A 55764-nucleotide genomic window follows, 5' to 3' on the forward strand; every position below is an offset into this window, starting at 1 on the left:
CCGTCGAGCTGCCCCGTCCCGGCCGCCCGCCTACGCTGGCCGGGGCGGGGCAGACGTGACCGAGGCAGGCCCGACCGGAAGGACAGTGCGGACCATGGGCGACGTACCCGTTCATACGCTCAACGACTCCACCACCCTGCCGGCGGTGGGGCTCGGCACCTACCCGCTGGACGACACGGAGGCGGAGGAGGCGGTCGCCGGGGCCCTGGGGCTCGGTTACCGGCTCGTCGACACGGCCCTGAACTACGGCAACGAGACCGGTACCGGCCGCGGCATCGCCCGCAGTGGTGTCCCGCGCGAGGAGATCCGTCTCACCACGAAGGTGCCCGGCCGGCATCAGGGGTACGGGGAGACACTGGCCTCGTTCGAGGAGTCGCGGGCCCGGCTGGGCGTCGAGTACGTCGATCTGTATCTGATCCACTGGCCGCTGCCTCATGTCGACAAGTACGTCGAGACCTGGAAGGCGATGATCAGGCTCCGCGAGGACGGGCTCGTCCGCTCCATCGGCGTCTCCAACTTCACCGCCGCCCATCTGGAGCGGCTGGAGCGGGAGACGGGCGTGCTGCCGTCGGTGAACCAGATCGAGATGCACCCGCTGCTCCCCCAGGAGGAGTTGCGGGCCGTGCACGCGACGAAGGGCATCGTCACGGAGGCCTGGAGCCCGCTGGCCCGGGGCCGTGAGGTGCTGGAGGACCCGTCCACGGTGGCCATCGCCGAGGATCACGGGGTGACCCCGGGGCAGGTGGTACTCCGGTGGCACACGCAGGTGGGTGCGGTGCCGATCCCGAAGTCGGCGGACCCGGGGCGGCAGCGGGAGAACCTGGACCTGTTCGGCTTCGAGCTGACGGCCCAGGAGCTGACCACGATCGCGTCGGGGCGGCAGCGGCGGTTCGGCGGGGACCCGGACACGCACGAGGAGTTCTGAGGGACGGTGGACAGGCCCGTGTGTGCCACCGCGATCCCCCTCCGATCGCGGTGGCGCCCACCGGCCCCCCGATGTCAGCCGCCCAGCTCCCGGTGGCGGGCCGCCAGCGCGTCCGTGCCGCCCTCGGTGAGGGACCCGTACAGCCGGAGCCGTGAGATCCCGCCGTCCGGGAAGATGTCGATCCGTACGTGGGTGGCGCGCACCGGCCCGTCCAGGACGAAGCGGTGGTTGGTGTCCGGCTGGAGCCGGGTCCGGGGCAGCACTTCCGACCAGTCGCCGTCCTCGCCGTCCCGTACCGAAAGGCTTGCCCAGCCCGCCGAGTTGCCCTTGAGGTAGGCCGTGTCGATCTCGACGGCCCGGATCTCGGACTGCGCGGCCAGGCGGTAGCGGATCCAGTCGTTGCCTCGGTCGCGTCGGCGGCGGGTCTCCCAGCCGTCGTCCATCTTGCGCGAGCGCCCCGGCTGGATGGTGTTGGTGGCCGGGGAGTAGAAGCGGTCGGAGGCGTCCTCGACCTGGCCGCCGTTCTCCAGGGCGGCCAGGTCGAACGTACCCAGCGCGCTCAGCCAGGCGGGGTCCGGGGCGACCTCTCCGTACACGCGCAGCCGGGCGATCCCGCCGTCCGGGTGCTGGTTGATGCGCAGGTGGGTGAAGCGCTGCTCGGCGTCGACGGCGAAGCCGTTGGCCGCGTGGCCGCCGACCGGGGTGCGCGGGACGAGGGTCGTCCACTTCACGTCGGGGGCGAGGAGGTCGTCGGGGGACGGGGAGCCGGAGAGGGATGCGCCCTCCACGGAGACGGCCTGCGGGTAGTTGCCCCGGAAGTGGGCGGTGTCCAGGACGATGCCCCGGATGACACCGGGGGCGCCGAGCCGGACGAGGGCCCAGTCGTGGTCGTCGGGGGTGGGGTGCGGCTCGGCGGCGCTGACCCCGCGTCGGCGGCGGGTCTCCCAGCCGTCCATGATCTTGCCCTTGTGGCCGAAGTGCTCCGGGTCGAAGACGGCCGGCTCGGGCTTCAGCAGGTTCTCGCGCTCGGCGAAGAACTCGTCGTTGGCGGCGATGACCCCGGCGCCGAGGCGGCGGTCGGCCAGGTCGACGAGGTGGGCGAAGGGGAAGTCGGCCGTGCGGTGGTCGGCGTAGGGGTCGCCGCCCGCGTACGGGCGGGCGTCACCGGTGAAGCGGGGTATCGCGGCGTCCGTCATGGGTCAGGGTTCCTTTCGGGCAAGGGCAAGGTGGGTGGTCCCGGTGGAGGAGGAGAAGGAGGAGGCGGCGGCCGGTGGGACGGTCAGTGCTCCCGTACGAGAAGGCGGCCAGCAGGCACGGTCAGTGGTCCCGTTCCAGGAGGCGGCCGGTGGGCTCCGCGAGGACGCCGTCGGCCGCGATGCGGACACCGCGCAGCCAGCTGGAGCGCACCACGCCGTGCAGGGTCTTCCCCGCGTAGGCGGTGACCTGGTTGCGGTGGAAGAGTTCGGCGGGGTCGACGGTGAAGGTCGCCTCGGGGGCGAGGACCGCGAAGTCGGCGTCCCGTCCGGCCTCGATGGCGCCCTTGCGGCTCAGCCCGGCGAGCTCGGCCGGGGCGGCGGACATCCAGCGGGCGACGTCGTCCAGGGAGTGGCCGCGCCTGCGGGCCTCGGTCCAGATGGCGGGCAGGCCGAGCTGGAGGGAGGAGATGCCGCCCCAGGCGGAGGCGAAGTCCGGGGTCTTGAGGTCGGTGGTGCAGGGCGAGTGGTCGGAGACGATGCAGTCGATCGTTCCGTCGGCGAGCCCGGCCCACAGGGCGTCCTGGTTGGCGGCCTCGCGGATCGGCGGGCAGCACTTGAACTCGGTTGCCCCGTCCGGGACTTCCTCGGCCGTGAGGGTGAGGAAGTGCGGGCAGGACTCGACGGTGACACGGACGCCCTCCCGCTTGGCGGCGGCGATCAGCGGCAGGGCGTCGCTGGAGGAGAGGTGCAGCACGTGGACCCGGGCGTTCAGCCGCTTGGCATGGGCGATGAGCCCTTCGATCGCGGTGTTCTCGGCGTCGCGCGGGCGGGAGGCGAGGAAGTCGGCGTAGGCGGGGCCGGGGCGCTGTGGGGCCTCGGCGAGGTGGTGCGGGTCCTCGGCGTGGACGATGAGCAGTCCGCCGAATCCGGCGATCTCCGCCATGGAGCGGGCCAGTTGCTCCTGGTCCAGCTCGGGGAACTCCTCCACCCCGGAGGGCGAGAGGAAGCACTTGAAGCCGAAGACCCCGGCCTCGTACAGCGGGCGAAGGTCCTTCACGTTGGAGGGGATCGCACCGCCCCAGAAGCCCGTGTCGACGTGTGCCTTGGGGGCGGCGACCTGCTGCTTGATCCGCAGGTTCCCGGCGGTGGTGGTCGGCGGGAGGGAGTTGAGCGGCATGTCCAGGAGCGTGGTGATGCCGCCGGCCGCCGCCGCGCGGGTGGCGGTCCAGAAGCCCTCCCACTCGGTGCGGCCGGGGTCGTTCACATGGACGTGGGTGTCGACCAGGCCGGGGAGCAGGACGTCGTCGCCGAAGTCCTCCAGCCGGGCGCCCGGGGGCACCTCGGTGTCGTACGGCAGGACCGCGTCGATGGTGCCGCCCGCGACGGCGACCGTCGCGGGGCGGGTGCCCTCGGGGGTGACGACGCGCGTCGAGCGCAGTACCAGGTTCACGTCCGGACCGGACACCCGTGCTCCTTCACTCAAAGTCACTCAAGGAGTGATCACGACCAAGGGGATGATCGCAACAGGAATTCAACGAACTGTTGAAGTTGCCGAGGAGTCTTCACCTGGGAATCACCCTCGTCAAGACCCCACTTTCCTCCGGGGGCGGTCGGCGGACCACCCGGACATCCCTACTGGAGATTTCCACAAAGTAGAAGTCATATTTCGGAGAGCGGAACGTAGCATGGGCCAGGAAAGGCAGCACCGCACCACGGCGCCGACCGTCGGCACCCGGACAAAACAGCCCCTGACCGGCACGGACGCGGTCCGGTCGACTGTGGGCCGATCGGGAAGCGCCCGGTAGGCTGCTGCCTTGCCTTCCGCTTCGAAAGGACCGTTGACGTGCCGCCGTCCCACGCCAGCACAGCCGACTCCAAGCCCTCCGGTGCCAGCGGCGGGGTGCAGTCCCTCGAACGCGCCTTCGACCTGCTGGAGCGGATGGCCGACGCCGGGGGTGAGGTCGGGCTGAGCGAGCTCTCCGCGAGCAGCGGCCTGCCCCTGCCGACGATCCACCGGCTGATGCGCACGCTCGTCGTCTGCGGTTACGTACGCCAGCAGCCCAACCGCCGCTATGCGCTGGGCCCCCGCCTGATCCGCCTCGGCGAGTCCGCCTCCCGGCTGCTCGGCACCTGGGCCCGCCCCTACCTCCAGCGGCTGGTGGAGGAGACCGGCGAGACCGCGAACATGGCGCTGCTGGACGGCGACGAGATCGTGTACGTGGCCCAGGTGCCGTCCAAGCACTCCATGCGGATGTTCACCGAGGTGGGCCGCCGGGTCCTCCCGCACTCCACCGGCGTGGGCAAGGCGCTCCTGGCCGACACCCCGGCCGACGAGGTCCGCGCGCTGCTCGCCCGCACCGGGATGCCGGCCGCCACCGAGAAGACGATCACCACCCCGGAGGGGTTCCTCGACGCGCTGGAGCAGGTGCGCCGGGCGGGGTACGCGGTGGACGACAACGAGCAGGAGATCGGGGTCCGCTGCCTGGCGGTCTCCGTACCGAACTCCCCCACCTCGGCCGCGATCTCCATCTCGGGACCGGCGGGCCGGGTGACGGAGGCGGCGACCGAGCGGATCGTGCCGATCCTCCAGCAGGTGGCGGGGGAGCTGTCGGACGCACTGGCCAGCAACGGAGCGAACTGACCTCGGGGGTTCAGACCCCCGCCGGTACGGTCAGCCGCCCGTCGTCCATCGTCACCGTGCGGTCCATCCGGTCCAGGTGGGCCCGGTCGTGCGTGACCAGCACCGTGGCGGTGGCGCGCTCCCGGGTCAGGGTGACCAGCAGGTCCAGCACGGCCGCCCCGCGCTCGTGGTCGAGCGCGCTGGTCGGCTCGTCGACGAGCAGGACCTCGGGCTCGTTCATCAGGGCCCGCGCTATGTTGATCCGCTGGCGCTGGCCGCCCGACAGCTGGTGCGGCCGCCGGTCCGCGCGGTCGGCCAGACCCACCGCGTCCAGCAGCTCCAGCGCCCGGCGGCGGGCTTCCCGGGCCCGGCCGCCGGACAGGTGGCACATCACCTGGAGCTGTTCGGCGGCGGTGAGCGAGGGCAGCAGGTTCGGCTGCTGGAACACGATCCCGATGTGGTCCCTGCGCAGGGCCGCCCGCGCCGCCGGAGTGAGCGGGCCCGTCCTCGTACCGGCGACGACGACCTCGCCGGAGTCCGGGGTGACCAGGGTCGCGGCGGCGGCGAGCAGGCTGGACTTGCCCGATCCCGACGGCCCGACGACGGCGGTGAGCGTGCCCGCCGGAACCTCCAGCGAGACCCGGTCCAGGGCGGTGAGCCGCCCGTCGCCGTCCGGGTAGGTGAGGGTCACATCGGTGAGGGTGAGCGTCATCGGGCACTCCCGAGTGCGGTGAGGGGGTCGACGGCGGTGATCCGCCGGATGGAGAGGGCGGCCCCGAGGGCGCCGAGGGCGATCATGATCACTGCGGGCACCAGGACGGTCGCGGCGTCCAGCACGAACGGCACCGGCCCCCCGTCGATCAGGACCCCGGCCCCGGCGGCGAGCGCGGTCCCCAGCCCCGTACCGAGGGCGAGCATCACCACGGCCTGCCCGAGGGCGTCCCGCAGGAGGTACGGGGTGGAGGCGCCGAGCGCCTTCAGTACGGCGATGTCACCGCTGCGCTGGATGGTCCAGACGGTGAAGAAGGCGCCGATGACCAGGGCGGAGATGGCGAAGAGAAAGCCGCGCATCAGTTGCAGGGAGCTGTTCTCCGCCTGGTAGGAGCCGATCGCGGTGAGGGAGTCGTCGAGGGAGAGCGTGCGGGTGTCCGCCACCTCGTCCCCGGCCGCCAGGTCGGCGGAGCCGGTGGTGGTCAGGGCGATCACGGTGGCCTGTTCGGCGGGCCCGGCGCCGTCGTGGCCGATGTGCTGCCAGTCGTCGAGGGTGGTCCAGACGACGGGCGTGTGGCTGTACGAGACGTCTCCCGCGACGGCCGCCACCTCGCGCTCCGCCCGGCCGAGCGCGATCCTGTCCCCGGCCGCCGCGCCCAGCTCCTCGGCCGCCTTCTCGGAGAGGACGACCTTCCCCGGGCCGATCCCCGCCGGAGCCAGCGTGCCGTCGGGCTCGACGCCGAAGGCCGACACCGCCGCCCTGCGGTCTCCGGGGGCGGTGGCGTTCAGGGTCCGGATGCCCAGCGGCTGGGCGGCCTCGACCCCCGGGCGGTCGGCCCAGGCCCGCCAGTCGTCCTCGCGGACGGTCGAGTTGGCGAAGGACACCGACTGGTCGCCCGGCGGGGCGGCGAACGCGAGGTGGTCGGCGTCCAGACCGGTGACGGCCGAGATGTTCTCCCGGGCCAGGCCCGCCGTCAGGCCGGACAGCAGGCCCACGAGCAGCGTGATCAGGACCACGACCGAGCCCATGAGCGCGAACCGGCCCTTGGCGAACCGAAGGTCTCTCCATGCGACGAACATGGGTCCATCGTCGGTGGTCCGGGGCGGGGAAACATCGCGCGGGGGGCGGTTGGCAGATCAACCTTTCGATTGACCGCCGCCGCGAGGGCCGCCGCTACGCTGGACGAACCATGGATTCGCGTTCGCACACCCACGTCACCGCTGCCCTGCGGCTCTGCCTGCACGCGCTGCTGACGGGCCTGCTGGCCCTGGTGGCGGTGCGCGCGGTGGGCGAGGGCGCGCCGCACGCGGGGGCGGTGGTGGCGCTGACGGTGGTGATGGCGGGGGTGTACGCGGCGGGGGCGATCGCGGGGACGCCGGTGCGGGCCGGAACGGGGGCCCGCGCCGCCTCCGTACGGCCCGGGACCAGGAGCGCGGCCCTCTGGCTGGCCGGGCTCTGCGCCCTGTGGCTCGCGCTGCTCGTCCTCTCGGCGGACGCCCTGTGGGTGGCCTTCCCGCTCTACTTCCTCCAGCTGCATCTGCTGCCCACCCGCTGGGGCGTACCCGCCGTCGTCGTCACCGCGGCCGCCGCGATCACCAGCTTCGTCGTGCACCGGCAGGAGATCGCGCCGGGCGCGTTCATCGGCCCGCTGCTCGGTGCGGCCGTCGCCATCGCCACGGTCCTCGGGTACGACGCGCTGTTCCGGGAGAGCGAGCGGCGCCGGGAGCTGATCGTGGAGCTGGTCGCCACCCGGGCGGAGCTGGCCGAGGCGGAACGTACCGCGGGCACCCTCGCCGAGCGCGAGCGCCTGGCCCGGGAGATCCACGACACGCTCGCCCAGGGCCTCTCCAGCATCCAGCTCCTGCTGCGCGCGGCCGAGCGCACGCTGCCCGAGGACGCGCCCGCCGCCGCGCACGTCCGCGCCGCCCGGGAGGCCGCCCAGACCAACCTGGCCGAGGCGCGTTCCTTCGTACGGGCGCTGACGCCGCCGGACCTGGAGCACGGTTCGCTGGCGGCGGCGCTGGAGCGGCTCTGCGCCCGGACGACCGGGCCGGACCTCACCGTACGGTTCGCGGTCAGCGGTACGCCGGTGGAGCTGCCGACCCCGTACGAGGTGGCGCTGCTGCGGACCGCCCAGTCGGCGCTGGCCAACACGGTGCGGCATGCGAGGGCGGGCCGGGCGGAGATCACCCTGAGCTTCATGGACACCTCGGTGGCGCTGGACGTCGTGGACGACGGCCGGGGCTTCGACCCGTCGGCGGCGCCGGTGGACGAGCGCGGGGACGGCGGTTTCGGGCTGCCCGCGATGCGGTCGCGGGCGGCCACACTCGGCGGCACGCTGAGCGTGGAGTCGGCGCCGGGGCAGGGCACGGCGCTGGCGGTCACACTGCCGGTGGCGGCCCCGGCCGAGGAGCGTGCCGCGTGAAGGACGCCATCCGGCTGCTGCTCGCGGACGACCATCCCGTCGTACGGGCAGGGCTGCGCGCGGTCCTGGACACCGAGCCGGACTTCCGCGTCGCGGGCGAGGCGGCCACCGCCGAGGAGGCCGTGGCGCTGGCGGCGGCGGGCGGCTTCGACGTCGTCCTGATGGACCTCCAGTTCGGTCCGGGCCCCGGAATGCACGGCTCCGAGGCCACGGCGGCGATCACCGCCGTCCCCGAGGGCCCCCGGGTCCTGATCCTCACCACGTACGACTCCGACGCGGACATCCTGGCGGCGGTGGAGGCGGGCGCGAGCGGCTATCTGCTCAAGGACGCGCCCCCGCAGGAGCTGGCTGCGGCGGTGCGCACGGCGGCGGCGGGCCGCTCCGCGCTCGCGCCCTCGGTGGCGCACCGGCTGATGGACCGGATGCGTACGCCCGCCGAGGCGCTGACCCGGCGGGAGCTGGAGGTGCTGCAACTGGTCGGGGAGGGCCTGTCGAACCTCCAGATCAGCAAGAAGCTGTTCCTGAGCCAGGCCACGGTGAAATCCCACCTGGTGCACATCTACGCGAAGCTGGGTGTGGACTCGCGTACGTCGGCGGTCGCGGCGGCGACGGCCCGCAGGCTGATCCGCCGCTGAGCCCGGCCGGGGCCGGGGTGCGCGGGGTGCTCACCCGCGCGGCGGCTCCCCGAAGAGATCGACCGCGTTCCGTACGTCGCGCAGGGCGGCGGCCAGGGCGCTGACCGAGCCGACGGACCCCGCGATCAGCAGTAACGAGCTGCGCATGCGCGGAATCTCCGGGACCCCGCCGAGCGCCATGGCATCGAGTGCCGCGAGCTCCTGCTCGGCGATGGGGCGGTCGGAGAATTCGTAGGAAAGCGAGGCCAGTTCGCGGCGGAGCCGGGAGACGGCTATGCGCAGCTCCGCCACCCTCGGGTCCTCGCCGCTGCCGGTCACCCGCTTCTGCCCCACGCTTCGCAACACAGCACTCCCCCTCGCACGTCCTTGTGCCGGTGTGACCCCCGAACCCCGGGCCGTGGCCAAGTGCCTGGGTTCGTCCGCAAGTTAACGCCATGACAGGCAGTGCGCGCCACTCCACGGACAGAAATCAGGGTGACCCCTGAGAGTGACATGCGTGTCGCGTGTGCGAACGCCTCGGTGGTATCCAGGGCTCATGGCTTCTCAAGCGAAGAACCCCAAGGTGGCGGGGGTGCTGCTCGCCGCAGGCGGCGGCCGGCGGCTCGGCGGACGCCCCAAGGCCCTGCTGGAGCACCGCGGCCGCCCCTTGGTCGAGCACGCCCTGCGGGCGCTGCGCAACGGCGGCTGCGGCCCCCTCCATGTGGTGCTGGGCGCGGCGGCCGAGGAGGTGCGCGCCCGCGCCGATCTGACGGGCTCGGCGGTGACCGTGAACCCGGGCTGGGAGGAGGGCATGGGCTCCTCGCTCCGGCTGGGCCTGGCCGCCCTGACCGGCGCGGGCGCGGACGCGGCGCTCGTCCTGCTGGTGGACCAGCCGGGGATCGGCGCGGAGGCGGTGGCGCGGGTGCGGGGGGCGTACCGGTCGCGGACGAGCCTGGTGGCGGCCTCGTACGACGGGGAGCGCGGCCATCCGGTGCTGTTCGGGGCCGACAGGTGGGCGGACATCGCGGCGGGCGCGGTGGGTGACCAGGGGGCGCGGGCGTATCTGCGGGAGCACCGCGATGCGATCACGCTGGTGGAGTGTTCGGATGTGGCACAGGCGTACGACATCGACACGGCGCAGGACCTGAGCCACCTGGAGTGATCTCGGCCGACCCTCGCAAACACTCCGCGAACCCTCCGTACCCACCCTGGCACGCTGCGCCGCCATCGCCCTGTTTCTGTCGACCCGGAGAATCTCGACATCAACAAACCATTGAACTTCCACCATGAGGAAACTACTATCCACTGGTCAGAAGCCCTCTGAACCTCAGACGGCACCCACGGCCGTATCTCGGAGCCATGGCACGCCGTGCCGTCTCAGGCGACCCGGCGGCCATGAGACGCCGCCGCCCGCTGAAGGAGTGACAGCTCATGTCCGCACCAGCGCCGTCCACGCTGGCCATCGTCGATGCCGAGCCCCTGCCCCGGCAGGAAGAGGTCCTGACCGAGGCGGCCCTCGCGTTCGTGGCCGAGCTGCACCGGCAGTTCACGCCGCGCCGCAATGAGCTGCTCGCCCGGCGCACCGAGCGCCGCGCCGAGATCGCCCGCACCTCCACGCTGGACTTCCTGCCCGAGACGGCGGCGGTCCGCGCGGACGACTCCTGGAAGGTCGCCCCGGCCCCGGCCGCGCTGAACGACCGCCGGGTGGAGATCACCGGTCCGACCGACCGCAAGATGACGATCAACGCCCTGAACTCGGGCGCCCGCATCTGGCTCGCCGACTTCGAGGACGCCTCCGCTCCCACCTGGGAGAACGTGATCCTCGGCCAGCTCAACCTGACCGACGCCTACGAGCGCCGCATCGACTTCACCGACCCGAAGTCGGGCAAGTCGTACGCGCTGAAGCCCGCCGAGGAGCTCGCCACCGTCGTCACCCGCCCGCGCGGCTGGCACCTGGACGAGCGCCACCTCCAGCTGGACGGCGTCCCCGTGCCCGGCGCGCTGGTCGACTTCGGGCTCTACTTCTTCCACAACGCGCAGCGCCTGATCGACCTGGGCAAGGGCCCGTACTTCTACCTCCCCAAGACGGAGTCGCACCTGGAGGCCCGCCTCTGGAACGACATCTTCGTCTTCGCCCAGGACTACGTCGGCATCCCGCAGGGCACGGTCCGCGCGACGGTCCTGATCGAGACGATCACCGCGGCGTACGAGATGGAGGAGATCCTCTACGAGCTGCGCGACCACGCCTCCGGGCTGAACGCCGGCCGCTGGGACTACCTGTTCTCCATCGTCAAGAACTTCCGTGACGGCGGCGCCAAGTTCGTCCTGCCGGACCGCAACGCGGTGACGATGACCGCCCCGTTCATGCGCGCGTACACCGAACTCCTGGTCCGCACCTGCCACAAGCGCGGTGCGCACGCGATCGGCGGCATGGCGGCCTTCATCCCCTCGCGCCGGGACGCCGAGGTCAACAAGGTGGCCTTCGAGAAGGTCAAGGCCGACAAGGACCGCGAGGCGGGCGACGGCTTCGACGGCTCCTGGGTCGCCCACCCGGACCTGGTCCCGATCGCTCTGGCCTCCTTCGACGCGGTCCTCGGCGAGAAGCCCAACCAGAAGGACCGCCTCCGCGAGGACGTCTCGGTGGCGGCGGGCGACCTGATCGCCATCGACACCCTCGACGCCAAGCCCACGTACGACGGCCTGCGCAACGCCGTCGCGGTCGGCATCCGCTACATCGAGGCCTGGCTGCGCGGCCTGGGCGCGGTCGCCATCTTCAACCTGATGGAGGACGCGGCCACCGCCGAGATCTCCCGCTCCCAGATCTGGCAGTGGATCAACGCGGACGTGGTCTTCGAGAACGGCGAACACGCCACCGCCGGCCTGGCCCGCAAGGTCGCCGCCGAGGAACTGGCCGCGATCCGCGCGGAGATCGGCGAGGAGACCTTCACCGCAGGCAAGTGGCAGCAGGCCCACGACCTCCTGCTCCAGGTCTCCCTGGACCAGGACTACGCGGACTTCCTGACCCTCCCGGCATACGAACAACTGCGCTGACCTGCCGGTCGAACCCCCGCCCCGCCCCCGGTACCGCACAGCACCGGGGGCGGGGCGGTCGCCTTTCCGGGGACCTCCTCCCGCAGCCGGACCTCGGCGCCGCTCTCCACCGCGGCCCCGGACGGCGTACACCGGATCGTGTGGGTGGGTGCTCCGCGTGAGGTCGGCGCTGGCCCCGTCCTCCGGGCAGCGGCCGCCGAAAGGGCTGCCCGAGAGGCGTCAGTCCGTCAAGACGATCGTGGGCTGGGCCGAGAAGTCGCCCCACTTGCCGTCCGGGAGCTTGGCCCTGAGCTTTACCGAGTAGCGGGTGCCGGGTGGGTCGGTGAGGGTCAGGCGGTAGGTGGCGCGGCCCTCGGGTGGGGTGCCGCCCCAGACGATGGTGGTGGTCAGCTTGCCGTTGAGGTAGAGCTGGTAGGCGGGGATCACTCCGCCCGTCTCGGGCTGGTCCCAGGACAGGTCGACGGTGAACTCGGCGCCCTCCTTGCCGATCTCGGCGCGCAGTCCGGTGGGGGCGGTGCTCGCGGGGGCGCCGGGGGCCGACTCGGTGGTGAGGTCGAGGGCGTTGCTGTCGGGTGAGGACTTGTCGGAGGCGTCCCGGGCCCGGACCGTGAACGTGTAGACGGTCCCCGGGCGCAGATTCGTGAGCTTCGCCGTCGTCTCGGTGGCCGGGACGCTGTGGATCCGGGAGTCCTCCTGGTAGATGTCGTACGAGGTGACGCCGACGTCGTCCTTGGAGCTGCCCCAGGTGAGGGTGGCCGCGCGGGCTCCGTCGGCGGTGCCCGTCAGTTTCGTGGGGGCGGTGGGCGGCGCGTCGTCCTTGGGCGGGCTGGCCTGGGTGGTGACCGGGACGGCCTTGCTGGGTGCGGAGAGGTTCCCGGCGGCGTCCTTGGACCGGACGGTGAAGGTGTAGTCCGTGGAGGCCTTCAGCCCGTCGACGTCGATCATGTGCTTGGTCGCCGGAACGCTCTTGACCTTGGCCTTGCCCCGGTAGACCTCGTAGCCGGCGACCGTCTTGTTGTCGGAGGCCGCCTCCCACATGACATGCACCGAGGTGGAGCTGCTGGCCTGTGCGGTCACCCCGCTGGGAACGCTGGGGGGCTGTGTGTCGGCTTCGGCGGTGCCGCCGCAGGCGGTGAGGAGGGGGGCGAGGAGCAGGGCGGCGGAACAGGTCAACGCGGCAGATATGTGGGGGCGTTGCACGGTGGTGCCTTCCATCCGGACAGCAATGGTCCAGACCTGTATGACATGGCGCGGGGGTTGCCGACAAGAGGACGGAAAGGAACCTTCCGCTATGTGGTGGTGTGCGCCGCGCCATGGGCGGGACCAGGTGGGCGGCCCTGGGCCGATGAGTTCTCGGCTGTCTGGAGGTCTGCCCTTTATGGACGACAACAGCACCTCTGCCTCCGGCCCCGCTCCTGCCCTCGATCTGGGGCCCGCCGCCCGGCGGGTCGCGGGGCTGCTCGATGCCATCGACGACCGCATGCTGGACGGCCCCACGCCCTGCCCGGACTACGCCGTACGGGAGCTGCTCGGCCATCTGGCCGGGCTGGCCGCCGCCTTCCGTGACGCGGCCCGCAAGGATCTCGGGGCGAGCACGGCCGTCTCCCCGAACGCCTCCCTGCCCGTCCTCGACGACGGCTGGCGCGAGGTGCTGCCCCGGCGGCTGGAGGAGGTGGCCGTGGCCTGGCGCTCCCCCGACGCCTGGACGGGCATGACCCGGGCGGGCGGGGTGGAGCTGCCCGGTGGGGTGGCCGGGGCCGTCGCGCTCGACGAACTCGTCGTCCACGGCTGGGACCTGGCCCGGTCGACCGGGCAGCCGTACGAGGCCGGGGAGGCCGAACTCCGCTCCTGCGAGGCGCTGCTCGCCCCGGCCGATGACGACCCGGACCGCGGGGGCATCTTCGGTCCGCCCGTCCCGGTGCCGGACGACGCCCCGCTGCTGGACCGGGTGATCGGCCTCAGCGGCCGCCGCCCGGACTGGCAGCCGGGAAGCTGAGGGGACCCGCAGGGTCATCCGCCCCGGACCACTGCGCGCACCCTCGCGCGCAGCCGTTCGTCCGCGGCCTCCACCGTGCCCTCCACCCCGGACCTCACCACTCTCAGGTCCCGCTCCGCCAGCCCCATGAGCCGCTTCCGGTGCTCCTCGGACAGCATGGCCACGCCGAGCGCCTCCAAGGCGTCCACCGCCTCGAACGGGGCGGCACCCGCCTCCGCCGCGTCCAGCAGGAGCCCGGCCAGGTGCCCGGTGTCGAGCTCCTCCGGTGTGACGGCGTGCAGGGCTAGCACCGCGGCGGGCACCTGTTCGGGGTCGGTGAGCAGCGCCTTCAGTACGGGGACGAGCGGCCGCGCCGCCGGGCCGAGGTCCGCTGCGGCCCGGGCCGTGCGGATCAGGATCCAGCGCCCCCAGCGCAGGTCGTCGGCGCCGAGGATGCCGGCCAGCACCTCCACCGCGTCCGCCGCGTCGCCGGTGATGCGGTGGAGGGCGGTGGCGATCGCGGTGTCGGCGTCCATCTGCGGAAAGGTGCGCCGGGTGCCGGGGGCGTTGAGCGCGCCTCGGAGCACGGGAGCGAGCGGCAGGGCGGCGGGCCCGACGGCGGCAACGGCCGTCGCCGCCTCGCGTATCCCGTCCCCGCTTCCCCCGGCGCCCGCGGTGAGCCGCTCCGCGATCAGGGGCAGCAGCAGGCTGTGATCACCGGTCAGTTGGTGGAGCGCGCGGGCCGCCCCGATCCGGTCGTCCGCCGGGCCGGTCCGGGCGCGCGTCCGCAACGCGTCCGCCACCTCGGGGTGCTGACCGGGCGGACAGACGGAGGCCAGCACCCGGGGCAGCAGTCCGGGGAAGGCGGGCAGCGCGGCGAGCAGTTCGGGGACGGCGGCGGCCGCGGCCGGGCCCCAGGCCGTGAGCAGCGCCGCCAGCCGGAAGGGGGTGCGGCCGCCGGGCTCCATCGTGCCGAGCCTCTTCCGGACCGCCGCCAGCAGCTCGGGGTCGTACGGCACGCCCGGCAGGGACCCGGCGGGCCCGCCGCAGGCCGCTTCGAGCGCCCGGGGGCGCCGCTCCAGGTCCCGGGCGATCAGGGGCGCGGCCCGTTCCGGAGCGACGGCGACCAGCGCTTCGAGGGCGCGGTCCGCACCGTCGCCCTCGCCCGACGCACGTACCGCCAGCGTGTCGGCGGCGGGAGCCCCGCACGGGCCGAGCTTCCCGAGCGCCGACAGCGCACCGGACGCGTCACCCGCCCCGTCCGCCGCGGCCCCGTCGACCGCAGCCGCCGATATCAGCGCGGGGACCAGCCGCGCGGGCGCGCTGCGGGAGAGCTCGCACGCGTCCCTGGCCGCCCACACCGCCTCGGCGCGGGCCTCCGGATCATCGCCGCGCAGCGCGGCATCGAGCAGCGCGAACACCGCTTCCCGGTCCGCCCCGGTGTCCCGGAGGAGCAGGGTGACGGTGATGTGGTGCAGGGGCTCCCTGCGGGCGAGGTCGAACCGGTCGGTGAGGAGGCGGTCCAGGGGAAGCAGGGCCAGCGCCGCATCGTGGTGGGCCCGGGTCCACGGCAGCCCGATGTCCACGCAGGCCAGCACGGCCGCGATCCGCAGCTCCGGCGGGCTGTCCGGGCCGACGGCCTCCGCCGCCGCCGAAGCGGTGCCATGGGGGTCCAACCGGGCCAGGGCCGACAGGAGTTCCGCGCGGACCAGCGGGTCGCTCTCGACGGCGGCCCGGTCGCGGAGCACCGGCACGGCGGGGCCGGCCGCAGCCGCTCCCGTCGCCCCCACCGCCCAGGCCGCAGACTGGCGTACGGCATGGTCCTCGTGTCCCACCGAGGCCAGCAGCAGCGGCAGTTGTGCGACGGCGGCCCGGCGGCAGGCCACCTCGTCGCTCTCCGGGAGCGCGGCCTTCCCGTCCGGGTCCGCGCCGCCCTCCGCTATCCCGCCGATCAGCAGGAGCACATCCGGCGTGCGGATGCCCGCCGCGGCTATCCGGGCCAGGAACGGCACCGCCTTCGCCGACGCCTCGTACACCGAGCCCTGGTGCAGGATGCTGCCGTACAGCTCGCTCTGCGCCTCCTCGGCCGCCGCGTCGTCGTCCCCGGCGAGGGCGCGCAGGCAGTCGGGGACGTCCTCGGCGCTGCCGTAGGCGTGGGTGTAGGAGGCCCAGGGCTGGGCGTCCAGCTCGGCAAGGAACAGGGCACGGTCGAAGTCCATGGTGCCGATGGTGACAGCCACCACTGACAACGCCCTGCCGACGCCCCTGACCTGCACCGCAGCCCGACGCCGTACTGGACGGAGCTGACTCACCCCGCCGACCGGCCCCGGTCTCGCCCGGCCTGACTCGCCCAACTCCCCCGGCCGGACCCGCCTGACCCACCCCGCACACCCCCAGCCGGGCGCACGCGCCTCAGCTCGTGAAGAACTCCGTGATGTGCGCCGCCACCTGGTCGGCCCGGGTCTCGTGCATGCGGTGGCCGCCCGGGACCGTGATCAGCCGGCAGTCCGGGATCAGGGAGGCCATGTCGGCCTGGCGCTCCTGGGGCATACGGCTCTCCGGGCCGCCGGTGATGATCATCGTGGGGGACACGATCTCGCCGAGGCCCTCCGCCGCGTCCGGTCCGGGGTCGGCGAGCTGGTCCCGTACGGCGGGCACCGCGTTCTCGTCGTAGTCCACCGGGCCCTCCGGCCGCCCCGCCGGGCCCGGGTCGCCGGGGAACGGGGCCGGGGTCTCCACCAGCACCAGCCGCTCCACCCGGTCGGAGTGCTCATGGGCCACCAGCCGGGCGACCACCCCTCCCATGCCGTGGCCCACCAGGCCCACCCGGTTGAGCTCCAGCTCGTCGAGGAAGCCCACGACGTCCTCGGCCATCAGCTCCAGGTCGTACTCGTCGGGCCAGTCGCTCTCGCCGTGGCCGCGCAGGTCCAGCGCGAAGACCCGCCACTCCTGGCCCAGCAGGGAGCCGGCCGCCTCCCAGTTCGCGGCGGAACCGCCGAGGCCGTGCAGCAGCACGACGGGCGAGCCGAACGCGTCGCCCCAGGTCCGGTACGCGAGGCGCACATCGCCGACATCCACAACTGACTGATCTTCCATACCCCTGACGCTACAGCTGCCGGGCGGCCGTCCGCTCCACGGCCCCGGCCCGGTGAGACCGCGCGGGGGTCTCACCGGGCCGGGGCCAGCAGGGGGTCAGTGGACGCCCACCCCGGTGGCCGCCGGGACCACGTGTTCGCCGTTCGCAGGCTCCTCGTCCTCCACGTCCGGCCTGCGGCCGAGGTGGTTGAAGGCGAGGTTCAGCACGATGGCCACCACACAGCCGGTCGAGATGCCCGAGTCGAGGACGACCAGCAGGCTCTCCGGGAAGCCGTGGTAGAACTGCGGCGCCGCGATCGGGATCAGGCCGATACCGAGGGCCGCCGCCACGATCAGCGCGTTCTCGCCCTTCTCCAGGGCGGCGGTGGCCAGGGTCTGGATGCCGCTGGACGCGACCGTACCGAAGAGGACGATGCCCGCGCCGCCGAGCACCGGCAGCGGTACGAGGGCGATGACGGAGGCGGCGATCGGGACCAGGCCGAGCACGATGAGGATGCCGCCGCCCGCCGCGACGACGAAGCGGCTGCGGATCTTCGTCATGGCGACCAGGCCCACGTTCTGGGCGAAGGCGCTGCACATGAAGCCGTTGAAGATCGGGCTGATGGCGCTGCCCAGGGTGTCGGCGCGCAGCCCGCCCTCGATGATCTTCTCGTCCGCCGGCCGGCCGACGATCTTCCCGAGGGCCAGCATGTCGGCCGTGGACTCGGTCATGCAGACGAGCATCACGATGCACATGGAGATGATGGCGGCGATCTCGAACTGCGGGCCGCCGAACGCGAACGGTGTCGGGAAGCCGACCACGTCGGCGTTCTTGATGGCGCTGAAGTCGGTGATGCCCGCCGGGATGGCGATCAGGGTGCCGATGACCAGGCCGAGCAGGATCGCGATCTGCTGGAGGAAGCCGCGCAGCAGCTTGCGCAGGGCCAGCACGATCACCAGGGTCACGGCGGCCATGGTGATGTTGGTCATCGAACCGTAGTCGTCCGCCGCCGCGTTGCCGCCCTGGGACCAGTTGAAGGCGACCGGCAGAAGCGAGACACCGATCAGGGTGATGACGGTGCCGGTGACGACCGGTGGGAAGAAGCGGACGAGTTTGCAGAAGTAGGGGGCGAGGACGAAGCCGAGCAGGCTCGCGACGATGATCGCGCCGAAGATCACGGCGATGCCGTCGTGTCCCCGGTCCTTGCCGATCGCGATCATCGGGGCGACCCCGGCGAACGAGACGCCGTTGACGAAGGGCAGCCGGGCGCCGACCTTCCAGAAGCCGATGGTCTGGAGCAGGGTGGCGATGCCCGCGGTGAAGAGGCTCGCCCCCATCAGGAAGGCGGTCTCCTTGGCGGTGAGGCCGACGGCGGGCCCCACGATCAGGGGTGGTGCCACCACCCCTGCGTACATCGCGGCCACGTGCTGGAGGCCGCTGGTGAACATCTTCAGGGGCGGGAGGGTCTCGTCAACCGGATGTTTCCGGCCGTCCGATGCTGTTTCCACGACGGTGTCGTCCGTCGCTCCGAGGGCGGCTGTGTCTGCGTATGCGTCTTTGCGAAACCTGGGCTTGTTGGCGGCCACGGCGGTTCCTCCGGTCGGTTACACGTCGTCGGCGACGTGGGTGTCAGGGAGGTGGTGCGTAAGTGGTGCGGTGGTGCGGCTCTCTCAGGTGGTGCAGGCCGTACGGAGGGGGGTGCGGGAACGCACGGGTCGGGGTGCGTGCGGGCAGCGTTCATCACCGGTCCGGCGGCGCCCACCATCGGGTGTGCGTCCGCCGGACCGGCTGCCGCGGACCCCGCTCGGGTCCACGGCGGCCGGTCTCGGGCCGTCCCCCTCGACCGGCCGGTCGGGGTACCGCCGGGGTTGTTCTGCAGCTGCCCGGCGGTTCAGGTGTTCCGCCGGGGATCACTGCCGTCCCGGCGGTTCGGGTGTTCCGCCGGGATCAGTGGCTGCCCCGCGGCTCAGCGGGGGTCAGTGACTGCCTGACGGCTCAGCGGTTCCGCCGGGATCAGTGACTGCCCAGCAGTTCAGCGGTTCCGCCGGAGTCAGGCCCCGGCGGCGATCTGCGCGAGGCGGCGGGCCTCGTCGCGGGTGGTACGGGCGATGGCGTCCTCGTCCACCGTGGTGAGCCGGCTGCCCTCGACGACCGGCTTGCCGTCGACGAGGGAGAGGGTCACCGGGGCGGCCGCGCCGAAGACGAGCGCGGTCACCGGGTCGGCGATCGAGGAGTGGGCCAGGGTGTCCAGCTTCCACAGCACGAGGTCGGCGAGCTTGCCGGCCTCCAGGGAGCCGATCTGGTCGGCGCGGCCCAGTACTTGGGCCCCGCCGAAGGTCCCGAGGCGCAGGGCCTGACGGGCGTTCAGGGCGGCCTCGCGGTGGGCGCCGAGGCGGTTGATGAGGAGGGCGTTGCGCAGCTCGGTGTGGAGCTCGCCGGACTCGTTGGAGGCGGTGCCGTCCACGCCGAGGCCGACCGGGACACCGGCGGCGAGCATGTCGGGGACCCGGGCGATCCCGGCGGCCAGGCGGGCGTTGGAGGAGGGGCAGTGGGCGACGCCCGTTCCCGTACGGGCGAAGGCGGCGATGTCGGAGTCGTTCATGTGGACGCAGTGCGCCATCCACACATCACTGCCGAGCCAGCCGGTGGACTCGAAGTAGTCGGTCGGGCCCATCCCGAACAGCTCCTTGCAGAACTGCTCCTCCTCGACGGTCTCGGACCCGTGGGTGTGCAGCCGTACGTTCTTGCGCCGGGCCAACTCCGCACCCTGGCGCATCAGTTCGGTGGAGACCGAGAAGGGCGAGCAGGGGGCGACGGCGACCTGGGTCATGGCGTCGAAGGAGGCGTCGTGGTGGGCGTCGATGGTGGCCTCGGTGGCGGCGAGCGCGCCCTCCAGGGTCTCGACGGCGAAGTCCGGCGGCAGGCCGCCGTCCTTCTCGCTGCGGTCCATGGAGCCCCGGGCGAGGGTGAACCGTACGCCCATCTCCCGGGCGGCCCCGATGATGGCGCCGGACAGGTCGCCGGAGCCCTTCGGGAAGACGTAGTGGTGGTCCATCGCTGTGGTGACGCCGCCCCGGGCCATCATGGCGAGCGAGCCCTGCGCGGCGGCGCGGGCCATCGGCTCGTCGATGCGCGCCCAGGTCGGGTAGAGGGCGACCAGCCAGTTGAAGAGGTTGTGGTCGGTGGCCAGGCCCCGGGTGATCCACTGGTAGAAGTGGTGGTGGGTGTTGACCAGGCCGGGGGTGGCGAGGTGCCCGGTGGCGTCGATGCGCCGGACGACCCCGGTCAGGCCCTCCGGTGCCTTGCCCGCGCCGACGGACTCGATGCGGTTGTCCGCCACGACGATGTACCCGGAGGCGTACTCCGTGTCGTGGGCGTCGACGGTGGCGATCGAACAGTTCTCGATGACGGTGCGCTGAGGGTCTGCCGAAGCTGCCATGGTGCTTCCTTCTTCTCTCTGTGGCGATGTGGGCACGGCAGGACCCTAGGAGGATTTGAGTGCCACAGCGGGGCGGCTGTGGGTGCCGAGATGGTGGAAGAACAGGTTGAGCACGACCGCGACCAGTGCTCCCGCACTGATCCCGGAGCCGAGGACGGTCTGCGCCCAGGCCGGGAATCCGGCGTAGAAGGCGGGCGCGGCGAGCGGGATGATGCCCGCGCCGAGCGCCACCGCGACCAGGATGATGTTGGAGCTGTCGTCGAGCCCGGCTTCGGAGAGCGTACGGATACCACTCACCGCGATGGAGCCGAAGAGGACGATGCCGGCACCGCCGAGGACGGGCATCGGGACGAGCGAGACGACCGCGCCGAGTACGGGGAAGGCTCCCAGGACCAGCAGGGCGCCGCCCGCCGCCGCGACGACGTACCGGCTGCGCACGCGGGTCAGCGAGACGACGCCGACGTTCTGGGCGAAGGCGCTGGTGGGGAAGCCTCCGAAGACCGGGCCGAGCAGGGTGGCGATGCCGTCCGTACGCAGGCCCCGGGTGATCGTACGGCCGTCGGTGCGGCGTTCGCAGATCTCGCCGAGGGCCAGCATGCCGGCCGAGGACTCCGTCATCAGGACGAGCATGACGATGCAGAGGGAAAGGATCGCGGCGGGGTGGAACTCCGGCGTTCCGAAGGCGAAGGGGGTCGGCAGGGCGGCGAGCGGTGCGGACCTCAGCGCGGAGAAGTCGGCGAGTCCGAACGGGATCGCGGCCAGCGTGCCGACGAACATGCCCACCAACAGGGCCACTTGCTTGAGGAAGCCGCGGCCGAAACGCTGGACGAGCAGGATGACGACGAGGGTGAAGGCGGCCAGGGCAAGGTACTTCATCGCGCCGAAGTCGGCGGCGGTGGCGTCGCCGCCCTGCGCCCAGGCGATCGGCACGGGCATGAGGGTGACGCCGATGAGGGTGATGACCACGCCCGTGACGAGCGGCGGGAAGAAGCGCAGCAGCCTGCCGAAGAACGGTCCGACCGTCAGGCAGAAGGCTCCGGCGACGAGCACCGCCCCGTAGATCGCGGGGAGTTGGTGTCCGGGCGCGGTGGTCTCGGCGATGGCGAGCATCGGGGCGATACCGGCCGACGACGCCGCGTTCACGAACGGCAGCCGGTTCCCGGCGAAGGTGCCGAGGCCGATGGTCTGGAGGAGGGTGGCGAGTCCGGCGATCAGGAGGCTCGCGGCGATGAGCCGGGTCATTCCGGCGGTGTCCAGGCCGACGGCCTGGCCGATGATCAGCGGAGGGGTGACGACGCCCGCGTACATGGCGGCGATGTGCTGGAGCGCGGCGGGAACGAGCCGCGCGGGAGGAAGCTTCTCATCCACCGGGTGAACTGCGACCGGATGAACTGCGGTCGAGTGGGCTTCGACCGGGTGAACTGCCTTGGCAGTGAGGGGTTTCGGGCCTTCGGCCGGCCCCGTTGCAGGCTGTGCCATGGGTGATTCCTCCGGGATGACCCGCCCCCGCCCGACTGCGGACGGACGGGGGCAGGTTCAGTGCCGCGTCAGAGGTTGGTCATGTCGACCGGGATCTTTGGCTCGACGCCGTCCCGGAGCACGGTGGCCTCGATCAGACCGTAGGGACGGTCCGCCGCGAAGTAGACCTCATTGTCGTTCTTGAGGCCGAACGGTTCGAGATCCACCAGGAAGTGGTGGTTGTTCGGCAGCGAGAAGCGGATCTCGTCGATCTCGCTGCGGCTGTTGATGATCCGCGAACCCATCTGGTACAGGGTCTGCTGGAGCGAGAGGGAGTAGGTCTCGGCGAAGGCCTGGAGCATGTGCTTGCGCGCCTGCTCGTAGGACTTCTCCCAGTTCGGCATGCGCTGTTCGTCGCTGGTCCAGTTGTAGCGCCAGCGCGCGGAGACGTCGGTCGCCAGGATGCGGTCGTACGCCTCCTTCAGCGTCGTGTACTTGTCCTTGACGTAGCCCCAGAACTCGGAGTTGGTCGAGTTCATCACCGTGAGGTCCTTGAGGCCCGAGATGACCTCCCAGTTCTCACCGTCGTAGGTGATCTGGGAGACGCGGGTCTCCTGGCCCTTGCGGGCGAAGGAGTGCCTGACCTCGTCGGCGCCGATGAACTTGGAGTTGCCGTCGGAGGTCGCGATGCGCTCCCAGGCGTACTCCTCGATCCGGATCCGCGCCCGGTGGATCGGCTCCTGGGAGGAGACGAAGTGGCGGGCGAGGTGGATGCCGAACTGCTCGGCGGACTCGATCCCGTGCTCCTTGGCGAACGCGAACACCGTGTTCTTGGTGGTGTCGGTCGGCAGGACGTTGGCGTTGGAGCCGGAGTAGTGGACGTCGTCCATGTCGCCGGAGAGGGCGACCGAGACGTTCAGGTCCTTGATGTGGTGGGTGTCGCCGTCCCGCGTGATCTTTACGACGCGGTTCTCTGCTTTGCCGTACTGGTTCTGGCCGAGAATCGTGGGCATGTCGGTGCTAGCTCCCTCGGTAAACGGAGTAGCCGAACGGGTTGAGCAGCAGCGGTACGTGATAGTGCTCGCCCGGGACGACCGCGAACGCGATGGTCACCTCCGGGAAGAACGCGCCGCTGTCCCTTACGCGGGGGGCGTCCTGCTGCGCCTCGGCTTGCTTCTTGGAAAAGTACGTCTCGGTGTCGAAGTCGAGACGTACATGGGTGGTGCCTTCCGGCAGGGCCGGCAGGTCCTTGCAGCGCCCGTCCGCATCGGTCGCGGAGGCTCCGAGCACCACGTACGGCGAGCCGCTGCCGCTGCGGGCGGCGAGCGAGACGGCGACGGACGCGGCGGGGCGGCCGATGCTGGTGTCCAGGATGTGGGTGGACACCGATGCGGTCGTGTCGGTACTCAAGACCGTCACTCTCCTAGATCTCAAGAGTCCTGTGCGGGAGCTTCCTCTGCGAGGGTCTCCCGTACGAGACGGGTCAGCCGGATGCGGTTGATCTTGCCCAGTTCGGTGCGCACGATCTCCTGCTCCTGCTCGGGCGAGTTCCCGATCCGGGACTTCACCGCGTCGCGCATCTGCTCACCGGTGGCGCCGGTGGCACAGATCAGGAAGACATGTCCGAACCGCTCCTGGTAGGCCAGGTTCAGTTCGAGCATCTCGGTCTTGAGCTCCTCGGAGGCGCCGGCCATCCCCCGCTGCTCGCGGGAGGAGGTCGGGTCACCGGGGATCGGGCGGCCGATCGGCGGGTGGCCCGCCATCGCCTCGGCCAGGTCCTCCGAGGTGAGCTCGGCCATGGCGGCGTCGCTCGCGGAGAGCAGGGCTTCCTCGGTGGCGTACGGACGGCCGGCGAGGACGGTCTCCCCCCAGGCCGCACTGGCACAGACCTCGTGCAGCGCGGGGGTGGCCTCGCCGTCCGCCAGGATGTTGAACCGGGTGAGGCCCGGTGTGGAGCTCGAAGTCACGGGAGCCTCCGTGGCTGTTTTTCGCTGTGCGTTGTTCGGGCTGCGGATAGCTAACGCCCTCCGCAACACGACGTCAACACTTTGTTGAAATCTCGCGAACGGAGAAAGCCGCCGTCCCGGCATGCGGACGGCGGCTTTCCTGTGTGTTCGGCGGGTTCGGCGCGTTCGGGCCAACTACTCACCCTTGGCCGAATGTTCCCGGTTCAGGTAGTTGTACACGGTGAACCTCGAAACCCCCAGGGCACCGGCCACGGTCTCCACCCCATGTCGTACGGAGAAGGCACCGCGTGCCTCCAGGGTCCGGACGACGGACTGCTTGGCCTTCCGGTCCAGGTCGGCGAGCGGCATCCCGTGCCGTCTCTCCAGCGCGGCGAGGATGTGGTCCAGCGAGTCGGAGAGCTGGGGCAGCCGTACGGCTATGACGTCCCGGCCCTCCCACGCGAGCACCACATCGTCCGGCTGGGCCTGCTCGGGGCCCAGCAGCTCGGCGCCCATCGCGTCCACAAGCGGCTTCACGGCCGATACGAAGGGGTGGTCGACGGTGACCGGAGGGTGACCGGCGGGATCGGCGGCTGCCGTGGGGTCAGCGGAAGAGGCGGCCGGGGGGCGGTCGGCGGATTCGGTCACCGTACCTCCTCCCCGATCACGTTGACCTGGAGCGAGACCCGGGTGGCGCCCAAGGCCAGGGCCCGGCGCAGCAGGGAGTCCACGGCGGTCAGGACCTCGTCCGCGCCCCCTTCCGCCGTATTGCCGAACGGGCCGACGTCCACGGCGTCGAGCTCGGCGCTCTGGATGACCTCGCGGGCCACCACCGCGTGGGCGGGTGCCTCGTCGAGATCGAAGGGCTCGGTGGTGAATTCCACCCTCAAGCGCACGGTGCCTCCCTGATGTCCTCGCCGCGGGTGCGGGCTCCGCGCGGCTCGGCCACGACTGTAACCGCGGCCGGAGGTCAGCCGCCCGCCTGGATGTCCCCCCTGGTGGAGGAGGTGATCGCGTCGCCGTGCGCGAAATCGCCGGGCGGGATGCCCGGGTGGTGGCCCTCCCGGTCCGGGGCGACCTCGGCGGCCGGGCCCAGGGCGAGGCGGGAGACGATCCGGTAGCGGTCGCCCCGGTAGAGCGAGTGGACGTACTCCACCGGGCGGCCCGTGGTGTCGGAGGTCAGCCGTTCGAAGAGCAGGGCCGGGGAGAGCTCGGGGACGTCGAGCAGCCCGGCCTCGGCGCGGGTGACGACGGTGGGCTCGATCGCCTGGACCGCCTCGTGGACGTGCACGCCGTGGGTGGTGCGCAGATGCTCGTACAGGTCGCCGCTCTCCAGCTCCTGCGCGCTGAGGCCGGGCACCAGCTCGGCCCGGATGTGCAGGTGCTCGATGGCCATCGGCGCCCCGTCGACCAGCCGCAGCCGTGCCACGTAGACGATCTCGGCGGCGGGTGACATCCGCAGCTTGCGGCCGACCCGGGCGCCCGCCTGGAGGGTGGTGAACTCCAGCAGCCGGCTCGACCAGGCACCCGCCGCCTGCGGCACGGTCAGCGCCCGGCCCCCCGCCACCAGCTCCTGGGTGATCTTGGCGGGCGCGACGAACATGCCCCGGCCGTGTTCGCGCACCAGGAGTCCGGCGGCGACCAGCTCGTCGACCGCCGCGCGCACGGTGGGGCGCGAGACGCCGAGCAGGGCGCACAGGGCACGCTCCGAGGGGATCGCGTCGCCGGGGCTGCGCGACTCGATCAGCTCCAGCACGGCATCGCGGGTCCGCTCCCGTTTGAGCACCGTCCCCGGCGCATCCGCCTCCATGCGCTCCCCTCTCGGCCTCTCGACGGGCCTGCTTTTCTTACCAGTTGACCGAACGACCCGACCAACTGGCTTGCTGGTCAGGGGCAGTATAACGCTCACGACCCGTGGGCGGGCGGGTCCCATCACGCACATTTCACCAAATGGCTTTCATATAAGGGGGGTTGACTGCCCTCATTGGTCTATGCCACCTTCAACCCCCGTCGGAAGGCGAGCTGACCAGTGGACCGAACTGGTCAGGTTCCCGGCGACCGCCCCGGAGAGGAACACCCCCATGAACAGACCGGCCGAGACCCGCCGCAGAGGCAGAAGAAGATCCGGACTCCGCACCGCCCTGGCCTCCGCCGCCGCCGTGACCCTGGCCGCCACCGGGCTCGCCGCCATCCCGTCCTCGGCGGTCGCCGCGGCGGACGGGCTCGTCGTGCAGTACCGGACGACCACGTCCGGGGCGACGACCTACGAGAGCGAGCCCTGGCTGAAGGTACGGAACGCCGGCTCCACCTCCGTACCGCTGAGCAGCGTCAAGGTGCGGTACTACTTCAAGGCCGACTCGGCCTCCGCCGCGTACCGTTTCGCCTGCTCCTGGGCGGTGAAGGGGTGCGCGAACATCACCGGCACGTTCGGGACGCCTGCCTCCCCGACGGCCACGGCGGACCGGTATCTGGAGATCGGCTTCACCCCGGGCGCGGGTTCGCTGGCGCCGGGGGCGGACTCCGGTGACCTGCAACTCCGGTTCCACCAGACGTCCTGGGGCCCGCTCCTCCAGTCCGACGACCACTCCTTCGGCCCGCAGCAGTCCGCGTACGGCGACTGGTCGAAGGTGACGGCCCATGTGAACGGCTCGACCGTGTGGGGCGAGGCACCCGGGGGCGACGGGCCGGCCGACCCGCCCGTGCTCTTCGACGATTTCAACTACAGCTCGCACACCGACCCGAGGCTGCAGGCGAACGGCTGGAGCGTACGGTCCGGCTCGGGCGGCCCGGGACTGTTCGGCGCGACCTGGGACCCGTCGGGCGTCACCTTCGCCTCGCAGGGCGGGAATTCGGTGATGAACCTGGAGGCGTCGACGGCGGGCACGGCGGCTTCGACGAAGCACACCGAGTTCTCGACGCGGTCGATGAAGTTCAAGAACGGGACGTACGCCTCCCGGGTGAAGTTCACCGACGCCCCGCGCTCGGGGCCGGACGGCGACCACATCGTGCAGACGTTCTTCGCGATCAACGACCTGACCGCGCCGATGGCGGACGACTACGCGGAGTACGACTTCGAGTACCTGCCGAACGGCGGCTGGGGCGAACCGGCCAACATCCTCTACGCCACCTCCTGGGAGACCTACCGGCCCGAACCGTGGGAGACGGTGAACGCGCACACCGTGGACCGGCGTTCGTACGCGGGCTGGCGCGACCTGGTGGTGACCATCGACGACGACGAGATCACGTACTACGTCGACGGGGAGCACTTCGCGACGCACGGGGCGGACTATCTGCCCGAGCGGCCGATGGTGATCGCCTTCAACCACTGGCTGATCGACCTGGCGGGGCAGCCGAGCACCACGCCCCGCGCCTACGACCAGCAGGTGGACTACGTCCTGCATGTGAAGGACCAGGTGCTCACCCCCGCGCAGGTCAACGCGATGGTCGGGGCGTACCGCAGTGCGGGGACCACGTTCGAGGACACGGTCCCGGCCGGGTGAGGGAGGCGCGTACGGCGTGAGAGCCGGGCGGGGCGGGGGTCGACGGCGGCCCCCGCCCCGCTTTCGTATGCCCGAAGGGGCTCCTGCCACCGATTCCGTACGCCGCCGACCGGGGCGAATTTCGCGGCACCCCCTTGACAGTCCCGCCACCCGCCGGGCAATCTTCCGTTAAGCAGAAACTAACTTCCGCAATACGGAAGGAGCGCCGAAACCCTCATGGGATACCCGGACCAGCGCTTCGATGTGAACCTTTCGATCCTCTTCACGGAACTCCCGCTCCTGGAGCGTCCCGCGGCAGCCGCCGCGGCGGGCTTCACGGCGGTCGAGCTGTGGTGGCCCTGGATCGAGACCCCCACCCCGCCGCAGGCGGAGCTCGACGCCCTCAAGAAGGCGCTCGACGACGCGGGCACCCAGCTGGTGGGGCTGAACTTCTACGCCGGACAGCTGCCCGGCCCCGACCGCGGCGCGCTCTCCGTGCCCGGCACGGAGTCGGACCGCTTCCGGGCCAACATCGAGGTGGCGGCCGACTTCGCCGCCTCGGTCGGCTGCACGGCGCTCAACGCGCTGTACGGCAACCGCGTCGAGGGCGCGGACCCGGTGGTGCAGGACGCGCTCGCCCTGGAGAACCTGGTGCTGGCCGCCCGCGCGGCGGACCGCATCGGGGCGATCCTCCTGGTCGAGACCCTCAACAAGCCGGAGTCGCCGCTCTATCCGCTGGTCAGCGCACCGGCCGCGATCGAGGTCGTCGACAAGGTCAACGCGGCGACGGGCCTGGGGAACGCCAAGTTCCTGCTGGACCTGTACCACCTGTCGATGAACGGCGAAAACCTGGGCCAGGTCATCAAGGCGTACGCCGCCAAGACCGGCCACGTCCAGATCGCCGACAACCCGGGGCGCGGCGCGCCGGGTACCGGCTCGCTCCCGCTGGAGCGGCTCCTCGACGAGCTGAAGGACGCCGGTTACACGGGCAGGGTCGGCCTGGAGTACAAGCCGGGCGACCGGCCGAGCGCGGACTCCTTCGACTGGCTCCCGGTCTCCGCCCGAGCGGCCGGCTGACCGGCCCCCTCGCTGCGGACGGGCCGGGGCGGCCACGGCGTCGCGCCCAACCCCCTTACGTACACACGTTTTTCAGGAAGGCACCCTCATGAGCAACAACCTCCCCAAGGTCGCCTGGATCGGTCTCGGCATCATGGGCTCCCCCATGTCGGAGAACCTGATCAAGGCCGGTTACTCCGTCACCGGATACACCCTGGAGCAGGCCAAGATCGACCGGCTGGTCGCGGCCGGCGGCACCGGCGCCTCCTCGATCGCGGAGGCGGTCGGGGACGCGGATGTCGTCATCACGATGGTGCCCGCATCCCCGCAGGTCGAGGCCATCGCGTACGGCCCCGACGGCATCCTGGAGAACGCCAAGCGCGGGGCGCTGCTGGTGGACATGTCCTCCATCACCCCGCAGACCTCGGTGGACCTCGCGAAGAACGCGGCCGAGAAGGGCATCCGGGTCCTGGACGCGCCGGTCTCCGGCGGCGAGGCCGGGGCCATCGAGGCGGTGCTGTCCATCATGGTCGGCGGTGAGCAGGCGGACTTCGACGCCGCGAAGCCGCTCCTGGAGGCGCTGGGCAAGACCATCGTGCTCTGCGGTCCGCACGGCTCCGGCCAGACGGTGAAGGCGGCCAACCAGCTGATCGTCGCGGTCAACATCCAGGCCTGCGCCGAGGCCGTGGTCTTCCTGGAGAAGTCCGGGGTGGACCTCGCCGCAGCGCTGGACGTCCTCAACGGCGGGCTGGCCGGCTCGACCGTGCTGACCCGCAAGAAGGACAACTTCCTGAAGCGGGACTTCGCCCCCGGCTTCCGGATCGACCTGCACCACAAGGACATGGGCATCGTGACCGACGCCGCCCGTAACGTCGGCGCGGCCCTGCCCGTCGGCGGTGTGGTCGCCCAGCTCGTCGCCTCGCTGCGCGCCCAGGGCGACGGCGGGCTGGACCACTCGGCGCTGCTGCGCTCGGTCGAGCGGCTCTCCGGCTCCCAGGTCTGATCCCCTCCCGGCTCCGCGAGGAGCCCGGTCCCCGCAAGGGGCCACGGCCCGGACGACGGGCCCCCTGAACTCCGGGTCGCGGTGGCGCTGACACCTGTCCTGTCGCGCCCAGGCGCCGCCGCGACCCGGAACCACACACTTCGTTTTCAACAAACTGTTGACGTTGTCTCGCGGCGAATCTACGCTCCTCAAGCCGTCAGCAGCTCGTACGAAAGGTCATCCCGCCACATGGCTAAGCGTGTGCTCACGACCGAGTCAGGCGCCCCGGTCGCCGACAACCAGAACTCCGCCACCGCCGGTGTCGGTGGACCGATCCTTCTCCAGGACCAGCACCTCCTGGAGAAGCTCGGCCGCTTCAACCGTGAGCGCATCCCGGAGCGCGTGGTCCACGCCCGAGGCTCCGGCGCGTACGGCTACTTCGAGGTGACCGACGACGTCACCGGCTTCACCCGCGCCGACTTCCTCTCCGAAGTGGGCAAACGCACCGAGACGTTCCTCCGTTTCTCCACCGTGGCGGACTCGCTCGGCGGTGCGGACGCGGTGCGCGACCCGCGCGGGTTCGCCCTCAAGTTCTATACGAACGAGGGCAATTACGACCTGGTCGGCAACAACACCCCGGTGTTCTTCATCAAGGACCCGATCAAGTTCCCCGACTTCATCCACTCGCAGAAGCGCGACCCGTTCACGGGCCGTCAGGAGCTGGACAACGTCTGGGACTTCTGGGCGCACGCCCCCGAGGCCACGCACCAGATCACCTGGCTGATGGGCGACCGCGGCATCCCCGCCTCGTACCGTCACATGAACGGCTACGGCTCGCACACCTACCAGTGGACGAACGCCGAGGGCGAGGCCTTCTTCGTCAAGTACCACTTCAAGACCAACCAGGGTGTGCGCTCCCTCTCCGCCGACCAGGCCGCCGAGCTCGTCGGCAAGGACGCCAACTCGCACCAGACGGACCTGCTCCAGGCCATCGAGCGGGGCGTCAACCCGTCCTGGACGCTGCACGTCCAGGTGATGCCCGCCGCCGAGGCCGCGGACTACCGGTTCAACCCGTTCGACCTCACCAAGGTGTGGCCGCACAGCGACTACCCGCTCCAGCGGGTCGGCCGTCTCGTGCTGGACCGGAACCCGGACAACGTCTTCGCCGAGGTCGAGCAGGCCGCGTTCTCCCCGAACAACTTCGTGCCCGGCATCGGCCCGTCCCCGGACAAGATGCTCCAGGGCCGGCTGTTCGCCTACGCGGACGCGCACCGCTACCGCCTGGGCGTCAACCACACCCAGCTCCCGGTCAACGCCCCCAAGGCGGCCGAGGTCGACAACTACGGCCGCGACGGGCTGCACGCCACGCGGTACGGCTCGCGCCACGACAAGAACTACGAGCCCAACTCGTACGCCGGTCCGGCGCAGACCGGCTCCGCGCTCGGCGCCCCCCTCGCCGTCCACGGCTGGACGGGCACCTACGAGACGGCCGCCCATGTCAAGGACGACGACTTCTTCCAGGCGGGCGAGCTGTACCGGCTGATGTCCGAGGACGAGAAGGGCCGTCTGGTCGCCAACATCGCCGGGGGCCTCTCGCAGGTCACCCGCGACGATGTGATCGAGAAGAACCTCGCCCACTTCCACGCCGCCGACGCCGACTACGGCAAGCGCGTCGAGGAGGCCGTCCGCGCCCTGCGCGAGGACTGAGCCCCCTGTGAAGCCCCTGCCCGTACCGCGCACCCGGATGAGGGGTGCCGCGCGGCCCGGGCAGGACGACGAGGCCGCGGCGGCTGTGCGATGCCAGTGCGGTGGTGAAGGCCCCGGGACCCGCCTCCTGACCTGAAGGAGGCGGCCCTCCCCCGGGGCCGATCGCCGCCGCCGCGGTCCCTGTCACCCCCTGAACGAGGGCGTGGAGTACGGATACGGTCCCGTACTCCACGCCCTTTCGGCACTGCGCGGACGCTCTCACTCCTCCCTACAGGAGGGACTCCACGTCGACCGCGCCCTCCCAGTCCGGGTTCGGGGCCTCCCCCGGCCAGGTGTACTTCGCGGAACCCGACTTCCCCGAACTCGACTTCGCGGAACTCGACTTGGAGAGCGCGCCCGGTTCATCCTCCCGCACGAGCCGGGCGAGACCGAGGTAGGCGCCCTCCTCCCGCACGGAGGCGTCGTCGGCCACCACGACGAGCACCTGGTCACCCACTCGCGCGTGCTCGGCTCCGTTGAACTGGTAGTCGACCCTCTCGGTCAGCTCCTCATCGGTCAGCTCGCGTCCCAGCTTCTCCTCGAAGTCGGAGCGCACCTGTGCGACCGGGACGACACCTCCCTGTTCCCGCACCTCGACGGTGGTGGGAGCGTCGGCGTCCCGCTGCCGCTCCACCGAGATCGTCAGGATCGTCTCTACGGTGTTGGCCGGCCCGGTGACCAGCGACCGGCTGGCGGTGACCGTGCCGCTGATCACGTTGGTCGCCCCGGCCTCGCTGACGAACGCGGCAAGACTGGGAGCGGAATAGCTGCTGACGAGCGCCGCGTCGATGAGGATCTTATGGTCCGGGGCGTCGGACGAGTCCGTCGTCGCCCCGAGGCTCGGCGCCGACCGCGATCCGCGCACGTCGTCCTTCGCCGCGTCTCCCCCGGCACCACCGGAGCATCCCGACAAGGCCAGGGGCAGCACCAGCCCAGCTGCCAGGACGCCGAAGCCGACGCGGCGCGAAGCGGACCTGTCAGTAGAGGTGGTTGATGCCATTCCTGTCATCCTTGATCGGGGCGTCGACACGCGTACCGGATATGTTCGTGTACATCAGGGAGCTCTTGTTGCTGTTGTGATCCAGGCCCATCGCATGGCCCACCTCATGTGCGATGATCCCGTCACGGTGAGTCTCGGGTCCGCACTGTGACGCATTGGCCAACAGCGGGTCGATCGTGACCTTGGCCCAGACCCAGTCCTTCTGGTACGCGTTCACGGCCGACGTATTGACGTACATGGAGGTTGCCGCACAGTACACGCCACTGCTGCTCGATCGCCTGTAGAAGTCCAGTCGGCTCTTCTCCTTGGCAAGAGTCTTGACGTACCAGACCTTGGTGTCCGTGGTGTTGTTCCAGTGCCCCACACCGGCCGGAATCGCATTGGGGTGGGAGTTCTGTGCGGTGGAGTCCAGCCAGTAGTACTCGCCGTTGATTCCGTACTTCAAGCGGTGGCCGTTGTACGTGTTGTAGGCACCGGCCGGCGCCCCCGTCGTCATCACCAGCGCGAAGGCGATCAGGACGGAGGGCAGCGCCGACCACGCGACGACGGACCGCCTCCTCACCTCCGACGCCGGATTCGGTGCACTGTCGAGAGCACCCCTTGAGGCTCTTTGCATGAACGTGACTCCCCGTCAATTCTCTTCACACGGCGGGATTCGGTCACCTGCCGCACGTCCGCATCGTAAATGTGAAGACGGTGTGATGGTGGATTCGATGCCGGATGTGGCTCCAGTCACAACAGAGTTGAGGGGCGTATCCGGCCGGATGGGCCGGAAGAGGCAAAGGTCCCCGCCCCGGAGGACGGCTCCGGGGCGGGGACCTTCTGGGTGTCCGTCAGGTCAGGAGACCGTCAGCGGGCGGATTGCCGTGGGGGCGTGGGACGGGTCCGTGGCGATGTCCTCGAACTCGTTGACCGAGGCGATGTCGGTGCCGCTCATCGCGATGTTGGTGACCCGCTCCAGGATCGCCTCCACGACGACCGGGACCCGGAACTCCGCGGCGAGCTTCTTCGCCTCCTCGAAGGCGGGCAGCAGCTGGTCCGGTTCGGTGACCCGGATGGCCTTGCAGCCGAGGCCCTCGACGACCTTGACGTGGTCGACGCCGTAGACGCCCAGCTCCGGGGAGTTGAGGTTCTCGAACTCCAGGTTGACCTGGAAGTCGATGTCGAAGTTGCGCTGCGCCTGGCGGATGAGGCCCAGGTAGGAGTTGTTCACCAGCACGTGGACGTACGGGATGCGGTGCTGCGCGCCGACGGCCAGCTCCTCCAGCATGAACTGGAAGTCGTAGTCGCCGGAGAGGGCGACGACCGTGCCCTCCGGGTCGGCGGTGGCGACGCCCAGCGCGGCCGGGATCGTCCAGCCGAGGGGGCCCGCCTGGCCGCAGTTGATCCAGTGGCGCGGCTTGTAGACGTGCAGCATCTGCGCGCCGGCGATCTGGGACAGCCCGATGGTGGTGACGTAACGGGTCTCGGGGCCGAACGCCCGGTTCATCTCCTCGTACACGCGCTGCGGCTTGAGCGGCACGTTGTCGAAGTGGGTGCGGCGCTGGAGGGTGGCCTTGCGCTCCTGGGTGGAGGCGGCCCAGGCCGAGCGGTCCTTGAGCTTGCCCGCCGCCTTCAGCTCGCGCGCCACCTCGACGAAGAGCGTCAGCGCGGCCTTGGCGTCGGAGGCGATGCCGAGGTCGGGGGCGAAGATCTTGCCGAGCTGGGTGGGCTCGATGTCGATGTGGACGAAGGTGCGGCCCTGGGTGTAGACGTCCAGCTTGCCGGTGTGGCGGTTGGCCCAGCGGTTGCCGATGCCGAGGACGAAGTCGGACTCCAGGAAGTTCGCGTTGCCGTAGCGGTGCGAGGTCTGGAGGCCGACCATCCCGGCGTTCAGCTCGTGGTCGTCGGGGAGGATGCCCCAGCCCATCAGGGTCGGGATGACGGGGACGCCGGTCAGTTCGGCGAACTCCACCAGGAGTTCGGAGGCGTCGGCGTTGATGATGCCGCCGCCCGCGACGAGCAGGGGGCGCTCCGAGGCGTTCAGCAGTTCGAGCGCCCGCTCGATCTGCTTGCGGGAGGCGGCGGGCTTGTGCACCGGGAGGGGCTCGTACAGCTCGGGGTCGAACTCGATCTCGGTGAGCTGGACGTCGATCGGCAGGTCGATGAGGACCGGGCCCGGACGGCCGGTGCGCATCAGGTGGAAGGCCTGCTGGAAGACGCCGGGGACCTGGGCGGCCTCCAGGACGGTGGTCGCCGCCTTGGTGACCGGCTTGGCGATCGAGGCGATGTCGACGGCCTGGAAGTCCTCCTTGTGCAGGACGGCGGTCGGGGCCTGGCCGGTGATGCACAGGATCGGGATGGAGTCGGCGATGGCGGAGTACAGCCCGGTGATCATGTCGGTACCCGCCGGGCCCGACGTACCGATGCAGACGCCGATGTTGCCGGCCTTGGCCCGGGTGTAGCCCTCCGCCATGTGGGAGGCGCCCTCGACGTGCCGGGCCAGCGTGTGCTGCACCCCGCCGGAGGCCTTGAGGGCCGCGTAGAAGGGGTTGATCGCCGCACCCGGCACACCGAACGCGTTGCTGACGCCTTCGCGCTTGAGGATCTCGACTGCCGCACGGGCAGCGGTCATACGAGGCATTGAGTGCTCCTGCTCGGGACTGGTGGAGTCGGGCTCTGTCGCGCCACCTGAGAGCACCAATTCCGTATTGCGGAAGATTAGTTCTGCTATATGGAAGCAATCTAAAACGCAGTGGGGTCCCCGTCAAGGGCGGGCGACGGCTCCGGTGGGTACGAAGTGCGCCAATCCCCTCCCCAGAACCTCGCTCCTGGTGGACGATGGGGTGACGAGGGAGGCACGGAGCGCAGCCGTCCTGCGCGTCCGTGCCGGAGGGAGACGATCGTGGAGTCCGTGCCGGTACGGTGCCCGGCCTGCAGCCGGGACCATGCCTACGTCGCACCGGCCTACCCGTGCCCGTGCGGGGCGCCCACCGCCCCGCCGCTGGTGCCGGGCGCCCCGGCGGTCCGGGTCACGCGCCGCACCTGGGACGAGGACTGGGTCACCGTCCGCTGCGCCGCCTGCGACCGGCGGGACCAGTGGCCCCAGCCGGAGCTGTGCTGCCCGTGCGGGGCCCTGCTCCGGATTCCGGTGCGGCCGGTCGGCGAGAGTGAACCCCCGCCCGGGCCCGTCAGGCCGGCACACATCCCGCTGCCGCGCACCGCCGCCCACCCGCGCCCCTCGTTCCGGCCCCGGACGATCCGTACGGGCCACGACGCGGTGAGCGCGGCCGCCCTCTACCTGACCTGGCTCGGCTACCGCGAGGTGGCCCGGCCCCAGGTCCGGCGCGCGGGCGGGATCGACCTGCGGGCCACCGGGCTCGTCGCCCAGGTCGACGCCTCCACCCGGCCGGTGGGGGTGCGCGGGGTCGAATGCCTCTGGCTGAACGCCCTGGGCGCGTCGGCGGCCGGGGTGTTCTTCTCGCTCGCGGGGTACGAGGCCGATGCGCGGGCCCGGGCGGACGGCGTCGGCCTTCCGCTCTTCGTCATGGACCTCACCGGGGCGCCGCAGCCGGTGAACAGCCCGGCCGACGAGCTGGTCAGCACCGGGGCCTGAACGACGGGAGCGGGGCGGCGGAGGGGACGTTTTCGGCCCACCCCGTACCGGCGCCCGGTCCGGCGCGGCACACTGAGTACATGCGCATCCGCTCCGCCAGACGCTCCGATCTCCGCCTTCTCCAGGACATCGAGCGCGCCGCAGGGGAACCCTTCCGCACCCTCGGCATGACCTCCGTGGCCGACGACGATCCGCCCCCGCTCGACCTGCTGGAGAACTACCGGCGGGCCGGGCGGTGCTGGGTGGCCGTCGGCCCCCTCTCCGCCACCGATCCCCTCTCCGCCGCCGACGACCGGCCGGTGGGCTATCTGATCGCCGACCCCGTCGACGGCGCCCTGCACATCGAGCAGATCTCGGTGGACCCGGTGGTGGCCCGCCGGGGCATCGGCCGCGCCCTGATCGCCCACCTCGCCACGCTCGCCGCCGAACAGGGGCTCCCCGCCCTCACCCTGACCACCTTCAGCGACGTGCCGTGGAACGCCCCGTACTACACCCGCATCGGGTTCCGGGTCCTGGCCGAGAGCGAGCTCACCGACGGGCTGCGCAGAATCCGCGGGGAGGAGGCCCAGCACGGGCTGGACCGCTGGCCGCGGGTCTGCATGCGGCGCGACCTCCAGCCCGCCCGGCCGTCGGCGGCGGTCGCTGTCGGTGGTGCCCCGTAAGCTAGGGGCATGGATTTGACTCCCCGTCATGCCGAGTCACCCGCCGTGGCGTCCGCCGCCCAGGCGAACGAGGCCATCCGCGCGCTCGTCGACTCCCGCGCGGGCCAGGACTGGTCCGCCGGGGAGGCCGCGACGTACGAGGTGCTGCTGATCGAGTGGGCGGCGGCGACCCGGTCGGGCGGCCCCGACATCATCGAAGCCGCCTGACCGGCCGCCCCCGCGCGGGCCGTCCGGCGGGGCTCAGCCGCCGTACGTCTCCCGCAGCTCGATCTTGCGGACCTTCCCGCTCACCGTCATCGGGAAGGAGTCGAGCACCCGCAGCCCGCGCGGGATCTTGTAGTGGGCCAGCCGTTCCCGGCAGTACGCGGTGATCTCCTCCAGGACCGGCGGGTCGGCCGGGTCCCGGGGGATGACGCAGGCCAGGATCTCCTCCCCGTACCTCTCGTCCGGCACGCCGACCACCTGGACGTCGGCGATCTTCGGGTGGCCGTGCAGGAACTCCTCGATCTCCCTCGGGTACACGTTCTCGCCGCCCCGGATGATCATGTCCTTGATCCGGCCGGCCACCTGCACGTACCCGTCCTCGCGCATCACCGCGAGGTCCCCGGTGTGCATCCAGCGGCCCGCGTCGATCACTTCGGCGGTGCGGTCGGGCTGGTCCCAGTAGCCGAGCATCACGCTGTAGCCCCGGGTGCACAGTTCACCCGTGCTGCCGCGCTCCACGGTGGTGCCGGTCGCCGGGTCGACGATCTTGACCTCGATGTGCGGCAGCGCCCGGCCCACCGTGCCGGTGCGGCGCTCCAGATCGTCGTCGCGGCGCGTCTGGGTGGAGACGGGGGAGGTCTCCGTCATGCCGTAGCAGATGGACACCTCCGCCATGTGCATCTCCGCGACCACCCTCTTCATCACCTCGACCGGGCAGGGAGAGCCCGCCATGATGCCGGTGCGGAGCGAGGAGAGGTCGTACGAGGCGAAGTCCGGCAGGTTCAGCTCCGCGATGAACATGGTGGGGACGCCGTAGAGCGAGGTGCAGCGCTCCTGCTGGACGGCGGCCAGCACGGCGGCGGGCTCGAACGACGGGCCCGGGATCACGATGCAGGCGCCGTGCGAGGTGGCGGCGAGGTTGCCCATCACCATGCCGAAGCAGTGGTAGAAGGGCACCGGCAGACAGATCCGGTCGGCCTCCGTGTAGGCGATCATCTCCCCCACGAAATAACCGTTGTTGAGGATGTTGTGGTGGGAGAGGGTGGCCCCCTTGGGGAAGCCGGTGGTGCCCGAGGTGTACTGGATGTTGACGGGGTCGTCGCAGGACAGCTCGGCTTCACGGGAAGCCAGTTGGGCGGGGGTGACGGCCGGGGCGGTCGCCGTCAGCTCGGTCCAGGACGGGTCGCCGATGTAGTGGACGGCGCGCAGGGAAGGGCAGTTGGCGCGGACTTCGCCGACGAGGGCGCGGTAGTCGCTGGTGCGGTGGGCCAGGGAGGCGACCAGCAGGGAGATGCCCGCCTGCTTCAGGACGAACTCCAACTCGTGTGCCCGGTAGGCGGGGTTGATGGTGACCATGACGGCACCGATGCGGGCGGTGGCGTACTGGAGGAGCACCCACTCGGGGCAGTTGACCGCCCAGATGCCGACCCGGTCGCCCTTCGCCACCCCCGACGCCATCAGGGCGCGGGCCAGTTCGTCGATGTCGGCGCCGAGCTCCGTGTACGTCCAGCGGCGGCCGGAGACCACGTCGACCAGGGCCTCACGGTCACCGTGGGCGGCGATCGTCCGGTCCAGGTCGCGGCCGATGGTGTCGCCGAGCAGGGCGGTGGTGCCGGTGCCGTGCGCGTACGAGAGGCTGCCGGTCACTTCCGTCGGCCCGCTCCCTCGGTACAGCCCGCTTCCCCGGTACAGCTCGCTTTCCTCGGACAGTCCGCTCTCCTCGGACAGCTCGCTCATTTCAGGTCCCCTTCGTCGAACTCGGTTCCTGCTCCGGCGCCTTGGGCGGTGCGTTCGCGCAGCTCGATGCGGCGGATCTTGCCGGAGACGGTCTTGGGCAGCTCCGCGAACTCCAGCCTGCGGATGCGTTTGTACGGGGCGAGGACCGCCCGCGCGTGCGCGAACAGGACCTTCGCGGTCTCCGGCCCCGGCTCCCAGCCCGCCGCCAGGACGACGTACGCCTTCGGGACGGCGAGGCGGAGCGGGTCGGGGGCGGGCACGACGGCGGCCTCGGCGACCGCTTCGTGCTCCAGGAGGGCGCTCTCCAGCTCGAACGGCGAGATCTTGTAGTCGGAGGACTTGAAGACGTCGTCGGACCTGCCCACATAGGTGATGTAGCCGTCCTCGTCGCGCGCCCCGATGTCGCCCGTACGGTAGTAGCCGCCCGCCATCGCCTCGGCGGTGCGTTCCGGGTCGCCGTGGTAGCCGGTCATCAGGCCGACTGGCCGGTCGGCGAGGTCGAGGGCGATCTCCCCCTCGCGCGCGCCCGGGCGGCCGGTGACCGGGTCGAGCAGTTCCACGGTGAACCCCGGGCTCGGGCGGCCCATGGAACCGGACTTGAGGAGCTGGCCGGGGGTGTTGGCGACCTGGACGGCGCTCTCCGTCTGGCCGAAGCCGTCCCGGATGGTGACACCCCACTCCCGCCGGACCGTCTCGATGACCTCCGGGTTCAGCGGCTCCCCCGCCGCGACGACCTCGCGCGGCGGGACCTTCAGCCGCGACAGGTCGGCCTGGATGAGCATCCGCCAGACGGTGGGCGGGGCACAGAAGCTGGTGATGCCCGAGCGGTCCATCTCGGCCATCAGCCGGGAGGCGTCGAAGCGGGTGTAGTTGAAGATGAAGACGGTGGCCTCGGCGGTCCACGGGGCGAAGAGGTTGGACCAGGCGTGCTTGGCCCAGCCGGGCGAGGAGATGTTGAGGTGGACGTCGCCGGGGCGGAGCCCGATCCAGTACATCGTCGCCAAGTGGCCCACGGGGTAGGACACATGGGTGTGCTCGACGAGTTTGGGCCGGGCGGTGGTGCCGGAGGTGAAGTAGAGCATCAGCGGCTCGTCGGCGCCCGTCGCCCGGTCGGGCGTGAACTCGGCGGAGGTGTCGGCCACTTCGGCGTACGGCAGCCAGCCCGCCACCTCCTCGCCCACCGCGATCCGGGTGTACTCCCCCGGCACCTCGTCGAACTTCCCGGTGTCCGCGTCCCGTACGAGCACATGGCGCACCCGGCCACGCTCCACCCGGTCGCGCAGATCGGCGGGGCCGAGCAGCGGTGTCGCCGGGATGAGGACGGCACGCAGCTTCATCGCGGCGAGTGCGGTCTCCCACAGCTCCACCTGGTTGCCGAGCATCACGAGGACGCGGTCGCCCGCCCGGACCCCTTGCGCCTTCAGCCAGTTGGCGGCCCGGTCGGAGCGCTCGGACATCGCCGCGAAGGAGACCTCGGTGCGCCGGCCGTCCTCCTCCACGATGTGCAGGGCGGTGCGGTCGTTGTTCTCGGCGATGACGTCGAACCAGTCCAGCGCCCAGTTGAAGCGGTCGGCCCGGGGCCAGCGGAACCCCGAGCAGGCGGTGTCGTAGTCCTCGCGGTGCTCCAGCAGGAAGTCCCGGGCGGCCCGGAACGTCTCCGTCGCACTCATTGCCGACATAGGGCCTCCTCGTTGCGGACCGGACCGGTCGATGGACATCATGTAAACAGTGACCCAGGTCTCACCACCCCCGGACGGGGGTGGTGGTTCGCACGGGTGGAGGGGCGTCGGAGTGCCGGAAGCGGTCGATGCGGTGGAGATGCAGGCGGCGCTGGCGGGGCTGCGCCGCACGAGCGGGCTGCCGGTGGCCTTCGGCGGGCTGCTGTCCGATGCCCGCCACGCGCGGATCGGGGAGCTCAACGGGGCGCAGACCAGCGCGTTGCGCGGTCTGGTCGTCTCGGCCGGGAGCGGCCTCGGCGGCAAGGCCATCGCGCTCGCCCGGCCCTGCGCGGTGACGGACTACGCCGCTTCGCGCCACATCAGCCACGAGTACGACACGGCGGTGGCGGCGGAGGGGCTGCGCTCGGTCGTCGCCGTACCCGTCGTCGTACGGCGGACGGTGCGGGGCGTGCTGTACGGGGCGCTGCGTACGCCGGTGAGCCTCGGGGACCGTACGTTCGACGCGGCGGTGGCGGCGGCCCGTGATGTGGAGCAGGCGCTCGCGGTCCGGGACGAGGTGCGGCAGCTGCTGGCCCTGACGCGGGAGCAGGTGGACGGCCCGGGTACGGCTCCGGCGGCCTGGGAGGACGTACGCGAGGCCCATCGGGAGCTGCGCGCGCTGGTGCCGAAGGTGGCCGACCCGGCGCTCCGCGACGAGTTGCTGGGCGTCTGCGGGCGCCTGGCCTCGGCGTCCGGGGCGCGGGTCCCGGCGGCCCGGGAGGTCGGCCTCGCACCGCGCGAGCTGGATGTCCTGGCGTGTGTGGCGGCGGGCGCGACGAACGCGGCGGCCGCCCGTCAGCTGGGGCTGCGGCCGGAGACGGTGAAGGGGTACCTGCGCTCGGCCATGCGCAGGCTGGGGGCGCACACCCGGCTGGAGGCGGTGGTGGCGGCACGGCGGGCGGGGCTGCTGCCCTGAGGAGGCTCGCCCGGATCCTCAGTCCCCGAAGTCCAGGAACGTGCCGAACCGGACGTCGTACGAAGTCGCGTCCGTCATCACCGTCAGCATCCGTTCCGCCTCATCGGTGATCTCGGTACGCTCGCCCCGCCGCAGGGTCCGCAGCGGCTGCACGGTGAGGATCGCCGTCTCCCCCTCCTGCCGGAGCCGCCACACCGCCTCGAAGAACCCGTCGACCAGGACGGTCCCGTACGCCTGGTTCCCCACCCAGTTGCGCCCCTTGTTCGCATCCGGGATCACCCGGGAGCGGTCGTCATGGCCCAGGAGTACGTTGTCGAACTCGGGCAGGAAGCGCGGCGGGGCCGGGGTGTCCGGGTCGGGGCGCGGGGCGTCGGGGAGGTCGAAGAGTTCGGTGCCGTTCTCGTCGCGGAAGGCCAGGAGCCGGGGCCGCAGCCGGTCGAAGACCTCCCGCAGCCGGGTCAGCCCCGCCCAGCGCTGCATGTCCTTGACCGAGGCCGGGCCGAAGGCGTTGAGGTAGCGCAGGACGGTGGCGTCCGGTTCGGGCACCGGCTCCGACGGCCTGCCGAGCCAGTGCTCCACCGTGGTCAGCGCGACCTGCCCGCCGCGCTCCCACAGTCCGCGCGGGGTGACCTGGACCAGCGGCAGCAGGCACCGGGCGGCCACCGTGAGCGCCGGCGGGTCGGCCTCCGGCCAGCGGGCCAGCAGCTCCTCGCGCAACTCCTTGACCGGGCGCGGGCGCTCCTCCACCAGCTCCCTGCTGACAGCCGCGAGCCGGTCCAGGTCCACCCCGGCCAGACCGCGCCGGAACGCCTTGAGCTCCCGGTCCCGCGCCGCCTGCACCAGCGGACGCAGGGTCAGGGCGTCGTCCGCCGTATGGGTGTGGAGGGTGGAGCGGAGGCTGACGATCCGGACCACCTCGCGGGACTCCATGAGGCCGGACAGCTCGCGCGGGTCGAACTCCGCGAGCCGCGCGTGGAGCTGGAAGTAGGGCGGCCTGGTGTTCTGCGCCTGGAGCCCGAGGAGGTGGGCGACCGCGTCCTTCGCGGACATCGTGGACCGGCGCAGCAGGAGCTGTCGGTCCAGGGTCGCCCGGTTCAGCGCCCGGGTGGAGAGGACGGCGGGGTGCGCGGCGGTGCGGTGCGTCTTCGCGGCCATGGTCCGTACGCTACCGGGGCTTGCGGACAGGGACGGTCCGCAAGCATCAGGGGTACGGGGGGCCGCGAGCGCCGGAAGCATGGTGTCCGCGAGCGCCGGAGTGCGGGGGCCGCGAGCGCCGGAAGCGTGGTGTCCGCAAGCACCGGAGTGCGGGTGTCCGCCAAGCCGCGGGGTAGGGGTACGGGGTTACGCCCACCGGCCCCACGCCCCGCGCGCCTCTTCCCCGCCCGCTCCATGATGAACCGGTGATCAGTGTCCTCTTCGCCGTCCTGACCGCCCTCAGCAACGGCTCCGGCACGGTGCTCCAGCGCCGGGCGGCGATGAAGGTGCCCGACAGCGAGGCGATGCGCCTCTCCCTGATCGGCCATCTGGTGCGGCAGAAGGTGTGGCTGGCCGGGATCGGCCTGGTGATCGTGGCGGCCGTCTGCCAGGCGGTGGCGCTGGCGACCGGGCCGATCTCGGTGGTGCAGCCGATCTTCGTCATCGAGCTGCCCGCGACGCTGCTGGTGGCGGGCTGGGCGATGGGGGTCCGGGCGCCGCGCACGGTCTGGTACGGCGTCGTGGCGGTGACCGCCGGGCTCGCCATCGGGCTCGCGTCGGCCGCGCCGGTCGACGGCACCGACTCCGTACGGGGTGCGGACTGGGTCCCGACGCTGGCGCTGACCGGGGCGTTCGAGGCGGCGCTGATCGTCGCCGCGCTGCGGGTGCGCGGCGACACCCGGGCGGCCCTGCTGGGGCTGGCCTCCGCCTGCGCCTACGCGCTGACGGCCGCGCTGATGAAGGACGCGATGGCGCACCTCGGCCCGGACGGCGGGGCCGTCGCGCTGCTGACGTCCTGGCAGCTGTACGCGTCGGCGGCGGCCGGGGTGGGCGCCCTCTACCTGCTCCAGCACGCCCTCCACGCGGGCAGCCTGGTGGCGGTGCAGCCGATGCTGACGCTGGGGGACGCGCTGATCAGCATCCTGTACGGGGTGACGCTCTTCGACGAGGAGCTGCGCACCGGCTGGTGGCTGCTGCCGGAGCTGGCCGGGCTGGGGCTGATCGCCGCGGGGTGCGTGGTGCTGGCCCGTTCCTCCCTGGCCACCGACACGCTCGCGCCGCAGCCGCCCCCGCCCCGGGTCCGCTGAGGCCCGGATCGGACCTGGCCGGTCGGCCCCGGGTGCGCTGAGGCCGGTCGGACCTGGCCGGTCGGACCCGGGTCAGACCCGGTCGAGCGGCGTGACCCGCTCGTCCTCCCGTACGGGCCCCGGCGGGGTGCCGTCGCCGAACGGGCGGCCGCCGAGCTGTTCGCGGTGGTGCGGGGTGGCCCAGCCGGAGAGGTCGGGGCCGAGCGGGACGATGCCGGTCGGGTTGATCCCCGTATGCACCTGGTAGTAGTGGCGCTTGATGTGGTCGAAGTCGACGGTGTCCCCGAACCCGGGGGTCTGGTAGAGGTCACGGACGTACGCCCACAGGACCGGGTCCTCGGTCACCTTGTTCCGGTTGCACTTGAAGTGGCCGTGGTAGACGGCGTCGAAGCGGACCAGGGTGGTGAAGAGGCGGATGTCGGCCTCGGTGATGGTGTTCCCGACCAGGTAGCGGCGGTCCGTGAGGCGGGCGGAGACCTGGTCCAGGCGGGCGAAGAGTGCCTTATAGGCTTCCGCGTAATCCTCTTGGGTGCTGGCAAAACCCGCCTTGTAGACGCCGTTGTTGATGTCCCGGTAGATGCCCTCCATCACCTCGTCGATCTCCGCGCGCAGCGGCTCCGGGTAGAGGTCGGGGGCGCCGGGGCGGTGCAGGGCGGTCCACTCGGTGGCGAGGTCGAGGGTGATCCGCTGGTAGTCGTTGGTGACCAGCTTCCCGCTCGGTACGTCGACGATCGCGGGGACGCTGACCCCGCCCGGGTAGTCCTTCTCCCGGGCGTCGTACGCCTCGCTCAGATAGCGGATGCCGAGCACCGGGTCCGTGCCGCCCGGGTCCAGGGTGAAGCGCCAGCTGCGGTCGTCCTGGATGGGGTCGGTGACGGCGAGGGAGAGGGCGTCCTCCAGCCCGAGGAGGCGCCGGGAGACCAGGGCGCGGCTGGCCCAGGGGCAGGCGCGGCTGACGACGAGCCGGTAGCGTCCCGCCTCGACGGGCCGGCCGTCACGGCCGTCGGCGGTGATGCGGTCGGCGAAGTGGCTGCGGGACCGCTTGAACGGCTTGTGTCCGTAGGAGGTGTTGCCGTCGCTCCCCGCGCTCTTCTGGGATATGTCGCTCATGCCGCGCTCCTCGATGGGTCGGTGTCCGTGGATTTCCTCTGTGCGTGTCGTCTGCCCCGTCGGTCGGCCCCGACGTCGGCCAGCGCCACGATGAGTGCGGCCAGCACGAAGGCGACCGAGACGATCAGCCCGTGGTCGTACGCGTCCGCCCACCCCTCCGTGCCGACCTGGGCGAAGAACACCGCGCCGACGGCCGCGATCCCCACCGCCGAGCCGACCCGCTGACCGGTCTGGAGGGTGCCCCCGGCGCTTCCCGCCCGGTGTACGGGGACCTCGGCGAGCGTCAGCGTCTGGTTCGGGGCGATCACCAGACCGCTGCCGAGACCGGCGAGGAGCAGCGGGGCGGCCATCGCCCAGCCCGCGCCGCTGCCGGGCACCCAGTGGACGGCGAGCGCGGTGCCCGCGAGGCCGACGGCGACCATCACGAGTCCGGCCACCACGAGCGGGCGGCCGAACCGTCCGACGAGCCTGCCGCCGATCGACGCGGCGGCCCCGGAGCCGAGGGCGAAGGGGGTGATGGCCAGTCCGGCCTGGAGGGCGGAGTAGTCCAGACCGGACTGGAGGTAGAGGGTCGTGACGAAGAAGATCGAGGTGAACCCGGCGAAGTAGAGCAGGATCAGCAGGCAGCCCAGCCAGTACGAGCGCAGCCGGAACAGCGCGAGGTCCAGGACCGGCTGGGTGGGGCCGCCCGTGCACCGGGCCTCCCAGGCGACGAAGGCCCCGAGCAGGGCGGCGGCGAGCACGAGCAGCAGCCACTTGCCGTTGCCGGGCCACTGCTGGGCCTGGACGAAGGGGAGCAGCAGGGCCAGCACCCCGGCGCCCAGGAGAAGGACACCGACCGGGTCCAGGTCGCGCGGGCGGACCCGCCCGGCGGAGGGGGTGTCGGGGAGGAGGCGGCGGGCCAGCAGGAGGCAGACGGCACCGAGCGGGAGGTTGACGTAGAAGACCCAGCGCCACCCGTGTTCGGGGCCCGCCGCCTGGATGAGCAGACCGCCGAGCAGCGGGCCCACGGCGGTGGAGATCCCGACGACCGTGCCGAACATGCCGAAGGCCCGGCCGCGCTCCCGCCCGGAGAACATCTGCTGGATGAGGGCGGAGATCTGCGGGGAGATCAGCCCGCCCGCGATGCCCTGGACCAGTCGGGCGATGACCAGCCACATACTGGACTGGGCGGCCCCGCAGGCGGCGGAGGCCAGGGTGAACAGGGCGAGCCCCGCCATGAAGACGGCCCGCCTGCCGCGTGCGTCGCCGAGGCGTCCGGCGGGGATCAGGAAGAGGCCGAAGGCGAGGGCGTAGCCGGAGAGCACCCATTGGAGGTCGGACTCGGGGGTGTTGAGCCCTTCCCTGATGGACGGGAGGGCCACGTTGACGATGGAGACGTCGAGCAGGGTCATGAAGCCCGCCACCAGGCAGACCACCAGCGCCTTCCAGCGCCGGGGGTCCGGGCCGCCGGGGGCGGCGTCGCGTCCGGCCGGGCCGGGTCGGGCCGCGCTCTCTGCCATGGTTCGCACCTTAGGTCGGGCCGGGTGTTTCCTCATCCTGGACATCGGGGACGCGCCCGCCCGGGACGTGGACGGCGTGTCCGGGGGCGGCGCGGCGTGTCCCGGGCGGCCGGGGGTACCCGTCCCCGCATGACTGTGGAGAAAACGAGCGTCCTCGTCCTTGACTGCGCCGAACCCATGGAGCTGGCCGAGTTCTACGCCGGTCTGCTCGACGCGGAGACACGGATCGGCTCCGACCCCGACTTCGTGGAGATCGTCGGCAACGACGGCGTCCGGCTGGCGATCCGCCGGGACCACGGCTACGCACCGCCGAGCTGGCCCCGCCCGGAGGACTCCCAGCAGGCGCATCTACGCATCCTGGTGAGCAGCGACGACATCGACGAGGCCGAGCGCGAGGCGATCTCGCTCGGAGCCAGGCCCGTCGACACCGGTGACAGCAACAGCGGTCCGCGCGATGTCCGGGTGTACGGGGATCCGGCGGGCCACTCGTTCTCGCTGGCGGTCTACCCGCTGCCGCAGCAGAACTGACTGCCGCGGCAGAACTGAGGAACGGCGGGAGAGCCGGGGGCCCTTCGGGGCCCCTTCACTCGTGCGCGTTAATAGACAGGAAAGTTTCCCAACACTGTTGACGGCAATTGGAAGGAAGCTTTACTTTCAGTTCTGCCGCCATGGCGTCTCCCACCCCCATCCGAAGGGAGCACCACCATGCACCAGCGCCCCACTCCCCCCACTCCCCCCACGTCCCCCACCCCTCCCGCCGAGGCCGCCGCCCCCACGGCCGGCCGGCGAGGTCTCGCCCGCAAGGCCCTGCTCGCCGCGTCCGCGCTCGGCGTGGTCACCGCACTCCTGTCCCCCGTCCGGGCGGGAGCCGCCCCGGCGCCCGCTGCCGCTCCCGCCGCCCCCACCGCCGCGAAACCGCTCGCCGCCACACCGCTCGCCGCCAACGGCCAGCTCCGCGTCTGCGGACGGCAGCTCTGTAACGCCTCCGGCCAGGCGATCGCCCTCAACGGGATGAGCACCCACGGCACCCAGTGGTACGCCCAGTGCGTCACCGACGGGTCGCTCAACGCCCTCGCCACCGACTGGCGCGCCGATGTGCTGCGCGTCTCCACCTACGTACAGGAGGGCGGGTACGAGACCGATCCGGCCGGATTCACCGCGCGGGCGCAGAAGTTCATCGACGCGGCGCACGCACGCGGTATGTACGCGGTCATCGACTGGCACATGCTGTCGCCGGGCGACCCGAACGTGAACCTCGCGCGGGCCAAGACCTTCTTCACCGCGATGGCGAAGAAGTACAAGGACCACCCGGGCGTGCTCTACGAGATCGCCAACGAGCCCTCCGGGGTGAGCTGGTCGGCCATCAAGTCCTACTCCGAGCAGATCATCCCGGTGATCCGGGCGCAGGACCCCGACGCGGTGGTCCTGGTCGGCACGCGGGCCTGGTCCTCGTTCGGGGTCTCGGAGGGCTCCAACGAGTCGGAGGTGGTGAACAACCCGGTCCGCGCCTCGAACATCATGTACACCTTCCACTTCTACGCGGCCTCCCACCGCGAGGCGTATCTCGCCACCCTCGACCGGGCCTCCGACAAACTCCCCGTCTTCGTCACGGAGTTCGGGACGCAGAACTACGCGGGCGAGGGCGCCAACGACTTCGCGATGTCGCAGCGCTACCTCGACCTGATGAAGCGCAAGAAGATCTCCTGGACCAACTGGAACTACTCCGACGACCACCGCTCCGGTGCCGTCTTCAAGACCGGCACCTGCAACGGCTCCAACTGGACCGGGACCGGGGTCCTGAAGGAGGCCGGGGTCTGGATCCGCGAGCGCATCCGCCAGTGACCCCGGCCCGCCTCCTCGGCGGTCAGCCCGAACGACGCCTCAGCGAAGCGTCGTTGAGGACCGCCGGGGCGTAACCGGCGTCGCGCGCCGACAGGTTGGTGCCGGGCGGGACGATCTCGTCGATCCGGTCGAGGACGTCCCGGCTCAGCTTCACCTTGTCGGCGCCGAGCTGGCTCTCCAGCTGCTCGAAGGTGCGCGGCCCGATGATCGCCGAGGTGACGGCCGGGTGCTCCAGCACGAAGGCCAGGGCGAGTTGGACCAGAGTGAGACCGGCCTCATCGGCCAGTACGGCGAGGGCCTCGGCGGCCTCCAGCTTGGCCGCGTTCTCCGGCGCGGTGATGTCGAAGCGGGCGGCCTGACGCTCGGCGCGGCTGGAGGCCGGCTGCTCGGCGCCCTTGCGGTAGCGGCCGGCCAGCCAGCCACCGGCCAGCGGGCTCCAGGACAGCACGCCGAGCCCGTACCGCTGCACCACCGGCAGCACCTCGCGCTCGATGCCCCGGGCGAGCAGCGAGTACGGGGGCTGCTCGGCGACGACGCGCTCCCGGCCCCGGCGCTCCGCGATCCACTGGCCCTCGACGATCGCGGAGGGCTCGAAGGTGGAGGTGCCGATGTAGCGGATCTTGCCCTGCCGGACCAGGTCGGTCAGGGCTCCCAGGGTCTCGTCGAAGTCGGTGCCGGGCTCGGGGCGGTGGACCTGGTAGAGGTCGATCCAGTCGGTGCCCAGCCGGCGCAGGCTGTTCTCCACCTCGCGGATGATCCAACGGCGGCTGTTTCCCCGCTCGTTGGGGTCGTCGCCGAGCCGGTTGTGGAACTTGGTGGCCAGGACGACGTTGTCGCGCCGCCCGCCCGCGAGGGCCTTGCCGACGATGATCTCCGACTCGCCCTGCGAGTAGACGTCGGCGGTGTCGACGAAGTTGATGCCGGAGTCCAGGGCGTGGTGGATGATCCGGACGCTGTCGTCGTGATCGGTGTTGCCCCGGGCGCCGAACATCATGGTGCCCAGCGCGAGGGGGCTGACCTGGACGCCGGTGCGGCCGAGGTTGCGGTATTCGGTCATCGTGCACTCTCCTTGACGAGCTGAACGGTGGTGTCGGGGTGGTCCTGCGGCGGGAGCGGGCCGCCGGTCTGCCGGAAGGCCTCCCACAGGCGGTGGTACGGGCCCCGCGCCGCGAGGAGTTCGGTGTGGCTTCCGCTCTCGACGACGGCTCCGGCGTCGAGGACGACCACCCGGTCGGCGCGGGCGGCGGTGGTCAGCCGGTGGGCGACGACCACGGTCGTACGGCGGCGGCACAGGGCCTCCGTCGCCGCGGCCACCCGGCGTTCGGTCGCGAGGTCGAGCGAGGCGGTGGCCTCGTCGAGCAACAGGACGTCCGGGTCGACGAGTTCGGCCCGGGCCAGGGCGAGGAGCTGGCGCTGTCCGGCGGACAGGTTGCGGCCCCGCTCCCCCACCTGCTGGAGATAGCCGAGCCGGAGCCCGGCGATCATCTCGTGCGCGCCCACGGCCCGGGCGGCGCTCTCCACCTCGGCATCGGTGGCGTCGGGGCGCCCGTAGGCGATGGCGTCCCGCACGGTGCCGCTGAAGAGGTGCGGCTCCTGGGGGACGAGCCCGAGGCGGCGCCGGAAGGCGGGCAGGTCGAGATCGCGCAGGTCGTGGCCGTCGACGCGGACGGTCCCGGCGGTCGGGTCGTAGAAGCGAGCCAGCAGCTTGACGACGGTGGACTTGCCCGCGCCGGTCGCCCCGACCAGGGCCACGGTCTCGCCGGGGGCGATGCGCAGCCGCAGCCCGTGCAGGACCTCCTGGCCGCCGCCACCCCCGTAACCGAACGACACCTCGTCGAACTCCACCTCACCGCGCAACTTCTCTACGTTCAGCGGCTGTTCGGCGGGCGGGGTACCCGCAGGGGTGCGCATCAGCGAGCGGAGGCGGCCGAGGCCGATCACCGCCTGCTGGTAGCCGTCGAAGACCTGCGAGAGCTGCTGGATCGGCGAGAAGAACAGCTCCACATAGAGGAGAAAGGCGATCAGCGTGCCCGCGCTCAGTTCGCCGGAGCGCACCTGGCCCGCGCCGACGACCAGGACGGCGGCGGTCGACAGGGTGCCGAGGAACTCCACGAACGGGAAGAACGTGCCCATGTACCGCTGGGCGCGCAGCCGTGAGTCCCTGAATCCCCAGGCCAGTTCGGCGAAGTCGCGGGCGTTGCGCTGCTCGCGGCGGAACGCCTGGGTGACACGGATCGCGGTGACGTTCTCCTGGAGGCAGGCGTTGACCGCGCTGACCCGCTCCCGGGCCTCCCGGTAGGCGGGGACCGAGTAGTGGCGGAAGAGGGCGGTCGCTCCGATCAGGACGGGGAGGGCGACGAGCAGGACGACGGCGAGGCCCGCGTCGATGAACAGCAGCGTGACCAGGACGCCGAGGACCGTCAACAGGCTGACGACGGCGGTGATCAGGCCGGTCTGGAGGAAGGTGGACAGGGCGTCCACGTCCGTGGTCATCCGGGTCATGATCCGGCCGCCGAGCTCGCGCTCATAGTAGTCCAGGCCGAGCCGCTGGAGCTGGGCGAAGGTCTTCACCCGCAGGGTGTAGAGCAGCCGTTCGCCGGTGCGTCCGGTGGTGCGGACCTGGGCCACGCCGATCAGCCAGTTGACGGCGACGACCAGTCCCGCGACGGCCGCCGCCGCGAGGAGGACTCCCCCGGCCTGGCGGGCGACCCCGTGGTCCACTCCGTGGCGTACGAGGACGGGGACGGCGATCTGCGCCGCCGCGTCCAGGGCCACCAGCAGCAGCCCGAGAAGGAGCGGCAGGCGGAACGGGCGCAGCAGGGTGCCGAGGTGGAACTCCCGGTCGGCGGCGACCGCTTGGGCGGTGGACACCTTCGGATCGGCCTCGGGCAGCGGGAGGCGGGCGAGCCCGGCGATCAGCTCCGGGCTGGGCGGGGCGGAGCCGAGCACCCCGCCGCCGGGTCCGCCGCGTCCGGGCCCGGAGGTGGCGGCGGCCTCGGCCAGCGCCTGGGCGGCGCGGACGGCGGTGCCCTCCTCGGTGTCGGCGGCTCCGGCTGCCTCGCGGTGCCACAGCTCCGCGGTCACCCCGCCGGCCGGGGGCTCGGGCACGGGTTCGGATGCCGTGGGATCGGCCGTGGAGAGCAGCGTACGGAACAGGGCAGAGCGGGAACGGAGTTCGTCCAGGGTTCCGGTGTCGGTGATCCGGCCGCCGTCCAACACGGCGATGCGGTCGGCCAGTTCCAGGGTGGAGCGGCGGTGCGCGACGATGAGTGTCGTACGGCGACGGGTCGCCTCGTGCAGCCGGGCGTGGATCCGGGCCTCCACCCGGGCGTCGATGGCGGAGGTGGCGTCGTCCAGGACGAGGACGGCCGGGTCGGCGGCGAGGGCGCGGGCGAGCGCGATGCGCTGGCGCTGGCCGCCGGAGAGGGTGAGGCCCTGTTCGCCGACGACGGTGTCGTACCCCTTCGGGAGCCGTTCGATGAACTCGTCCGCGCAGGCGGTCCTGGCTGCCTCGCGGATCTGCTCGTCGGTGGCGTCGGGGGTCCCGTAGGCGATGTTGGCGCGCACGGTGTCGGAGAGCAGCAGGCTCTCCTCGAAGACATAGCCGATCCGGGAGCGGAGCGAGGCGAGGGAGAGTTCGCGCACATCGGTTCCGCCGACGGCGACCGTTCCGGAGGGTACGTCGTAGAAGCGGGGCAGCAGGGCGGCGGCGGTGGACTTTCCGGAGCCCGCGGAGCCGATCAGGGCGACGGTCTCGCCGGGGCGGACGTCGAGCGTGAAGCCGTCCAGGAGCGGGGCCTCGTCCCCGTAGGCGAAGGTGACGTCCTGCCAGGCGAGGGCGGGCGGGCGCCCGGGGTCGTCGGGCAGCTCGCGGGCGCCCGGCGCGTCGGTGATGACGGGGGCCTCGTCAACCACCTCCAGGACACGTTCGGCCCCGGCCCTGGCCTGCTGCCAGACGGTGAGCAGGGTGGCGACCTGCCGTACGGGGATGACGAAGGAGCCCAGGTAGGTGGTGAAGGCGAGGAAGGTGCCGAGCGAGATCCGGCCGTCCAGGGCCATCCAGCCGCCGAGGGCGAGCACGGCGACCTGGCCGAGGGCGGGGACCGCCTGGAGCGCCGGGTTGTAGCGGCTGGTGAAGCGGACGACCCGCAGCCGGGAGGCGAACAGGGTACGGGCGCGCTCCTCCAGCCCGGTCAGCTCCCGGCTCTCCTGGCCGAAGCCCTTGACGACCCTGACCCCGGTGACGGTCGCCTCGACGGTGGAGGCGACCTCGGCGGCCTCCTGCTGGGCGTGCCAGTTGGCGGGGAAGAGGTCGCGGCGGCTGCGCAGCGCGATGGCGTAGAGGAGCGGTCCGACGACCAGCGCCACCAGGGTCAGCAGGGGCGAGAGCCAGGCCATGAAGACCAGCGAGAAGACGAACATCAGGACGTTGCCCGTGAGGTTCGGCAGGAACTGCAGCAGGGTCTGGATGAGGGTGATGTCGGAGATGGACCGGCTCACCACCTGCCCGGTGCGGAGCCCGTCCTGCTGGGCGCCGCCGAGCCGCAGGAGGGCGGCGAAGGCGTCGTTGCGCAGGTCGTACTGGACGCCGAGGGAGAGCCGCCCGGCCCGGTAGCGGCGGGTGAAGCTGGCCCCGAAGCGTACGGCGCCGAGCGCGGCGAGCAGGCCGATCCAGGGGGTGAGGGAGGCGGTGGTGCCGTCGGCCACCCCGTCCACGACATGGCGCAGGACCAGGGGCAGGGTGGCGGTGGCGACGGCGGCGACGAGTGCGGCGCCGAAGGCGAGGAGGAGGTCGGTGCGGTGGCGCAGGCAGTAGGCGAACAGCCGCCGGGCCCAGCCGGGTTCGGAGGGCTGAGGGGTGCCGGTCCCCGGCTTCCGCTGGGGACCGGCACCGCCGCGCGTCGTACAGTCGGTCACCGGGCTCCCGCCGTGGCCAGGCCGGCGTGGGGGGCGGCCGTGTCTGCTGTGCCTGCTGTGTCTGTTGCGTCTGTCGTGTCTGTTGCGTCTGTTGCGTCGAACAGCTGGTTGGCGGGGCGTGGCAAGCCATAGTGCTCGCGCAGGGTGGAGCCGGTGTACTCGGTGCGGAAGAGGCCGCGCTCCTGGAGGATCGGGACGACCCGGTCGACGAAGACCTCCAGGCCCGAGGGGAGGACGGCGGGCATGATGTTGAAGCCGTCGGCGGCCCCGCTGTCGTACCAGTGCTCGATGGTGTCGGCGACCTGCTCGGCGGTGCCCGCGAAGGTGCGGTGGCCGCGTCCGCCGCCGAGCCGCCCGATGAGCTGACGTACCGTCAGGCGCTCGCGGCGGGCCAGCTCCACGATGAGGGTGTAGCGGCTCTTGGCGCCCTCGATCTCGTCCTCGGTCGGGATGTCCTCGGGGAGTTCGGCGTCCAGGTCCAGGTCCTCGGGGGCGATCTTGAGGCGGAGGGCCAACTGCCGCTTGGCGTACTCGGGGACGATGAGCCGGTCCAACTCGGCGTCCAGTTCACGGGCTTCGGCCTCGGTGTCACCGATGACGGGGACGATGCCGGGCAGGATCTTGATGGTCTCGGGGTCGCGGCCGAGCGCCACGGCCCGCGCCTTGACGTCCCTGTAGAAGGCGATGCCCTCCTCCAGGGTCTGCTGGGCGGTGAAGACCGCCTCGGCGTACCGGGCGGCGAAGTCCTTGCCGTCCTCGCTGGAACCCGCCTGCACGAGGAGCGGGTAACCCTGGGGCGGACGCTGGACGTTGAGGGGTCCGTCGACGCGGAAGAACTCGCCCCGGTGGCCGATGGCCTTGACGCGTGCGGCCAGCGCGTGGACACCGGCCTCCTTGTCGGCGACGACGGCGTCGTCGGCCCAGCTGTCCCAGAGCTTGGTGGAGACCTCGACGAACTCGGCGGCCCGGCGGTAGCGCTCGTGGTGCAGCGGGGTGTCGTCCAGGCCGAAGTTGCGGGCGGCGTCGGCCCCGGCGGTGGTGACGATGTTCCACCCGGCCCGGCCGCCGGAGACATGGTCCAGCGAGGCGAACCTGCGGGCCAGGTTGTAGGGCTCGTTGTAGCTGGTGGAGGCGGTGGCGATGAGCCCGATGTGCTCGGTAGCCCCGGCCAGCGCGGTGAGCAGGACGGTGGGCTCCAGCTTGGCGGCCGGGCGGCGGCCGGGGTCGCCCATGAGGACCGGGCTGTCGGCGAGGAAGAGGGAGTCCAGACGGCCGCGTTCGGCGATCCGGGCGAGGTTCTTGTAGTGCTCGATGTCGGAGCCCGCCTCGGCAGGGCTCTCGGGGAGCCGCCAGGACGCCTCGTGGTGTCCGGTGGACATGAGGAAGGCGTTGAGGTGGAGCGGCTTGCGGGTCTTGGCGGAGGGCATGGGTGTCTCCAGGCGGGTGCGGGAGTGGTTCCCGGGCGGTTACGGGGAGTTGGGCGCGGCCGGGCAGCGCTTCGGCGGGCGTGGGCCGGGTGCGGGCGGCACGGCTTTCAGGCCGTCGACGGGCGCGGGCACGTTCCGGGCGGGCGCGCGGGCGGCAGGTCGCTCAGGACGTCGGCGGCGGCTGGGTGACTCCGAGGGCGGTGAGCAGGGTGTCGCGGTACTCCTGGAAGCGGGCGTCGCGCCGGGAGCGCGGGGTCGGCAGGTCGATGGCGAGGTCGACGGAGATCAGGCCGTCCTCCAGGACCAGGACCCGGTCGGCGAGTTCGACGGCCTCGTCGACGTCATGGGTGACCAGGAGGACGGCGGGGCGGTGGCGTTCGTACAGTTCGCGGAGCAGGCCGTGCATCTTGATCCGGGTGAGCGCGTCGAGGGCGCCGAACGGCTCGTCGGCCAGCAGGAGTTCGGGTTCGCGGACCAGGGCGCGGGCGAGTGCGGCGCGCTGCTGTTCGCCGCCGGAGAGCTCGTGCGGCCAGGAGCGGTCGCGCCCGGCGAGGCCGACCTCCTCCAGGGCGGTGAGGCCGCGTTCACGGGCGCCGGGGCCGCGCAGGCCGAGGATCACGTTGTCCAGGACCCGGAGCCAGGGCAGCAGCCGGGAGTCCTGGAAGGAGAGCGACACCCTTTCGGGGACGGTGAGTTCGCCGGTCCCCTCGACCGTGTGATCGAGGCGGGCGACGGCCCGCAGCAGGGTGGACTTCCCCGATCCGCTGCGGCCGAGGAGAGCGGTGAACTCCCCCGGTGCCACGGTCAGGTCGAGCTCCTTGAGGATGATCCGGTCGCCGAACTTCCGTACCAGTCGCTTGGTCTGAACGGCGGGGCGGACCTCAGTGATCAGCCCGCCAGGGTGCGTCGCCATGACAGGGCCCTCCTCTCGATGGCGCGTACGGCCGCGTCCGAGGCGAAGCCGAAGATCCCGTAGGCCACCAGGCCCACGATGATCACGTCGGACTGGGCGTACAGCTGGGCCTGGAACATCATGTAGCCGATGCCGCTGGTGGCGTTGATCTGCTCGACGACGATCAGCCCGACCCAGGACGAGGTGACGCCGAGGCGCAGGCCGACGAAGAAGCCGGGCAGCGAGCCGGGGATGACGACCTTGCGGACGAACTGGGCCCGGCTCAGGTCGAGTCCCTCGGCCAGCTCCACGTACCGGCTGTCGATGGAGGTCAGGAAGGCGAAGGTGTTGATGTACATGCTGACCGCGACGCCGAGGGCGATGACAGTCACCTTCATCTCCTCGCCGATGCCGAGCCAGAGGATCAGCAGGGGCAGCATGGCGAGCGAGGGGATGGCCCGCTTGATCTGGAGCGGTCCGTCGATCAGGTACTCACCGCCGCGGCTCAGTCCGGCCGCGACCGCGAGCACGACACCGCTGACGACGCCGAAGAAGAGGCCGAGGCCCGCTCGTTGGAGGGAGATGAGGACGTTGTCCTGGAGACGGCCGGTGGCGACCAGGTCGGAGGCGGTGGAGATCACGCTGCCGGGCCCGGACAGGATGCGCGGGTCCAGATAGCCGGAGGCGGAGGCCGCCCACCACAGGGCGACGAGCAGGGCGGGGCCGATGAGCCGGCCGAAGGGCAGGGACCGGCCGGGGCCGAGCCGTCGGCGGGTGCCGCGCGCGACGGCGGGGCCGGGCTCCTGGGGCGGGGCCCCCGGCGGTGCCGCGCCCTTGGTGAGGACGGCGGGCTCGCTGGTACGGGCCGTGGGCAGCAGGTCGGTCATGAGGTCTCCCGGTACTCGGCGGGAACGGACTCGGCGGCCAGGCCCTCGAAGCGGCGGTCGAACAGGTCGGTGACGTCCTGCTTCGGTACGAAGCCGCCCTCGGCCATCAGGTCGGCGGTCTCCTGCTCCCACGCGATCGCCTTGTCCCAACTGACGGGGAACTGCGGCTTGTTGAGGGAGGAGACGATGCGCTTCCCGTCGGCGACGGAGACGCCCTGGTCCTTCACGTAGTAGGTGTCGATCCACTCGTCCGTGTGCTCCCACGCCCAGACCAGGCCCTTGGCCCAGAGCGGGATGAAGTTGCGGACGGCGGCGGCCTTCGCCGGGTCGTTGAGCACCTCCACCGGGGCCCACAGGACGGTGAGGAGGTCCA

49 protein-coding genes (1 of these 49 cut by a window edge) are annotated in these 55764 nt (G+C 71.7%); 18 read left to right on the forward strand and 31 right to left on the reverse strand.

Annotation, left to right across the window (positions count from 1 at the left end; translation table 11 throughout):
- Window positions 1-94 precede the first annotated feature (94 nt).
- Window positions 95-925, forward strand: coding sequence for an aldo/keto reductase (locus ACFW9Z_RS09695; protein WP_384637007.1), 831 nt, complete (start codon window positions 95-97; stop codon window positions 923-925).
- Window positions 926-999: 74 nt separating this feature from the next.
- On the opposite strand, the gene alc is transcribed toward ACFW9Z_RS09695, so the two are convergent.
- The gene (gene alc / locus ACFW9Z_RS09700) at window positions 1000-2121 is read right to left on the reverse strand and encodes an allantoicase (protein WP_384637010.1); all 1122 of its coding nucleotides are present in this window, start codon (window positions 2119-2121) and stop codon (window positions 1000-1002) included.
- Between the two features lie 121 nt (window positions 2122-2242).
- The gene (allB, locus tag ACFW9Z_RS09705; RefSeq protein WP_384637013.1) at window positions 2243-3586 is read right to left on the reverse strand and encodes an allantoinase AllB; all 1344 of its coding nucleotides are present in this window, start codon (window positions 3584-3586) and stop codon (window positions 2243-2245) included.
- Window positions 3587-3964: 378 nt separating this feature from the next.
- Here allB and ACFW9Z_RS09710 point away from each other — a divergent pair, with 378 nt between their 5' ends.
- Window positions 3965-4762, forward strand: coding sequence for an IclR family transcriptional regulator (locus ACFW9Z_RS09710; protein WP_384637016.1), 798 nt, complete (start codon window positions 3965-3967; stop codon window positions 4760-4762).
- A gap of 10 nt (window positions 4763-4772) precedes the next feature.
- Here ACFW9Z_RS09710 and ACFW9Z_RS09715 read toward each other — a convergent pair whose 3' ends face one another.
- Together ACFW9Z_RS09715 and ACFW9Z_RS09720 are read right to left on the reverse strand one after the other, a co-directional pair.
- Window positions 4773-5453, reverse strand: a complete 681-nt coding sequence (locus ACFW9Z_RS09715) for an ABC transporter ATP-binding protein (protein WP_384637019.1) — start codon at window positions 5451-5453, stop codon at window positions 4773-4775.
- Window positions 5450-6532 (reverse strand): ABC transporter permease, encoded by a 1083-nt coding sequence (locus tag ACFW9Z_RS09720; protein WP_384637022.1) that lies wholly within the window; start codon window positions 6530-6532, stop codon window positions 5450-5452. Before ACFW9Z_RS09720 ends, ACFW9Z_RS09715 begins: the two co-directional genes overlap by 4 nt.
- 110 nt (window positions 6533-6642) lie before the next feature.
- Between ACFW9Z_RS09720 and ACFW9Z_RS09725 the strand changes: the two genes are divergently transcribed.
- Together ACFW9Z_RS09725 and ACFW9Z_RS09730 are read left to right on the forward strand one after the other, a co-directional pair.
- Window positions 6643-7878 (forward strand): sensor histidine kinase, encoded by a 1236-nt coding sequence (locus ACFW9Z_RS09725; protein ID WP_384637024.1) that lies wholly within the window; start codon window positions 6643-6645, stop codon window positions 7876-7878.
- A complete protein-coding gene (locus tag ACFW9Z_RS09730; RefSeq protein ID WP_384637027.1) occupies window positions 7875-8513 on the forward strand; it encodes a response regulator in 639 nt (212 codons plus the stop codon). The genes ACFW9Z_RS09725 and ACFW9Z_RS09730 overlap by 4 nt, the downstream gene beginning before the upstream one ends.
- Window positions 8514-8543: 30 nt before the next feature.
- Here ACFW9Z_RS09730 and ACFW9Z_RS09735 read toward each other — a convergent pair whose 3' ends face one another.
- A complete protein-coding gene (locus ACFW9Z_RS09735) occupies window positions 8544-8858 on the reverse strand; it encodes a DUF5955 family protein (protein ID WP_384637030.1) in 315 nt (104 codons plus the stop codon).
- Window positions 8859-9048: 190 nt separating this feature from the next.
- Here ACFW9Z_RS09735 and ACFW9Z_RS09740 point away from each other — a divergent pair, with 190 nt between their 5' ends.
- The gene (locus tag ACFW9Z_RS09740; RefSeq protein WP_384637033.1) at window positions 9049-9654 is read left to right on the forward strand and encodes an NTP transferase domain-containing protein; all 606 of its coding nucleotides are present in this window, start codon (window positions 9049-9051) and stop codon (window positions 9652-9654) included.
- A 269-nt stretch (window positions 9655-9923) separates the two neighbouring features.
- Complete coding sequence (aceB, locus tag ACFW9Z_RS09745) at window positions 9924-11543, forward strand: malate synthase A (protein WP_384637036.1); 1620 nt, start codon at window positions 9924-9926, stop codon at window positions 11541-11543.
- Between the two features lie 219 nt (window positions 11544-11762).
- Here aceB and ACFW9Z_RS09750 read toward each other — a convergent pair whose 3' ends face one another.
- Window positions 11763-12758 carry a fibronectin type III domain-containing protein gene (locus tag ACFW9Z_RS09750; RefSeq protein WP_384637039.1) on the reverse strand — a complete coding sequence of 332 codons (996 nt, stop codon included), beginning with the start codon at window positions 12756-12758 and terminating at the stop codon, window positions 11763-11765.
- Window positions 12759-12921: 163 nt separating this feature from the next.
- Between ACFW9Z_RS09750 and ACFW9Z_RS09755 the strand changes: the two genes are divergently transcribed.
- Window positions 12922-13539, forward strand: a complete 618-nt coding sequence (locus tag ACFW9Z_RS09755; RefSeq protein ID WP_384637041.1) for a TIGR03086 family metal-binding protein — start codon at window positions 12922-12924, stop codon at window positions 13537-13539.
- A 14-nt stretch (window positions 13540-13553) separates the two neighbouring features.
- Here the strand turns inward: ACFW9Z_RS09755 and ACFW9Z_RS09760 are convergent, their stop codons facing one another.
- The 11 genes from ACFW9Z_RS09760 to ACFW9Z_RS09810 form a co-directional block, all read right to left on the reverse strand.
- A complete protein-coding gene (locus ACFW9Z_RS09760; protein ID WP_384637044.1) occupies window positions 13554-15737 on the reverse strand; it encodes a HEAT repeat domain-containing protein in 2184 nt (727 codons plus the stop codon).
- 193 nt (window positions 15738-15930) lie between these two features.
- Complete coding sequence (locus ACFW9Z_RS09765) at window positions 15931-16614, reverse strand: alpha/beta fold hydrolase (RefSeq protein ID WP_384637047.1); 684 nt, start codon at window positions 16612-16614, stop codon at window positions 15931-15933.
- A 96-nt stretch (window positions 16615-16710) separates the two neighbouring features.
- Window positions 16711-18042 carry a nucleobase:cation symporter-2 family protein gene (locus ACFW9Z_RS09770; RefSeq protein WP_384637533.1) on the reverse strand — a complete coding sequence of 444 codons (1332 nt, stop codon included), beginning with the start codon at window positions 18040-18042 and terminating at the stop codon, window positions 16711-16713.
- A 602-nt stretch (window positions 18043-18644) separates the two neighbouring features.
- Window positions 18645-20033, reverse strand: coding sequence for an 8-oxoguanine deaminase (locus ACFW9Z_RS09775; protein ID WP_384637050.1), 1389 nt, complete (start codon window positions 20031-20033; stop codon window positions 18645-18647).
- A gap of 45 nt (window positions 20034-20078) precedes the next feature.
- Entirely contained in the window at window positions 20079-21512 is a 1434-nt protein-coding gene (locus ACFW9Z_RS09780) for a nucleobase:cation symporter-2 family protein (RefSeq protein ID WP_384637053.1), read from the reverse strand.
- 68 nt (window positions 21513-21580) lie between these two features.
- A complete protein-coding gene (pucL, locus tag ACFW9Z_RS09785) occupies window positions 21581-22504 on the reverse strand; it encodes a factor-independent urate hydroxylase (protein WP_384637056.1) in 924 nt (307 codons plus the stop codon).
- Window positions 22505-22511: 7 nt separating this feature from the next.
- Window positions 22512-22901 (reverse strand): hydroxyisourate hydrolase, encoded by a 390-nt coding sequence (gene uraH, locus ACFW9Z_RS09790; RefSeq protein ID WP_384637059.1) that lies wholly within the window; start codon window positions 22899-22901, stop codon window positions 22512-22514.
- Window positions 22902-22921: 20 nt separating this feature from the next.
- Window positions 22922-23458 (reverse strand): 2-oxo-4-hydroxy-4-carboxy-5-ureidoimidazoline decarboxylase, encoded by a 537-nt coding sequence (gene uraD, locus ACFW9Z_RS09795; RefSeq protein ID WP_384637062.1) that lies wholly within the window; start codon window positions 23456-23458, stop codon window positions 22922-22924.
- Between the two features lie 174 nt (window positions 23459-23632).
- Window positions 23633-24085, reverse strand: a complete 453-nt coding sequence (locus ACFW9Z_RS09800) for a helix-turn-helix domain-containing protein (RefSeq protein ID WP_384637065.1) — start codon at window positions 24083-24085, stop codon at window positions 23633-23635.
- Window positions 24082-24333, reverse strand: coding sequence for a hypothetical protein (locus tag ACFW9Z_RS09805; RefSeq protein ID WP_384637068.1), 252 nt, complete (start codon window positions 24331-24333; stop codon window positions 24082-24084). Before ACFW9Z_RS09805 ends, ACFW9Z_RS09800 begins: the two co-directional genes overlap by 4 nt.
- Window positions 24334-24407: 74 nt before the next feature.
- Entirely contained in the window at window positions 24408-25247 is an 840-nt protein-coding gene (locus tag ACFW9Z_RS09810; RefSeq protein WP_384637071.1) for a GntR family transcriptional regulator, read from the reverse strand.
- A 271-nt stretch (window positions 25248-25518) separates the two neighbouring features.
- Between ACFW9Z_RS09810 and ACFW9Z_RS09815 the strand changes: the two genes are divergently transcribed.
- From ACFW9Z_RS09815 to ACFW9Z_RS09830, 4 genes are all read left to right on the forward strand, one after another.
- A complete protein-coding gene (locus ACFW9Z_RS09815; protein ID WP_384637074.1) occupies window positions 25519-26937 on the forward strand; it encodes a cellulose binding domain-containing protein in 1419 nt (472 codons plus the stop codon).
- A gap of 216 nt (window positions 26938-27153) precedes the next feature.
- Entirely contained in the window at window positions 27154-27993 is an 840-nt protein-coding gene (locus ACFW9Z_RS09820; protein ID WP_384637077.1) for a TIM barrel protein, read from the forward strand.
- An 88-nt stretch (window positions 27994-28081) separates the two neighbouring features.
- Window positions 28082-28975 carry a 2-hydroxy-3-oxopropionate reductase gene (locus ACFW9Z_RS09825; protein WP_384637080.1) on the forward strand — a complete coding sequence of 298 codons (894 nt, stop codon included), beginning with the start codon at window positions 28082-28084 and terminating at the stop codon, window positions 28973-28975.
- A 228-nt stretch (window positions 28976-29203) separates the two neighbouring features.
- On the forward strand, window positions 29204-30661 hold the full coding sequence (locus ACFW9Z_RS09830) for a catalase (RefSeq protein ID WP_384637083.1): 1458 nt from the start codon (window positions 29204-29206) through the stop codon (window positions 30659-30661).
- A gap of 268 nt (window positions 30662-30929) precedes the next feature.
- Here the strand turns inward: ACFW9Z_RS09830 and ACFW9Z_RS09835 are convergent, their stop codons facing one another.
- From ACFW9Z_RS09835 to gcl, 3 genes are all read right to left on the reverse strand, one after another.
- On the reverse strand, window positions 30930-31700 hold the full coding sequence (locus tag ACFW9Z_RS09835) for a hypothetical protein (protein ID WP_384637086.1): 771 nt from the start codon (window positions 31698-31700) through the stop codon (window positions 30930-30932).
- The gene (locus ACFW9Z_RS09840) at window positions 31678-32316 is read right to left on the reverse strand and encodes a matrixin family metalloprotease (RefSeq protein WP_384637089.1); all 639 of its coding nucleotides are present in this window, start codon (window positions 32314-32316) and stop codon (window positions 31678-31680) included. The genes ACFW9Z_RS09835 and ACFW9Z_RS09840 overlap by 23 nt, the downstream gene beginning before the upstream one ends.
- 222 nt (window positions 32317-32538) lie before the next feature.
- Window positions 32539-34323, reverse strand: a complete 1785-nt coding sequence (gcl, locus tag ACFW9Z_RS09845) for a glyoxylate carboligase (protein ID WP_384637092.1) — start codon at window positions 34321-34323, stop codon at window positions 32539-32541.
- A gap of 261 nt (window positions 34324-34584) precedes the next feature.
- Between gcl and ACFW9Z_RS09850 the strand changes: the two genes are divergently transcribed.
- The 3 genes from ACFW9Z_RS09850 (at window position 34585) to ACFW9Z_RS09860 (ending at window position 36164) form a co-directional block, all read left to right on the forward strand.
- Window positions 34585-35295, forward strand: coding sequence for a hypothetical protein (locus ACFW9Z_RS09850; RefSeq protein WP_384637095.1), 711 nt, complete (start codon window positions 34585-34587; stop codon window positions 35293-35295).
- An 80-nt stretch (window positions 35296-35375) separates the two neighbouring features.
- The gene (locus ACFW9Z_RS09855; protein WP_384637098.1) at window positions 35376-35957 is read left to right on the forward strand and encodes a GNAT family N-acetyltransferase; all 582 of its coding nucleotides are present in this window, start codon (window positions 35376-35378) and stop codon (window positions 35955-35957) included.
- Window positions 35958-35966: 9 nt separating this feature from the next.
- A complete protein-coding gene (locus ACFW9Z_RS09860; RefSeq protein ID WP_384637100.1) occupies window positions 35967-36164 on the forward strand; it encodes a hypothetical protein in 198 nt (65 codons plus the stop codon).
- A gap of 33 nt (window positions 36165-36197) precedes the next feature.
- Here ACFW9Z_RS09860 and ACFW9Z_RS09865 read toward each other — a convergent pair whose 3' ends face one another.
- Complete coding sequence (locus ACFW9Z_RS09865; protein WP_384637103.1) at window positions 36198-37898, reverse strand: AMP-binding protein; 1701 nt, start codon at window positions 37896-37898, stop codon at window positions 36198-36200.
- Window positions 37895-39577 carry an AMP-binding protein gene (locus ACFW9Z_RS09870; RefSeq protein ID WP_384637106.1) on the reverse strand — a complete coding sequence of 561 codons (1683 nt, stop codon included), beginning with the start codon at window positions 39575-39577 and terminating at the stop codon, window positions 37895-37897. Before ACFW9Z_RS09870 ends, ACFW9Z_RS09865 begins: the two co-directional genes overlap by 4 nt.
- Window positions 39578-39689: 112 nt before the next feature.
- On the opposite strand from ACFW9Z_RS09870, the gene ACFW9Z_RS09875 reads away from it, so the two are divergent.
- Window positions 39690-40532 carry a response regulator transcription factor gene (locus ACFW9Z_RS09875; protein WP_384637109.1) on the forward strand — a complete coding sequence of 281 codons (843 nt, stop codon included), beginning with the start codon at window positions 39690-39692 and terminating at the stop codon, window positions 40530-40532.
- A gap of 18 nt (window positions 40533-40550) precedes the next feature.
- On the opposite strand, the gene ACFW9Z_RS09880 is transcribed toward ACFW9Z_RS09875, so the two are convergent.
- Window positions 40551-41687, reverse strand: coding sequence for a winged helix DNA-binding domain-containing protein (locus tag ACFW9Z_RS09880; protein WP_384637112.1), 1137 nt, complete (start codon window positions 41685-41687; stop codon window positions 40551-40553).
- A gap of 245 nt (window positions 41688-41932) precedes the next feature.
- On the opposite strand from ACFW9Z_RS09880, the gene ACFW9Z_RS09885 reads away from it, so the two are divergent.
- Window positions 41933-42814 (forward strand): DMT family transporter, encoded by an 882-nt coding sequence (locus ACFW9Z_RS09885; RefSeq protein ID WP_384637115.1) that lies wholly within the window; start codon window positions 41933-41935, stop codon window positions 42812-42814.
- A gap of 72 nt (window positions 42815-42886) precedes the next feature.
- Here the strand turns inward: ACFW9Z_RS09885 and ACFW9Z_RS09890 are convergent, their stop codons facing one another.
- Window positions 42887-43924, reverse strand: a complete 1038-nt coding sequence (locus ACFW9Z_RS09890; protein WP_384637118.1) for a glutathione S-transferase family protein — start codon at window positions 43922-43924, stop codon at window positions 42887-42889.
- Window positions 43921-45426 (reverse strand): MFS transporter, encoded by a 1506-nt coding sequence (locus ACFW9Z_RS09895; protein WP_384637121.1) that lies wholly within the window; start codon window positions 45424-45426, stop codon window positions 43921-43923. The genes ACFW9Z_RS09890 and ACFW9Z_RS09895 overlap by 4 nt, the downstream gene beginning before the upstream one ends.
- A gap of 129 nt (window positions 45427-45555) precedes the next feature.
- Here ACFW9Z_RS09895 and ACFW9Z_RS09900 point away from each other — a divergent pair, with 129 nt between their 5' ends.
- Window positions 45556-45954 (forward strand): VOC family protein, encoded by a 399-nt coding sequence (locus tag ACFW9Z_RS09900; RefSeq protein ID WP_384637124.1) that lies wholly within the window; start codon window positions 45556-45558, stop codon window positions 45952-45954.
- Between the two features lie 177 nt (window positions 45955-46131).
- On the forward strand, window positions 46132-47268 hold the full coding sequence (locus tag ACFW9Z_RS09905) for a glycoside hydrolase family 5 protein (RefSeq protein WP_384637127.1): 1137 nt from the start codon (window positions 46132-46134) through the stop codon (window positions 47266-47268).
- A 22-nt stretch (window positions 47269-47290) separates the two neighbouring features.
- On the opposite strand, the gene ACFW9Z_RS09910 is transcribed toward ACFW9Z_RS09905, so the two are convergent.
- The 6 genes from ACFW9Z_RS09910 to ACFW9Z_RS09935 form a co-directional block, all read right to left on the reverse strand.
- Window positions 47291-48325, reverse strand: a complete 1035-nt coding sequence (locus ACFW9Z_RS09910) for an aldo/keto reductase (protein WP_384637130.1) — start codon at window positions 48323-48325, stop codon at window positions 47291-47293.
- On the reverse strand, window positions 48322-52185 hold the full coding sequence (locus tag ACFW9Z_RS09915; RefSeq protein ID WP_384637133.1) for an ABC transporter ATP-binding protein: 3864 nt from the start codon (window positions 52183-52185) through the stop codon (window positions 48322-48324). The genes ACFW9Z_RS09910 and ACFW9Z_RS09915 overlap by 4 nt, the downstream gene beginning before the upstream one ends.
- Complete coding sequence (locus ACFW9Z_RS09920) at window positions 52182-53612, reverse strand: LLM class flavin-dependent oxidoreductase (RefSeq protein ID WP_384637137.1); 1431 nt, start codon at window positions 53610-53612, stop codon at window positions 52182-52184. Before ACFW9Z_RS09920 ends, ACFW9Z_RS09915 begins: the two co-directional genes overlap by 4 nt.
- A 163-nt stretch (window positions 53613-53775) precedes the next feature.
- Window positions 53776-54525, reverse strand: coding sequence for an ABC transporter ATP-binding protein (locus tag ACFW9Z_RS09925; protein WP_384637140.1), 750 nt, complete (start codon window positions 54523-54525; stop codon window positions 53776-53778).
- The gene (locus ACFW9Z_RS09930) at window positions 54501-55391 is read right to left on the reverse strand and encodes an ABC transporter permease (protein ID WP_384637143.1); all 891 of its coding nucleotides are present in this window, start codon (window positions 55389-55391) and stop codon (window positions 54501-54503) included. The genes ACFW9Z_RS09925 and ACFW9Z_RS09930 overlap by 25 nt, the downstream gene beginning before the upstream one ends.
- Window positions 55388-55764: the 3' end of an ABC transporter substrate-binding protein gene (locus ACFW9Z_RS09935; RefSeq protein ID WP_384637146.1), read on the reverse strand. The gene runs 706 nt beyond the window's last position; the window shows 377 of its 1083 coding nt (coding positions 707-1083); its start codon lies off the right edge, out of view; it ends in the stop codon at window positions 55388-55390. Before ACFW9Z_RS09935 ends, ACFW9Z_RS09930 begins: the two co-directional genes overlap by 4 nt.

The sequence above is a fragment of the Streptomyces sp. NPDC059452 genome, assembly GCF_042750035.1.
Taxonomy (GTDB): Bacteria; Actinomycetota; Actinomycetes; order Streptomycetales; family Streptomycetaceae; genus Streptomyces.

What these genes read in the sequence shown, in the direction of transcription:
- ACFW9Z_RS09695 (WP_384637007.1), top strand. Translation starts at nt 95, where the DNA reads ATGGGCGACGTACCCGTTCATACGCTCAACGACTCCACCACCCTGCCG.
- alc (WP_384637010.1), bottom strand. Translation starts at nt 2,121, where the DNA reads ATGACGGACGCCGCGATACCCCGCTTCACCGGTGACGCCCGCCCGTAC.
- ACFW9Z_RS09715 (WP_384637019.1), bottom strand. Translation starts at nt 5,453, where the DNA reads ATGACGCTCACCCTCACCGATGTGACCCTCACCTACCCGGACGGCGAC.
- ACFW9Z_RS09720 (WP_384637022.1), bottom strand. Translation starts at nt 6,532, where the DNA reads ATGTTCGTCGCATGGAGAGACCTTCGGTTCGCCAAGGGCCGGTTCGCG.
- ACFW9Z_RS09725 (WP_384637024.1), top strand. Translation starts at nt 6,643, where the DNA reads ATGGATTCGCGTTCGCACACCCACGTCACCGCTGCCCTGCGGCTCTGC.
- ACFW9Z_RS09740 (WP_384637033.1), top strand. Translation starts at nt 9,049, where the DNA reads ATGGCTTCTCAAGCGAAGAACCCCAAGGTGGCGGGGGTGCTGCTCGCC.
- aceB (WP_384637036.1), top strand. Translation starts at nt 9,924, where the DNA reads ATGTCCGCACCAGCGCCGTCCACGCTGGCCATCGTCGATGCCGAGCCC.
- ACFW9Z_RS09750 (WP_384637039.1), bottom strand. Translation starts at nt 12,758, where the DNA reads ATGGAAGGCACCACCGTGCAACGCCCCCACATATCTGCCGCGTTGACC.
- ACFW9Z_RS09755 (WP_384637041.1), top strand. Translation starts at nt 12,922, where the DNA reads ATGGACGACAACAGCACCTCTGCCTCCGGCCCCGCTCCTGCCCTCGAT.
- ACFW9Z_RS09760 (WP_384637044.1), bottom strand. Translation starts at nt 15,737, where the DNA reads ATGGACTTCGACCGTGCCCTGTTCCTTGCCGAGCTGGACGCCCAGCCC.
- ACFW9Z_RS09765 (WP_384637047.1), bottom strand. Translation starts at nt 16,614, where the DNA reads ATGGAAGATCAGTCAGTTGTGGATGTCGGCGATGTGCGCCTCGCGTAC.
- ACFW9Z_RS09770 (WP_384637533.1), bottom strand. Translation starts at nt 18,042, where the DNA reads ATGTTCACCAGCGGCCTCCAGCACGTGGCCGCGATGTACGCAGGGGTG.
- ACFW9Z_RS09775 (WP_384637050.1), bottom strand. Translation starts at nt 20,033, where the DNA reads ATGGCAGCTTCGGCAGACCCTCAGCGCACCGTCATCGAGAACTGTTCG.
- ACFW9Z_RS09780 (WP_384637053.1), bottom strand. Translation starts at nt 21,512, where the DNA reads ATGGCACAGCCTGCAACGGGGCCGGCCGAAGGCCCGAAACCCCTCACT.
- pucL (WP_384637056.1), bottom strand. Translation starts at nt 22,504, where the DNA reads ATGCCCACGATTCTCGGCCAGAACCAGTACGGCAAAGCAGAGAACCGC.
- ACFW9Z_RS09810 (WP_384637071.1), bottom strand. Translation starts at nt 25,247, where the DNA reads ATGGAGGCGGATGCGCCGGGGACGGTGCTCAAACGGGAGCGGACCCGC.
- ACFW9Z_RS09815 (WP_384637074.1), top strand. Translation starts at nt 25,519, where the DNA reads ATGAACAGACCGGCCGAGACCCGCCGCAGAGGCAGAAGAAGATCCGGA.
- ACFW9Z_RS09820 (WP_384637077.1), top strand. Translation starts at nt 27,154, where the DNA reads ATGGGATACCCGGACCAGCGCTTCGATGTGAACCTTTCGATCCTCTTC.
- ACFW9Z_RS09825 (WP_384637080.1), top strand. Translation starts at nt 28,082, where the DNA reads ATGAGCAACAACCTCCCCAAGGTCGCCTGGATCGGTCTCGGCATCATG.
- ACFW9Z_RS09830 (WP_384637083.1), top strand. Translation starts at nt 29,204, where the DNA reads ATGGCTAAGCGTGTGCTCACGACCGAGTCAGGCGCCCCGGTCGCCGAC.
- ACFW9Z_RS09835 (WP_384637086.1), bottom strand. Translation starts at nt 31,700, where the DNA reads ATGGCATCAACCACCTCTACTGACAGGTCCGCTTCGCGCCGCGTCGGC.
- ACFW9Z_RS09840 (WP_384637089.1), bottom strand. Translation starts at nt 32,316, where the DNA reads ATGCAAAGAGCCTCAAGGGGTGCTCTCGACAGTGCACCGAATCCGGCG.
- gcl (WP_384637092.1), bottom strand. Translation starts at nt 34,323, where the DNA reads ATGCCTCGTATGACCGCTGCCCGTGCGGCAGTCGAGATCCTCAAGCGC.
- ACFW9Z_RS09855 (WP_384637098.1), top strand. Translation starts at nt 35,376, where the DNA reads ATGCGCATCCGCTCCGCCAGACGCTCCGATCTCCGCCTTCTCCAGGAC.
- ACFW9Z_RS09860 (WP_384637100.1), top strand. Translation starts at nt 35,967, where the DNA reads ATGGATTTGACTCCCCGTCATGCCGAGTCACCCGCCGTGGCGTCCGCC.
- ACFW9Z_RS09865 (WP_384637103.1), bottom strand. Translation starts at nt 37,898, where the DNA reads ATGAGCGAGCTGTCCGAGGAGAGCGGACTGTCCGAGGAAAGCGAGCTG.
- ACFW9Z_RS09870 (WP_384637106.1), bottom strand. Translation starts at nt 39,577, where the DNA reads ATGTCGGCAATGAGTGCGACGGAGACGTTCCGGGCCGCCCGGGACTTC.
- ACFW9Z_RS09880 (WP_384637112.1), bottom strand. Translation starts at nt 41,687, where the DNA reads ATGGCCGCGAAGACGCACCGCACCGCCGCGCACCCCGCCGTCCTCTCC.
- ACFW9Z_RS09890 (WP_384637118.1), bottom strand. Translation starts at nt 43,924, where the DNA reads ATGAGCGACATATCCCAGAAGAGCGCGGGGAGCGACGGCAACACCTCC.
- ACFW9Z_RS09895 (WP_384637121.1), bottom strand. Translation starts at nt 45,426, where the DNA reads ATGGCAGAGAGCGCGGCCCGACCCGGCCCGGCCGGACGCGACGCCGCC.
- ACFW9Z_RS09900 (WP_384637124.1), top strand. Translation starts at nt 45,556, where the DNA reads ATGACTGTGGAGAAAACGAGCGTCCTCGTCCTTGACTGCGCCGAACCC.
- ACFW9Z_RS09905 (WP_384637127.1), top strand. Translation starts at nt 46,132, where the DNA reads ATGCACCAGCGCCCCACTCCCCCCACTCCCCCCACGTCCCCCACCCCT.
- ACFW9Z_RS09910 (WP_384637130.1), bottom strand. Translation starts at nt 48,325, where the DNA reads ATGACCGAATACCGCAACCTCGGCCGCACCGGCGTCCAGGTCAGCCCC.
- ACFW9Z_RS09920 (WP_384637137.1), bottom strand. Translation starts at nt 53,612, where the DNA reads ATGCCCTCCGCCAAGACCCGCAAGCCGCTCCACCTCAACGCCTTCCTC.
- ACFW9Z_RS09925 (WP_384637140.1), bottom strand. Translation starts at nt 54,525, where the DNA reads ATGGCGACGCACCCTGGCGGGCTGATCACTGAGGTCCGCCCCGCCGTT.
- ACFW9Z_RS09930 (WP_384637143.1), bottom strand. Translation starts at nt 55,391, where the DNA reads ATGACCGACCTGCTGCCCACGGCCCGTACCAGCGAGCCCGCCGTCCTC.